Origin of the sequence: Paenibacillus barengoltzii NBRC 101215 (genome assembly GCF_004000745.1) — a bacterium.
GTDB lineage: Bacteria > Bacillota > Bacilli > Paenibacillales > Paenibacillaceae > Fontibacillus > Fontibacillus barengoltzii.
The window spans coordinates 1-42,335 of the sequence record NZ_BILV01000054.1; the positions used below are offsets into that span (position 1 = coordinate 1).

58 protein-coding genes and 1 other annotated feature are annotated in these 42,335 nt (G+C 49.5%); of the genes, 2 read left to right on the forward strand and 56 right to left on the reverse strand.

What is annotated here, in order from left to right:
* Positions 1-188: 188 nt before the first annotated feature.
* On the reverse strand, positions 189-419 hold the full coding sequence (locus PBA01S_RS15140; RefSeq protein ID WP_016310733.1) for a hypothetical protein: 231 nt from the start codon (positions 417-419) through the stop codon (positions 189-191).
* 142 nt (positions 420-561) lie between these two features.
* Positions 562-1,176: a stage II sporulation protein M gene (locus tag PBA01S_RS15145; RefSeq protein ID WP_127576289.1), complete on the reverse strand. Its 615-nt coding sequence runs from the start codon at positions 1,174-1,176 to the stop codon at positions 562-564.
* Positions 1,177-1,299: 123 nt separating this feature from the next.
* Between PBA01S_RS15145 and pdaB the strand changes: the two genes are divergently transcribed.
* On the forward strand, positions 1,300-2,109 hold the full coding sequence (gene pdaB, locus PBA01S_RS15150) for a polysaccharide deacetylase family sporulation protein PdaB (protein ID WP_085170593.1): 810 nt from the start codon (positions 1,300-1,302) through the stop codon (positions 2,107-2,109).
* 21 nt (positions 2,110-2,130) lie between these two features.
* On the opposite strand, the gene PBA01S_RS15155 is transcribed toward pdaB, so the two are convergent.
* Positions 2,131-2,739 (reverse strand): KinB-signaling pathway activation protein, encoded by a 609-nt coding sequence (locus PBA01S_RS15155; protein WP_127576290.1) that lies wholly within the window; start codon positions 2,737-2,739, stop codon positions 2,131-2,133.
* Positions 2,740-2,877: 138 nt separating this feature from the next.
* Here PBA01S_RS15155 and gerD point away from each other — a divergent pair, with 138 nt between their 5' ends.
* Entirely contained in the window at positions 2,878-3,675 is a 798-nt protein-coding gene (gene gerD, locus PBA01S_RS15160; protein ID WP_085170592.1) for a spore germination lipoprotein GerD, read from the forward strand.
* Positions 3,676-3,722: 47 nt separating this feature from the next.
* On the opposite strand, the gene salA is transcribed toward gerD, so the two are convergent.
* The 53 genes from salA to rpmG form a co-directional block, all read right to left on the reverse strand.
* Positions 3,723-4,838: an iron-sulfur carrier protein/transcriptional regulator SalA gene (gene salA, locus PBA01S_RS15165; protein ID WP_127576291.1), complete on the reverse strand. Its 1,116-nt coding sequence runs from the start codon at positions 4,836-4,838 to the stop codon at positions 3,723-3,725.
* Positions 4,839-4,900: 62 nt separating this feature from the next.
* Positions 4,901-5,671, reverse strand: coding sequence for an N-acetylmuramoyl-L-alanine amidase CwlD (gene cwlD / locus PBA01S_RS15170; RefSeq protein WP_028539495.1), 771 nt, complete (start codon positions 5,669-5,671; stop codon positions 4,901-4,903).
* 94 nt (positions 5,672-5,765) lie between these two features.
* Positions 5,766-6,938: a sulfate adenylyltransferase gene (sat, locus tag PBA01S_RS15175; protein WP_127576292.1), complete on the reverse strand. Its 1,173-nt coding sequence runs from the start codon at positions 6,936-6,938 to the stop codon at positions 5,766-5,768.
* Positions 6,939-6,975: 37 nt separating this feature from the next.
* Positions 6,976-7,668: a phosphoadenylyl-sulfate reductase gene (locus PBA01S_RS15180; protein WP_016310725.1), complete on the reverse strand. Its 693-nt coding sequence runs from the start codon at positions 7,666-7,668 to the stop codon at positions 6,976-6,978.
* Positions 7,669-7,878: 210 nt separating this feature from the next.
* Positions 7,879-8,271 (reverse strand): 30S ribosomal protein S9, encoded by a 393-nt coding sequence (rpsI, locus tag PBA01S_RS15185; RefSeq protein WP_009226668.1) that lies wholly within the window; start codon positions 8,269-8,271, stop codon positions 7,879-7,881.
* 20 nt (positions 8,272-8,291) lie between these two features.
* The gene (gene rplM, locus PBA01S_RS15190; protein WP_009226667.1) at positions 8,292-8,729 is read right to left on the reverse strand and encodes a 50S ribosomal protein L13; all 438 of its coding nucleotides are present in this window, start codon (positions 8,727-8,729) and stop codon (positions 8,292-8,294) included.
* Between the two features lie 273 nt (positions 8,730-9,002).
* Positions 9,003-9,788, reverse strand: coding sequence for a tRNA pseudouridine(38-40) synthase TruA (gene truA / locus PBA01S_RS15195; protein WP_016310724.1), 786 nt, complete (start codon positions 9,786-9,788; stop codon positions 9,003-9,005).
* Between the two features lie 116 nt (positions 9,789-9,904).
* Positions 9,905-10,270: a 50S ribosomal protein L17 gene (gene rplQ / locus PBA01S_RS15200; protein WP_009226665.1), complete on the reverse strand. Its 366-nt coding sequence runs from the start codon at positions 10,268-10,270 to the stop codon at positions 9,905-9,907.
* 37 nt (positions 10,271-10,307) lie between these two features.
* Entirely contained in the window at positions 10,308-11,252 is a 945-nt protein-coding gene (locus tag PBA01S_RS15205; protein ID WP_009226664.1) for a DNA-directed RNA polymerase subunit alpha, read from the reverse strand.
* Positions 11,253-11,384: 132 nt separating this feature from the next.
* Positions 11,385-11,780: a 30S ribosomal protein S11 gene (gene rpsK / locus PBA01S_RS15210; RefSeq protein ID WP_009226663.1), complete on the reverse strand. Its 396-nt coding sequence runs from the start codon at positions 11,778-11,780 to the stop codon at positions 11,385-11,387.
* 19 nt (positions 11,781-11,799) lie between these two features.
* Positions 11,800-12,168: a 30S ribosomal protein S13 gene (gene rpsM, locus PBA01S_RS15215; protein WP_016310723.1), complete on the reverse strand. Its 369-nt coding sequence runs from the start codon at positions 12,166-12,168 to the stop codon at positions 11,800-11,802.
* Between the two features lie 21 nt (positions 12,169-12,189).
* Positions 12,190-12,303 carry a 50S ribosomal protein L36 gene (gene rpmJ / locus PBA01S_RS15220; RefSeq protein WP_003333770.1) on the reverse strand — a complete coding sequence of 38 codons (114 nt, stop codon included), beginning with the start codon at positions 12,301-12,303 and terminating at the stop codon, positions 12,190-12,192.
* A gap of 165 nt (positions 12,304-12,468) precedes the next feature.
* Complete coding sequence (gene infA, locus PBA01S_RS15225) at positions 12,469-12,684, reverse strand: translation initiation factor IF-1 (RefSeq protein WP_007132547.1); 216 nt, start codon at positions 12,682-12,684, stop codon at positions 12,469-12,471.
* 2 nt (positions 12,685-12,686) lie between these two features.
* Entirely contained in the window at positions 12,687-13,001 is a 315-nt protein-coding gene (locus tag PBA01S_RS15230) for a KOW domain-containing RNA-binding protein (RefSeq protein ID WP_009226661.1), read from the reverse strand.
* A gap of 3 nt (positions 13,002-13,004) precedes the next feature.
* Positions 13,005-13,757 carry a type I methionyl aminopeptidase gene (gene map / locus PBA01S_RS15235; protein WP_016310722.1) on the reverse strand — a complete coding sequence of 251 codons (753 nt, stop codon included), beginning with the start codon at positions 13,755-13,757 and terminating at the stop codon, positions 13,005-13,007.
* Between the two features lie 5 nt (positions 13,758-13,762).
* Entirely contained in the window at positions 13,763-14,407 is a 645-nt protein-coding gene (locus PBA01S_RS15240; RefSeq protein WP_016310721.1) for an adenylate kinase, read from the reverse strand.
* A gap of 98 nt (positions 14,408-14,505) precedes the next feature.
* On the reverse strand, positions 14,506-15,807 hold the full coding sequence (gene secY, locus PBA01S_RS15245; RefSeq protein WP_028539492.1) for a preprotein translocase subunit SecY: 1,302 nt from the start codon (positions 15,805-15,807) through the stop codon (positions 14,506-14,508).
* Positions 15,807-16,247, reverse strand: a complete 441-nt coding sequence (rplO, locus tag PBA01S_RS15250) for a 50S ribosomal protein L15 (RefSeq protein ID WP_028539491.1) — start codon at positions 16,245-16,247, stop codon at positions 15,807-15,809. The genes secY and rplO overlap by 1 nt, the downstream gene beginning before the upstream one ends.
* Before the next feature lie 53 nt (positions 16,248-16,300).
* Positions 16,301-16,486 (reverse strand): 50S ribosomal protein L30, encoded by a 186-nt coding sequence (rpmD, locus tag PBA01S_RS15255; RefSeq protein WP_009226656.1) that lies wholly within the window; start codon positions 16,484-16,486, stop codon positions 16,301-16,303.
* 12 nt (positions 16,487-16,498) lie between these two features.
* Positions 16,499-16,996, reverse strand: coding sequence for a 30S ribosomal protein S5 (gene rpsE, locus PBA01S_RS15260; RefSeq protein WP_009226655.1), 498 nt, complete (start codon positions 16,994-16,996; stop codon positions 16,499-16,501).
* A gap of 29 nt (positions 16,997-17,025) precedes the next feature.
* Positions 17,026-17,394, reverse strand: a complete 369-nt coding sequence (gene rplR, locus PBA01S_RS15265; RefSeq protein WP_028539490.1) for a 50S ribosomal protein L18 — start codon at positions 17,392-17,394, stop codon at positions 17,026-17,028.
* 84 nt (positions 17,395-17,478) lie between these two features.
* Complete coding sequence (gene rplF, locus PBA01S_RS15270) at positions 17,479-18,021, reverse strand: 50S ribosomal protein L6 (protein WP_009226653.1); 543 nt, start codon at positions 18,019-18,021, stop codon at positions 17,479-17,481.
* A gap of 30 nt (positions 18,022-18,051) precedes the next feature.
* Entirely contained in the window at positions 18,052-18,450 is a 399-nt protein-coding gene (gene rpsH, locus PBA01S_RS15275) for a 30S ribosomal protein S8 (RefSeq protein ID WP_009226652.1), read from the reverse strand.
* Positions 18,451-18,481: 31 nt separating this feature from the next.
* Positions 18,482-18,667 (reverse strand): type Z 30S ribosomal protein S14, encoded by a 186-nt coding sequence (locus PBA01S_RS15280; protein WP_009226651.1) that lies wholly within the window; start codon positions 18,665-18,667, stop codon positions 18,482-18,484.
* A 43-nt stretch (positions 18,668-18,710) separates the two neighbouring features.
* Entirely contained in the window at positions 18,711-19,253 is a 543-nt protein-coding gene (rplE, locus tag PBA01S_RS15285; protein WP_016310718.1) for a 50S ribosomal protein L5, read from the reverse strand.
* A gap of 33 nt (positions 19,254-19,286) precedes the next feature.
* Positions 19,287-19,640: a 50S ribosomal protein L24 gene (rplX, locus tag PBA01S_RS15290; protein WP_009226649.1), complete on the reverse strand. Its 354-nt coding sequence runs from the start codon at positions 19,638-19,640 to the stop codon at positions 19,287-19,289.
* Positions 19,641-19,692: 52 nt separating this feature from the next.
* On the reverse strand, positions 19,693-20,061 hold the full coding sequence (gene rplN / locus PBA01S_RS15295) for a 50S ribosomal protein L14 (RefSeq protein WP_009226648.1): 369 nt from the start codon (positions 20,059-20,061) through the stop codon (positions 19,693-19,695).
* Between the two features lie 36 nt (positions 20,062-20,097).
* Positions 20,098-20,361 carry a 30S ribosomal protein S17 gene (gene rpsQ, locus PBA01S_RS15300; protein ID WP_009226647.1) on the reverse strand — a complete coding sequence of 88 codons (264 nt, stop codon included), beginning with the start codon at positions 20,359-20,361 and terminating at the stop codon, positions 20,098-20,100.
* Between the two features lie 52 nt (positions 20,362-20,413).
* A complete protein-coding gene (rpmC, locus tag PBA01S_RS15305; protein WP_009226646.1) occupies positions 20,414-20,614 on the reverse strand; it encodes a 50S ribosomal protein L29 in 201 nt (66 codons plus the stop codon).
* Positions 20,604-21,038 carry a 50S ribosomal protein L16 gene (rplP, locus tag PBA01S_RS15310; protein WP_009226645.1) on the reverse strand — a complete coding sequence of 145 codons (435 nt, stop codon included), beginning with the start codon at positions 21,036-21,038 and terminating at the stop codon, positions 20,604-20,606. The genes rpmC and rplP overlap by 11 nt, the downstream gene beginning before the upstream one ends.
* Positions 21,039-21,040: 2 nt before the next feature.
* A complete protein-coding gene (gene rpsC / locus PBA01S_RS15315) occupies positions 21,041-21,709 on the reverse strand; it encodes a 30S ribosomal protein S3 (protein WP_009226644.1) in 669 nt (222 codons plus the stop codon).
* A 13-nt stretch (positions 21,710-21,722) separates the two neighbouring features.
* A complete protein-coding gene (gene rplV / locus PBA01S_RS15320; RefSeq protein WP_009226643.1) occupies positions 21,723-22,055 on the reverse strand; it encodes a 50S ribosomal protein L22 in 333 nt (110 codons plus the stop codon).
* Positions 22,056-22,093: 38 nt separating this feature from the next.
* On the reverse strand, positions 22,094-22,372 hold the full coding sequence (gene rpsS / locus PBA01S_RS15325; RefSeq protein WP_009226642.1) for a 30S ribosomal protein S19: 279 nt from the start codon (positions 22,370-22,372) through the stop codon (positions 22,094-22,096).
* A 74-nt stretch (positions 22,373-22,446) separates the two neighbouring features.
* A complete protein-coding gene (rplB, locus tag PBA01S_RS15330) occupies positions 22,447-23,277 on the reverse strand; it encodes a 50S ribosomal protein L2 (protein ID WP_016310717.1) in 831 nt (276 codons plus the stop codon).
* 28 nt (positions 23,278-23,305) lie between these two features.
* The gene (gene rplW, locus PBA01S_RS15335) at positions 23,306-23,596 is read right to left on the reverse strand and encodes a 50S ribosomal protein L23 (RefSeq protein ID WP_016310716.1); all 291 of its coding nucleotides are present in this window, start codon (positions 23,594-23,596) and stop codon (positions 23,306-23,308) included.
* Complete coding sequence (rplD, locus tag PBA01S_RS15340; RefSeq protein ID WP_016310715.1) at positions 23,596-24,219, reverse strand: 50S ribosomal protein L4; 624 nt, start codon at positions 24,217-24,219, stop codon at positions 23,596-23,598. Before rplD ends, rplW begins: the two co-directional genes overlap by 1 nt.
* Before the next feature lie 28 nt (positions 24,220-24,247).
* Positions 24,248-24,871 carry a 50S ribosomal protein L3 gene (gene rplC / locus PBA01S_RS15345; RefSeq protein WP_016310714.1) on the reverse strand — a complete coding sequence of 208 codons (624 nt, stop codon included), beginning with the start codon at positions 24,869-24,871 and terminating at the stop codon, positions 24,248-24,250.
* 45 nt (positions 24,872-24,916) lie between these two features.
* Complete coding sequence (gene rpsJ / locus PBA01S_RS15350) at positions 24,917-25,225, reverse strand: 30S ribosomal protein S10 (protein ID WP_009226637.1); 309 nt, start codon at positions 25,223-25,225, stop codon at positions 24,917-24,919.
* A gap of 259 nt (positions 25,226-25,484) precedes the next feature.
* Positions 25,485-26,675, reverse strand: coding sequence for an elongation factor Tu (tuf, locus tag PBA01S_RS15355; RefSeq protein WP_016310713.1), 1,191 nt, complete (start codon positions 26,673-26,675; stop codon positions 25,485-25,487).
* Positions 26,676-26,758: 83 nt separating this feature from the next.
* A complete protein-coding gene (gene fusA, locus PBA01S_RS15360; protein WP_016310712.1) occupies positions 26,759-28,837 on the reverse strand; it encodes an elongation factor G in 2,079 nt (692 codons plus the stop codon).
* Positions 28,838-28,884: 47 nt separating this feature from the next.
* Positions 28,885-29,355, reverse strand: coding sequence for a 30S ribosomal protein S7 (rpsG, locus tag PBA01S_RS15365; protein ID WP_009226634.1), 471 nt, complete (start codon positions 29,353-29,355; stop codon positions 28,885-28,887).
* Between the two features lie 64 nt (positions 29,356-29,419).
* Complete coding sequence (gene rpsL / locus PBA01S_RS15370) at positions 29,420-29,839, reverse strand: 30S ribosomal protein S12 (protein WP_009226633.1); 420 nt, start codon at positions 29,837-29,839, stop codon at positions 29,420-29,422.
* Between the two features lie 143 nt (positions 29,840-29,982).
* A complete protein-coding gene (locus PBA01S_RS15375; protein ID WP_028539488.1) occupies positions 29,983-30,234 on the reverse strand; it encodes a ribosomal L7Ae/L30e/S12e/Gadd45 family protein in 252 nt (83 codons plus the stop codon).
* 175 nt (positions 30,235-30,409) lie between these two features.
* Positions 30,410-34,024: a DNA-directed RNA polymerase subunit beta' gene (gene rpoC, locus PBA01S_RS15380; RefSeq protein WP_016310710.1), complete on the reverse strand. Its 3,615-nt coding sequence runs from the start codon at positions 34,022-34,024 to the stop codon at positions 30,410-30,412.
* Positions 34,025-34,069: 45 nt separating this feature from the next.
* Complete coding sequence (gene rpoB / locus PBA01S_RS15385) at positions 34,070-37,615, reverse strand: DNA-directed RNA polymerase subunit beta (protein ID WP_028539486.1); 3,546 nt, start codon at positions 37,613-37,615, stop codon at positions 34,070-34,072.
* A gap of 331 nt (positions 37,616-37,946) precedes the next feature.
* Positions 37,947-38,546, reverse strand: coding sequence for a class I SAM-dependent methyltransferase (locus PBA01S_RS15390; RefSeq protein ID WP_127576293.1), 600 nt, complete (start codon positions 38,544-38,546; stop codon positions 37,947-37,949).
* A gap of 145 nt (positions 38,547-38,691) precedes the next feature.
* Entirely contained in the window at positions 38,692-39,060 is a 369-nt protein-coding gene (gene rplL / locus PBA01S_RS15395; protein ID WP_016310707.1) for a 50S ribosomal protein L7/L12, read from the reverse strand.
* A 67-nt stretch (positions 39,061-39,127) separates the two neighbouring features.
* The gene (gene rplJ / locus PBA01S_RS15400) at positions 39,128-39,631 is read right to left on the reverse strand and encodes a 50S ribosomal protein L10 (protein WP_016310706.1); all 504 of its coding nucleotides are present in this window, start codon (positions 39,629-39,631) and stop codon (positions 39,128-39,130) included.
* A gap of 44 nt (positions 39,632-39,675) precedes the next feature.
* Positions 39,676-39,829, reverse strand: a sequence feature (ribosomal protein L10 leader region).
* Between the two features lie 81 nt (positions 39,830-39,910).
* Positions 39,911-40,603, reverse strand: coding sequence for a 50S ribosomal protein L1 (rplA, locus tag PBA01S_RS15405; RefSeq protein WP_009226626.1), 693 nt, complete (start codon positions 40,601-40,603; stop codon positions 39,911-39,913).
* Positions 40,604-40,752: 149 nt separating this feature from the next.
* A complete protein-coding gene (rplK, locus tag PBA01S_RS15410) occupies positions 40,753-41,178 on the reverse strand; it encodes a 50S ribosomal protein L11 (RefSeq protein ID WP_036646403.1) in 426 nt (141 codons plus the stop codon).
* Between the two features lie 91 nt (positions 41,179-41,269).
* Positions 41,270-41,803: a transcription termination/antitermination protein NusG gene (gene nusG, locus PBA01S_RS15415; protein WP_009226624.1), complete on the reverse strand. Its 534-nt coding sequence runs from the start codon at positions 41,801-41,803 to the stop codon at positions 41,270-41,272.
* Between the two features lie 23 nt (positions 41,804-41,826).
* On the reverse strand, positions 41,827-42,018 hold the full coding sequence (gene secE / locus PBA01S_RS15420; protein ID WP_009226623.1) for a preprotein translocase subunit SecE: 192 nt from the start codon (positions 42,016-42,018) through the stop codon (positions 41,827-41,829).
* A gap of 21 nt (positions 42,019-42,039) precedes the next feature.
* The gene (gene rpmG, locus PBA01S_RS15425; RefSeq protein WP_009226622.1) at positions 42,040-42,189 is read right to left on the reverse strand and encodes a 50S ribosomal protein L33; all 150 of its coding nucleotides are present in this window, start codon (positions 42,187-42,189) and stop codon (positions 42,040-42,042) included.
* Positions 42,190-42,335: the final 146 nt, after the last annotated feature.

A 42,335-nucleotide genomic window follows, 5' to 3' on the forward strand; every position in this document is an offset into this window, starting at 1 on the left:
GTTTTTCGTCATCGCTTTGTTTCAGCGGCGACTTTTATAATATATCACAGTCAGTCAGGTTTTTGCAAGAGTTTTTTTGAACTTTTTTTCTTGCTAATGTTTTCCTGTCCTTCACTGCTTGTCCATGCAAAACAAGGACGATTGCTAATTTACCATAAGATTAGCCCCGCCGTCAACTATTTCTTAACCTATTCTTTTGCTTGTGGAAAACGAGCCCGCCGGGCATATTTCGATAATTCCTTGGAGGGAGCAAAGCGAGCATACATCCTGAAAATCGTTTTATAGCGGTTAGCGATCGCCTGACGAATATCTTGATCGAGTCGCGTATCGTTCAGATCGAGCAGCATTTCATCCAATTCTTTTCGCAGCACATAATCCAGTTCCTTGCATTCCTTATCAGTGAACAACATTCCCAGCATGCATAACACTCCTTGTTCGATCCATGTTTTAAGATATCGATCTATTTATAGATGCTTTAATGTTATGCTCACTTTTTGGGAAATTTATGAATGCATGCGAAAATCATTAATCACTTTAATTTTCAAAGACCTGACTTGCCGCTCAACCAACGAGATAAAAAGTTAACGTGCTCTCAATCACCGCAGCGACCAGCAGCATAATAACAATCCAGATCGCCCCCCGCCCGGCAGAAACAAGAAAGCCTCTCCAATCCACCGTACGCTCCGAGGCATCTCTGGAACCGGCCTCTCCTAAGCTCTTTACCGCCAAATAGCCGAATTGCATCCCAAACCCTGCGGCAATCAGAATCGCAGGAATTTCAATGATCCCGTGAGGAAGCAGGCCACGAACGATCAAATCCACTAAATTCTCACCTCGACCGCCAGCCGCCGCCACCACAAATCCTAAAGCCAAACCGTTCATCAACAAGAAGAAAGCCGGTAAAATTCCAAGAATGGCGCCTAGCAACATCACACCGAGACTTTTAGTCACATTATTAAAAAAGATAAACAGGAAGAAGTTCCACTCCGGATGCTCCGACTGTGCCAAATCCCGGCTGATCCGGCTAAGCTGTTCGAGATTAGGCATTACCAGGCGGGTTAACGTGTCTGCATTTGCTGCCCCCAGAACTAGTCCCGCTGCAAAAATCAAAATCGATAGCAGCATGGCTTTCTTATATTTACGTAAGTCGCGGATAAACTTCCGAATCGAGAACATTGCATCAATCTCCTTCAAATTATGATCGGCCAAGCGTCATAAAGCTGTGGAACAAGCATACATTTGTACAAGCGGATCAGTTCAGATCATTTCATTCTGATAACGAGAGGGGCTTAAAGGTTCATGAACAACTTCTTCTATGTCCTTAACGGAAAGAAAATCAAACGCTTTTTCTTTGTCTTCGCTGCGGCCCTCTTTGCTGCCGGCGTCATTTACGTGGAGCAGGGCCATGTCACGGTATTCTCAGAGGAAAGCGCTCCGTCGGCTATTTATAGCGTGTCCACGAACAAAAAAGTCATAGCCCTTACCTTCGATATCAGTTGGGGCGATACGCGGGCCGAGCCGATTCTCAACGTGCTGAAGGAGAAGAATGTGCAGAAAGCCACCTTCTTCCTGTCTTCGCCTTGGAGCAAGACCCATCCAGACATCGTCAAAGCAATTCAGAAGGAAGGTTATGAAATTGGAAGCCACGGGCATAAGCATACGAATTACAGCAGCCTGAGCGACGAGGAAATCGCCCGTCAGATTTCAACCGCACATACGATTTTGACCGAAGTAACAGGCCAACCTCCTAAGCTGCTGCGGCTTCCAAACGGTGACTTCGATAAGCGCGTGCTTAGAATTGCTGCAAGTCAAGGCTACCAAGTCATTCAATGGGATACGGACTCTCAGGATTGGATGAACAAAGGAGTTCAAACCATCGTTGACCGCGTCGTTAAAAAAGCCCATCCCGGGGATATCGTTCTCCTTCACGCCAGCGATTCGGTGAAGCAAACGCATGAAGCGTTGCCGATTATCATCGATGAGCTCCGCAAGAAAGGCTATGAGTTTGTGACCGTAACGGACCTGCTGCAGGAAGCCAGCGTTCAAGGCAACGAAGTCCGTGATCAAGCGTGGCTGAAGAAGCAGCTTGAGTACGCAATTGGATTGTAAACTGTAGCAAAAAAGCCCAGTTTAGGCTGGGCTTTTTGGTATTTCTGTACTTCCTGAATTCAGCACGCGCTGCAGAAGTAAGATTTGATATGCATTACATGCGACTAATGGCGCAACAATCCAGGCCGTCGCGGAATTGACCCCAATCTTCAATACGCCAACGGTCTCTACAATCGTAACCGCAATCATAAAGAACAACGTGGGAATCCAGGCAGTTGCATTCGTCAATTTCGCCTTATAAAACGCAGTCCCCACAGCCACAATAAGAATGACAATGCCAAGGACTATGTCAGAATACCCGTTCTTCTCCCCGCCTACGAAAATGCGGAAGAACATGAGTTCCAGCAACGCTAAAGCAGTTAAGACCAACTGGATATATTGCCACGTTCTTCTGGAGAAGACTCCGTTCCCCATATAATTGATCATTAAATATGCAAAAAAGCCCATTTGAGAATACACGCTAACCATAATGCCCACACCAAGTAAAATCCCGACATTGACCAGAATATCGGTCAAGCCTTTATATTGCAGGGTATCGGCCCATTGCAACAACAGGCCGACAATCAGCGACCCCGCCGCTCCTACGGCTAAGGTTGTCCCAAATAAGTAAAGCCACTTTTTTAAGTTCAAACCCCTTCCACCTCCACTAACGAAATATTTTACCAACGATCCCGGTAAAAAACCATTGTTTTTAAGCTTTTCGTTGGGATATTTCCGTTTCTAAGCCGCATACTAACTTCAGCAATGATGATAAGGAGGAAGGGAACCATGAAATGGCGGGGTACCCGTTGGATTTTATGCTTCTTATGTACATTCACTCTTCCGCTTGCAGCCTGCGGTTCTGAACAAAGCTCCTCCTCCTCTTCCCAGGGTGGGGGATATAAAGAAACGAAGTCGATGGTCATCGATATTCTTAAGACCGACGAAGGTAAAAAAGCTATATATGAAGCATTAAGCTCTCCGCCAAGCAGCGAGAGCGGCGGCTCAGAATCCGGTTCGGAGTCCGGATCTGACTCTGGTACCGGTTCAGATTCCGGTTCCGGTTCAGGTGGATCCGGAGGAAGCGGCGGAAGCGGATCGTTTGGGGTGAAGATGATTCTCCCGTCCCAAACCGCCAATGAGGTGCGTATGGCGGTCAAGGAGACGATCACTTCCCCTGAATACAAAAAGGAAATTGAGAAGATCATGACCGATCCGCAGTTTGCCGGAGATTTTGCGAAGGCGATTAACGCCCAAAGCAAAGAGCTCCATATGCAGCTGATCAAGGACCCAACGTATCAGAAAGCGATCAGTGACATCCTGAAATCGCCGGAAGTCATGAAGATGTTCCTTGATTTAACCAAGACGCCGGACTACCGCAAGCAATCCATGACGGTTATGCAGGAGGCCATGCAAAGTCCATTGTTCAAAATGGAAGTGCTTGAGCTGTTAAAAACCGTTGTTCAAGAGCAACTGCAGCCTAAGGTCGAAAAAGAGCCTAAGGATGACGGAGGCAGCGGTGGCGACGACGGCGGCGATGAAGGCGGACAAAGCAAAGAAGGCGGAGGCAGCGGTGGAGCTTCATAAGCTGATAGCAATCAACGCTCCACAAAAAAAGACTGACCCTTTAGGGATCAGTCTTTTTTACATTTCAACACGATGCGCTGCGCCAGTTCGTCATACAGCTGACCCACCGGGGTCTCTGCTTTGTACACTGACGGAGAAAAGTCCGGCTCGGAGGGATGGTTATCCGGCGCCCCCAGCGGGAATTGTGCCAGCAATTCCGTATGTAAGGACTCTGCCAACCGAGCACCGCCGCCGCGCCCGAAGACATAATCCTTCTCGCCGCATTTGGAGCACTCGTAGTAAGCCATATTTTCGACGACGCCCAGCACTTCATGTTCCGTGCGCAGCGCCATAGCCCCTGCCCGGGCAGCAACAAAAGCAGCAGTAGCATGCGGGGTAGTGACGATGATCTCCTTGCTTTGCGGAATCATCTGGTGCACGTCAAGGGCGATATCCCCTGTACCCGGCGGAAAATCAAGCAGCATATAATCCAAATCGCCCCACTGAACATCGCTGAAAAATTGCCGAAGCATTTTCCCCAGCATCGGTCCCCGCCAAATGACCGGGTTATTGTCCTGGATAAAGAAGCCCATCGACATCACCTTAACGCCAAAGCGTTCTACGGGCAGGATTTGACCGTTCTCCACCACCGGCGCCTCTTCAATCCCCATCATATCGGGAACACTAAAGCCGTAGATGTCGGCGTCAATTAAGCCCACCTTCTTGCCTTGACGCGCCAGGGCCGCCGCCAAATTCACCGTGACGGTAGATTTGCCCACTCCGCCCTTACCGCTGGCTACAGCAATAAATTGCACGCCAGATCTTGGGTCAAGAATCGGCAGTCCTTCCAGACCTGCTCCGTGCCCCTTCAGTTCGTTGCCTTCGCCATGGGATGGATCCGAAGGTCGACGAGCCGCGCGAAACGCTGCCTCACGCTCCTGCTCCGAAGCTTCACGGAAGCGAAGGTGCACATCCTTCACCCCTGCTTCGGATAAGCGAAAGCGGATCTCTCGCTCGGCTTCCACCTGTGCCGCACTGCCTTTCTCAAAGCCAACAACGGTTAATGAGACGCGGTCTTCCTTAATCATAATATCGCGAATCCACTGGAGGTCGACTAGACTGAGACCTGTGGTTGGTTCTGCAACCGGGCGTAATGTTGCCTGAAGCTGTTCTTTCGTAATCACTGACAGCACCTCGACTTCATCAGATAGTTAGGTCTATTAAGATAGTTAGTTCTATTATATCATTACCTGACATCCTCTGCCGGGGTTTGTACCTTTTCTCCAGAATAATATCGCAAGATCCCCTGATAAATGGAAGCAGCTACTTTCCGTTGGTACGATTCCGTGCCAAGCAACCCCGCTTCCTCTGGGTTCGATAGGAACCCGACCTCCACCAGGACAGCCGGAATCTTCATCGCTTCAAGCAAATACACTTTCTTATCCGCACGATTCGCTACCCGGTCGGTGTTCTCCAGATTCCGTCGAAGCTCTTCCTGTACGAGCGCAGCCAAGTTGGCGTTATCTGCATGATTGGGATAATAGAACGTTTGTGCGCCTCGCCAGCGCGGCGAAGGAATGCTGTTCATGTGTATACTCACGAGCAGATCGGCCTGCTGTTCCTCAATAAAGCGGACCCGTGTCATTAAATCCTCGGTCTTCCGTTTACTGTAGCCCCTCGTGTCGGCCGCGGCCAGGTCCTTGTCCTCCTCGCGGGTCATGACAACCACCGCACCCGCCTGCTGCAAATAATCGCGCAGGTACAAAGAGACGGCGAGATTGATGTCTTTCTCGATCAGCCCCTGCTTACTGCTGGCTCCCCCATCGGGTCCGCCATGCCCAGCATCCAAGGCAATCACCTGCCCCGCCAGCGGCAGACTCCAATAATTCCAGGCTTTCTGCGCCGGCACCCGGTAAAAGGCCAACCCCAGGATCACGGCAGCCAGACCTACGCCGATCAGCGCTATTTTGATGTGGTTCAGAGTAATCCATAACGTCACCTTATCTCGATCGCGCATAAAAAAAAGCCACCTTTCTCCCTTCATGACATTACTCATGATATGGGACAAGGTGGACAAATATGACTCTTATCGGATTAGGCTAACCTGTGATTTAAGTGGGTTGCACCTGTTGCTTCATACCTTCGATCAGGACCTCCGCAACCTCCGGCCGGGTAAATTCCGGCGGCGGACAAACCCCATCGCGCAGCAAACCGCGTACCTTCGTTCCGGACAAGGTTAAGTGATCTTCTTTCGGATGTGGACAGGTCTTGCTGGAAGCCATATTCCCGCATTTCGTGCAGAAAAAGCTATGTTCAAAGAACAGCGGCGTGATGCCCAACTCCTCCGAGGTGAAGTTCGAGAAGATCTCTTGGGCCTCATACGTTCCGTAGTAATCGCCAACCCCGGCATGGTCACGACCCACGATAAAATGCGTGCATCCGTAGTTTTTGCGCACCATCGCATGAAAAATCGCTTCACGTGGTCCAGCATAACGCATCGCTGCCGGGAACACCCCTAGAAAAGCACGATTTGCCGGATAATAGTGTTTCAGCAGCGTTAAATAGCTCTTCATCCGAACATCGGCTGGTACATCGTCGGATTTGGTCTCGCCGACCAGCGGATTAAGGAATAGCGCATCCACGATTTCCATCGCACTCTTCTGAATATATTCATGCGCCCGGTGAACCGGATTGCGGGTCTGGAACCCTACAACGGTTCTCCACCCCTTCTCGGCAAAGATCCGCCGCGTCTCGGCTGGGTCAAAATAGAACTCCTTAAACCGCGCCGGTTCCGGTCGGTTCAACACTTGAATCGAACCCCCAACGTAGTATGGCGAACGTTCCAGCAGCTTCTTCACTCCAGGATGCGCAGGATCATCGGTTTTGAACACTTTACGCGCTTCCTCTGCCTGATCTACAGAATAGACGCTGCCTATCTCAAGCAGACCGTAAACAACGCCGTCCTGCTCACCAATCAACGCGACCTGTTCTCCTACTTCCAGACTTTCCGCTTGTTCTCGTGCGACAGAGAGAGTAATCGGAATACTCCAGACCGTCCCGTCAGCCAGCCGCATACGATCGACGACCGACCGATAATCGTCTTCGTTCATAAACCCGGTTAAGGGTGAAAAGGCCCCCACCCCAATGAGGTCCAAGTCCGAAATCGTCCAGTTATTGATTCGAATGGATGGAAGGCCCTTTGCCTTTTCCAAGAGACTGTCCCGTTCAGATCCAGTTACCACCCGGTTAATCAGACTTCCACCATGCGGTAATATTGACGTCACCCGTATCTCCCCCAATTCCGTTATTTCAATGCCGTGATTATTGGTGCAAACCGCATTCTGTTTTTTCCGTACCGGACCAACGCCCTGCCCGTGGATCTTCGCCTGGCATTACCGGACGGGTACAATGTTCACAGCCAATGCTAGGATAATTGCGGTCATGCAAAGGATTATAAATGAGCTGATGCTCGCGAATGTAGTTCCATACATCATCCGAAGTCCAGTTAGCGATCGGATTAAATTTCACCAGACCAAACTTGGTGTCGTATTCAATTTTCTTCGCATTGGCTCGGGTTGGTGCCTGGTCGCGGCGAATCCCGGTAATCCATGCATCGTATCGGCCTAACACCCGTGTCAGCGGCTCAACCTTACGCAGGTTGCAGCAAGCGTTAGGATCTGCCTTCCACAGCTCCTCCCCATACTTCTGCGTCTGTTCTTCTGGTGTTAGCAGAGGGGAAATTCGTACAAATTCCAACCCATATTTGGCCGCAATCGCGTCCCGGGTCTCATAAGTCTCTTTAAAATGAAAATCCGTGTCTAAGTAAAAAATGTCGGTAGACGGGCTGATTTGCTGCAGCATATCGACCAGTACAACATCCTCAGCCCCAAAGCTGCAAGCAAAGGTGATATTCGGAAATGTCTCTACCGCCCAGGCGAGGATTTCTTGGGGGGATAACGACTCAAATTCCTCGGCCTTGGCAGCAATCAGTTGCTCTTTTTCCAATAAATTCACTGTTCTTCAGACCTCCCGCATCTGGTTAATCAAGACTTGCAATTATTCCAACTAATCTGATTTGAATTATATTTAAAAGTATAGGGTATTCCCTCTAGAAGTCAATACTAAAAATTCCAAAATGAATAAAAGTCCGGTGGTATCCGTTATTTTAAACGCAAAAAAGCCCCTTTCCAAAACGGAAAGGGACTTTCGTAAGCAATATAAAGATTAACGTTTCGAGAACTGAGGAGCACGGCGAGCTGCTTTGAGGCCGTATTTCTTCCGTTCCTTCATCCGTGGGTCACGCGTCAAGAAGCCTGCTTTCTTCAATGCAGGACGCAGTTCCGGATCTGCTTTGAGCAGAGCACGGGAAATCCCGTGACGGATTGCGCCAGCTTGACCGGAGATACCGCCGCCATGAGCGATGACGATCACGTCGTAGTTACCCAGCGTTTCCGTCAAAGTCAGCGGTTGTTTTACGATCAGCTTCAGCGTTTCCAGACCAAAATAATCGTTGATGTCGCGTTTATTGATGACAATGCGTCCTTCACCCGGTACAAGGCGAACACGAGCTACCGAATGTTTACGACGACCTGTCCCATAGTATTGTACTTGTGCCATGAAACTGTCCTCCCTTTTAATTATCCGCGAAGTTCGTAAACTTCAGGTTTTTGTGCCGCATGTGGATGCTCAGTGCCCGCATAAGCTTTCAGTCTCAGCTTCATTTTCTCGCCAAGACGAGTTTTAGGCAGCATGCCGTGAACGGCGGATTCAATTACACGTTCAGGTTTCGTTCTCAGCAAATCCTTAGCAACGGTCACTTTCAAACCGCCCGGATGCAGGGAATGACGATAATATTTTTTGTTATCGAGCTTTTTGCCGGTCAGGGCGATTTTCTCCGCGTTGATGACGATCACAAAGTCACCGCAGTCAACATGTGGAGTAAATTGTGGTTTGTGTTTACCGCGGATAAGAGCAGCAGCTTCGCTAGCCAAGCGGCCCAGCGTTTTGCCTTCGGCATCGATGATGTGCCATTTGCGCTCTACTTCGCCTGGCTTCGCCATATAAGTGGTACGCATGTAAAGATCCTCCTTCAAATTCGTCCGAAATGGTTCATCCTGCTGAACACGATCATGCTCTTCGGGTCGCTTGACCTACGTCAGCAGATTTATCTTCGATCGTTTCATTCATGTTTAGCAAGCATATAATTCTTGTTTAAGCGGCTTTCTTGACTGGGGGCTGTGGGATAGCCATCAAGAAAACACAACTTTTATTTTACAGGAAGCCCAGTTAATACGCAAGCCTTTTTCAAAGGTTATCCCGAAAAAATCAAGCTTCCAAACCCCACCATTTCAGTCGTTCAAATCTTCTTCTTCGTATTCTACGCTCCAGAGCATCAGCCCTTTACTCTCCGCCGTTGGGCCTGCGGCTGTCCGATCCTTCGCCTCCAGAATCGCTTGGATCGATTCAGGCGTCCGTTTACCTTCACCGACCTCGATCAAGGTGCCCACGATGATCCGGACCATATGTTGCAGAAATCCGCTCCCCGTGACATAAAAATGGACAATCCCCTGCCCCGTTGCTCCAGGAATTTTCGCTGATGAATCCACCTCGATGCGGGCATCATATATGGTACGAACGTGACTTAGCTTCGTGGACTGACGCGAGGCGAACGAAGTAAAGTCGTGGGTTCCCATCAGATAAGGCAGGCATGCCTGCATGGCCTCCACATTAAGCTGTCCTGGATGATGAAACTGATAGTTCCGTTGGAACACATCCGGGAATCGGTTGGTATTAATGGAGTAGCGGTAGGTTTTCCGTTTGGCCGAATGCCGTGAATGGAAGGTCAGAGGGACCTCCCGAGCCGTCAACACGCGGATATCAGAAGGGAGCCGCGCGTTAAGCGCCAAACACCAACGTTCCACAGGAATTCGCGAATCGGTGTGAAAATGAAAAGGCTGCTGTCTCGCATGCACCCCGGCATCGGTTCGTCCCGAGCCATGAATTTTCACCGTTTCTCCCGTTAAATGGCGGATGGCTCCCTCGATATGATCCTGAACCGTATTTCCGCCCGGTTGGGTCTGAAAGCCGAAATAGTTGGTTCCGTCATAGCTGACGGTCATCAGCAAGTTGCGCATCGGTTCCTTCCTTTCTCAAGGCCACACCTTCAGTTCAATAAAAAAACTCTCCGAAAGCTTAGCCGTAAGGCGAGCCGACAGAGAGTTTTACACGCAAGAAATGGGGAACCCCCGAATTACGCGCGATCTACCAGTTCCAGATAAACCATAGGAGCAGCGTCGCCGCGGCGAGGTCCCAGCTTCAGGATACGAGTGTATCCGCCTGGACGGCTGGAATAACGAGTTGCCAGTTCGGTGAACAGCTTTTGGATTGCATCCTGCTCGCCGTCGATCGATTCGCGACGAACGTAAGCTGCCACTTGACGACGGGCATGCAGGTCACCACGTTTTGCCTTGGTGATCAGCTTCTCAGCGATCGAACGAACTTCTTTCGCTTTTGCTTCCGTCGTTTGGATGCGTTCGTATAAGAACAGGTCGGTTACCAGGTCACGGAACAATGCTTTACGTGCGCTGGAATCGCGGCCCAACTTTTGGTATGCCATGAGTTTTCCCTCCTTCGCTAAAACGATTCAAGTCAACTTATTCTTCAGTGCGCAATCCCAAACCTAACTCTTGGAGCTTCTCTTGAACTTCTTCCAAAGACTTGCGACCCAGGTTACGTACCTTCATCATGTCTTCTTCGGTTTTCGTCGTAAGCTCTTGTACCGTATTGATACCGGCACGTTTGAGGCAGTTATAGGAACGAACGGAGAGATCAAGCTCTTCAATCGTCATTTCAAGCACTTTTTCTTTCTTGTCTTCTTCCTTCTCGACCATGATTTCCGCGTCTTTCGCTTCGTCCGTAAGGCCTACGAACAAGAAGAGATGCTCGGTCAAAATTTTCGCGCCGAGGCTTACCGCTTCTTCAGGTCTGATACTGCCATCGGTCCACACTTCAAGCGTAAGCTTGTCGTAGTTGGTCACTTGGCCAACCCGGGTATTCTCAACCACGTAATTGACCCGTGTAATCGGGGTATAGATCGAATCGACGGGAATGACACCGATCGGTTGATCATCTCGTTTATTTCGATCTGCCTGAACGTAACCACGTCCGCGGCCTGCGTAGATGCGCATGTGGAGTCTTGAACCCGGTTCAAGCGTTGCAATATGCAGATCCGTATTCAAAATTTCCACATCGCTGTCCGCACGGATATCCCCTGCCGTAACAACGCCTTCGCCTTCCGCATCGATTTCGAGGATCTTCTCCTCATCCGAATGAATTTTCAGCGAGAGTGCTTTCAGGTTCAGGATGATCTCCGTAACGTCCTCCATAACGCCCGGTACGGTCGCGAATTCATGCAGAACTCCATCGATTTGGACCGAGGTTACCGCAGCACCCGGCAGAGAAGAGAGCAAAATCCGGCGAAGCGAGTTGCCCAGTGTGGTGCCATACCCACGTTCAAGTGGTTCTACTACAAATTTCCCATAGGTGCCTTCATCGTTAACTTCTACGGTCTCGATTTTTGGCTTTTCGATTTCTATCACGAAAGTACCCCTCCTTCAAAACGTCGTTCCTTTCAATCTGCCTAAGGTGCTGAAGTTCGTAACGTAGTATGCCTAAACATCCATTGTTCCCAATTGACGCTGGTGTTATACCACGGCTTCAGCGCGGCTTCATTAAACGCGGCGGCGTTTTGGAGGACGGCAGCCGTTATGAGGAATTGGAGTAACGTCTTTAATCATGTTGACTTCAAGGCCTGCCGCTTGCAAGGAGCGGATAGCGGCCTCACGGCCGGCGCCAGGGCCTTTAACCATAACCTCAACGGTTTTCATGCCATGTTCCATCGCAGCTTTGGCAGCAGATTCAGCAGCCATTTGTGCAGCAAACGGAGTCGACTTACGGGAACCTTTGAATCCAAGACCGCCGGAGCTCGCCCAGGAAATCGCGTTACCGTGTGGATCCGTAATAGTGACAATCGTGTTATTGAATGTGGAGCGGATATGAGCCACGCCAGATTCAATATTTTTCCGGTCACGACGTTTCGTACGTACGACTTTCTTTGGTTTAGCCATTGTCTGTTATCCCCCCTTCTTATTTCTTCTTGTTCGCTACAGTACGACGAGGACCCTTACGAGTACGGGCATTCGTTTTCGTACGTTGTCCGCGAACCGGCAAGCCGCGACGATGACGCACTCCGCGGTAGCAGCCAATTTCGATCAAACGTTTAATATTTAAAGAAATTTCACGACGCAGGTCACCTTCAACCTTGACCGTTTTGTCGATCGTTTCGCGTAGTTTGCTAACCTCATCTTCCGTCAAATCACGAACACGAGTGTCCGGATTGATGCCTGTTTCTTTCAGGATTTTCTGGGAAGTCGTTTTACCGATTCCGAAAATGTAAGTTAAGGCGATCTCAACGCGTTTATCACGTGGCAAATCCACACCAGCAATACGTGCCATTTTACGCTACACCCCCTTCAATTAACCTTGTTTTTGTTTGTGTTTCGGATTTTCGCAAATCACCATGACATTGCCTTTGCGACGAATGACTTTGCATTTTTCGCAAATCGGCTTTACAGAAGGTCTTACCTTCATGCTGATTACCTCCTAAAAGTTTTACAGAAGTAAAACTGGGATCGAAAGCATACGTTCTTCTTTTGCGAAAGCAAAAATCCAATCGCACGCATTCTAATCATAAACTACTGTCAGAAACAACTCAACCTGAATATTGTACCACAACTTTACCATAATGGGTATAGTCTATTTGCGGTAAGTGATCCGGCCTTTCGTCAAATCGTATGGCGAAAGCTGTACGACCACTTTGTCTCCTGTCAGAATGCGGATAAAGTGCATCCGCAACTTCCCGGAAACGTGAGCGAGAATTTGATGACCATTCTCCAACTCTACTCTAAAGGTTGCATTCGGCAACGGTTCAATGACCGTACCTTCGACTTCAATGACATCTTCTTTAGCCACAGTCAGTCTCCTTTCTCTTCAGCCATAGAATTGGCGGACTTCTGATAAGCAAGAACTGCATGGCGCAGTTTCCCGTTCGTCACCCGTCCGCTTTCCTGCAAACTATGAACAACCTCGCTGCTAACGATGGGCAGTAGCTCAAGATGCTGGGCATTTTTACGTTTGGGTCCATCAAACTTCCGTTTGTTTCCGTCCGCGATCCAGACGAATTTGTCGTCCAGAATCCCGACAATCACATAAATCGCTCCGGCATCCCTGCCTTTGAGAACTTTCACCAACTGACCGATTTGCGGCGCTGAGCGCTCTTTCACGTTCATCACCTACGCATCCAGCTTCGTGAAAATTTCCATCCCGTCCGGCGTAACAGCTACCGTATGCTCAAAGTGAGCGCACAAGGAGCCATCCACCGTAACCACTGTCCAATTGTCTTCCAGCGTTTTAACATATCGCTTCCCCATGTTAACCATCGGTTCGATCGCCAGGACCATCCCCGGCTTAAGCCGCGGGCCCCGGTCGGGCAAACCATAATTCGGAATTTGCGGTTCTTCATGCAAGCTCGCGCCAATGCCATGACCCACATATTCCCGAACGACGGAAAAACCGGCAGCTTCGATGAATTGCTGAATTGCATGCGAGATCGTGTACAATCGAACATCCGGTTTAACGAGCGCAAGGCCCGCATACAAGGAACCTTCGGTGACTTCCAAGAGACGCTTGGCTTCCTCCGAAATTTGACCTACCGGATACGTCCACGCCGAGTCCCCATGGAAACCACGATACTCCGCGCCGATATCCAATGTAATGATATCGCCTTCGTTCAATTTGCGTTTGCCGGGAAATCCGTGTACCAATTCTTCGTTGACCGAAGCGCAAATGCTGTAAGGAAAACCGTTGTAACCTTTAAAGGACGGCACGGCGCCCTGACTGCGAATGTATTTATCGGCGAGTTGATCGAGTTCTCCCGTCGTAATTCCAGGCTGAATCGCTTGGGCCATGAGCCTGTGCGTTTCCGCGACGATCCGCCCAGCTTCTCGCATAAAGCCCAGTTCCGTTTCGGATTTACAAATGATCATTACACCTAACCTCGCAGTAGTGACACGATTTCCTTCGAAACCGCATCGATTTCCTGTTCACCATCTACCTGACGCAACAGGCCTTTGTCTTCATAGAACTTCAGAAGCGGTGCGGTTTTGTTGATATATTCGTCCAAACGAGTGCCTACGCTCTCTTCGTTATCATCCGAGCGTTGGTATAACTCGCCGCCGCATTTATCACAAACACCTTCCTGCCCCGGAGGATTAAAGATCACATGATAAGTGGCGCCGCAGGATTTGCATATCCGGCGTCCAGTCAGCCGCGCTAACAGCTTGTTCCGGTCCACTTTCAGGTTGATGACGTGGTCCAGCTTGCGACCCATACTATCAAGCAGCTCATCCAGCGATTCCGCTTGCGAAAGGGTTCTTGGAAATCCGTCCAATAAGAAACCTTTTTCGCAATCGGGCTGCTGCAAGCGTTCGCGAACGATCCCCACTGTCACATCATCAGGCACGAGCAGTCCCTGATCCATATATTCCTTCGCTTTCATCCCCACAGGTGTTCCCTGTTTGATTGCCAGGCGAAATGCGTCGCCGGTAGAGATATGAGGAATACCGAATTCGTTAACGATTGTCTCGGCTTGTGTTCCTTTTCCTGCTCCGGGAGGCCCCATGAATAGTAGGTTCATGTTTCTCACTCCCTCCAACACTTCTCTACAACAAGAAATAGCTCAGTTAGGTGCCAGGCAAGGACGTTTGCACGTCCTCTGATCCTGGTACCTACCGACTATTTATTAATAAAACCTTTATAGTGACGTTTGATCAATTGGCCTTCAATCGTCTTCATCGTATCCAGCGCAACGCCGATTACGATGAGGATCGATGTACCACCGATCAAGACGGTGCTCGGCAATCCTGCGATAGCCCCCAATCCCATAGGGAGAATGGAGATGGCTGCAAGGAAGAGCGCACCGGTCATCGTCAAACGAGTTAATACCCGAGTTAAGTAGGTTTCCGTCGCTTTACCAGGACGGATCCCTGGAATGTAGCCACCGTTTTTCTTCATGTTCTCAGCCATCTGCTGCGGGTTCATCTGTACGAACGTATAGAAGAACGTAAAGCCGATGATCATGATCACATAAAGCACCATCCCGAGCGGACGGTTGGTAGACAAATGGGTCGTAATCCATTGCGCCCATGCATGCGTCGACCAGAAGCTGGCGATGACAACCGGGAATTGCAGCAAGGATACTGCGAAAATGACCGGAATGACGCCGGCAGCGTTGATCTTGAGCGGAATATGCGTATTCTGTCCGCCATACATTTTGTTACCTACCACACGTTTTGCGTATTGCACCGGGATTTTCCGGATCGCTTGTTGTACGTAGATAACACCGATGACGATCAAGATGCACACCAAGAGAATCGCGATGGATTTCACCACATTAATGAAAGGCTGGCCTTCAATGATAAAATCCGATTGCGCAATCGTCGTAATGTGCGTAGGGATGGAAGCAACGATCCCCGCGAAGATAATCAGCGAGATCCCGTTACCAATCCCTCTTTCGGTAATCTGCTCACCTAACCACATCAGGAAAGAGGTACCCGCTGTCAACACAATCGCGATGACCAGATAATCACCGAAGGTCGCGTTCGGCACCATTTCCGTTCCGTACAAACGGTTAAAGCCAATCGACGTTGCAAACGCCTGAATGAGGGCCAAAATGACCGTTCCGTAACGGGTCACTTGGGCCATTTTCTTCTTACCGTGTTCCCCTTGCTTAGCCCATTCCGCAAACTTCGGAATGACATCCATCGACAAGAGCTGTACGATGATGGAAGCCGTGATATAAGGCATAATCCCGAGGGCAAAGATCGAGAAGTTCTTCAGGGCGCCGCCCGAGAAGGTGTTCAAGAGCCCAAGCAAGTTGTTTCCTGCTGCATTGTTTGTTGCTTCAAAAACGTCTTTATTAACGCCCGGAACCGGAACGAAGGATCCGATCCGGTAAATGAGGAAGATAAACAACGTGAACAGGATGCGGTTGCGAAGGTCTTGAACATGCCATATGTTCTTAATGGTTTTAAACATTAGATCACCTCGGTTTTACCGCCGGCAGCCTCGATTTTCTCTACCGCAGATTGGGAGAACTTATTCGCTTTAACTGTCAGTTTGACAGTAACTTCACCGTTGCCAAGAATCTTGATGCCGCTCTTCGCGTCTTTCACGATTCCTTGCTCAATCAACAGCTCAGGAGTTACTTCCGTATCCGCCGCAAAGTTGTTCAAATCTTCGATGTTGACAATCGCATACTCTTTCCGCGTCGGATTGATGAAACCGCGTTTTGGCAAGCGACGATACAGCGGATTCTGACCGCCTTCGAAGCCCGGACGCACACCACCGCCGGAACGAGCGTTTTGACCTTTGTGACCGCGAGTAGATGTTTTACCCATGCCGCTACCTGTACCGCGACCAACGCGTTTGCGTTCGTGGCGGGAACCAGGAGCAGGAGAAAGCTCATGTAACTTCATCGTTCGTTGCACCTCCTTATTTATTGTTGGCAATTAACAAGCTTACGCTATCCTTAGCCTTCAATTTCTTTAACCGAAACCAGGTGGCTCACTTGATTCACCATGCCGCGAATGGCTGGGTTATCGTTGTGAACAACGGATTGGTTAATTTTGCGAAGACCCAAGGTTTTCACGGTAGTACGTTGGTTCTCCGGACGACCGATCAAACTACGCACGAGGGTAATTTGCAGTTTAGCCATGAGATTACCTCCTTAACCGAGAAGTTCTTCGACGGTTTTACCGCGCAATTTCGCAACATCCTCAGCGCGTTTCAGACGGGACAAGCCCTCCAAAGTCGCGTTGACCATGTTGATGGAATTCGAAGAACCCAAAGATTTAGTCAAAATGTCGCCTACGCCAGCCAATTCAAGAACCGCACGAACTGGACCGCCGGCGATAACCCCGGTACCTTCGGATGCCGGTTTCAGCAGAACGCGGCCAGCTCCGAAATGCCCGATTACTTGGTGAGGGATCGTAGTACCTACGAGCGGAACATGCACAAGATTTTTCTTCGCATCTTCAATGCCTTTACGGATCGCGTCAGGTACTTCGCCTGCTTTACCGATCCCAGCGCCAACCCAGCCTTTGCCGTCGCCGACAACCACGAGTGCACTGAAGCTGAAACGGCGTCCGCCTTTAACTACTTTAGCTACGCGGTTAATGTTTACAACTCTTTCTGTCAGTTCTAAAGTGTTCGGATCTACACGCAAGTCGTTAACCTCCTTTTAGTGATGATTTTTTAGAATTCCAGGCCTGCTTCGCGGGCTGCGTCAGCCAGCGCCTGAATCCGTCCATGGTACAGATATCCTCCACGGTCAAAAACAACGCTCTTATATCCTTTCGCTTGTGCGCGTTTTGCGATCAATTCGCCCACTTTACGAGCGGATTCCACGTTGCCGCCGTTACCGATCGAACCGCTCAGTTCTTTATCGACGGTCGAAGCACTAGCTACCGTTACGCCTGCTACGTCGTCGATCAGTTGAGCGTAGATATGTTTGGAAGAACGGTATACGTTCAGTCTTGGACGAGCTGCCGTTCCTTGGACTTTCTTACGTACACGCAGATGTCTTTTCAGACGTGCTTTGTTCTTATCAGCTTTTGTAATCATGACTTCCATTTCACTCCCTTCGGTTTACCGCTATCGGACATTTCGTTTCAAGACGCCAGAAGGCTAGGCACGAGAAGAAGAAACTTATTTCTTCTTACCGGCTTTACCTTCCTTACGAATAATGCGTTCGCCTTCATACTTGATCCCTTTGCCTTTGTATGGCTCAGGCTCACGGACAGAACGAATTTTAGCGGCATATTCGCCTACGCGTTCTTTATTGATCCCTTTAACGATGATCTTCGTATTCGAAGGTACTTCGAATTCGATGCCCTCTTCCGGTGTGATTTCTACCGGATGGGAGTAACCCACGTTCAGAACCAGTTTCTTGCCGGACAAGCTTGCGCGGTAACCGACACCAACCAGCTCGAGCGATTTGGAGAAACCTTCCGTTACCCCGCTGACCATGTTGCTGACAACGGAGCGGGTCGTGCCATGCAGGGAACGATGTAATTTATTATCAGAAGGACGCTCAACGGTAATGACGTTACCTTCAACCGTTACCTTGATGTCCTTGTGAAGCTCACGAGTCAAAGTACCTTTCGGACCTTTAACTGTAATGACGCTATTATCAAGTGTGACATCCACACCACTTGGTACTGTGATTGGTTTGCGACCAATACGAGACATTTATTGCACCTCCTTGTTATAAGACGTAAATTACCAAACGTAGCAGAGGACTTCGCCGCCGGCTTTGGACTGACGAGCTTCCTTGTCAGTCATGACACCTTTGGAAGTGGAGATAATCGCGATACCCAAGCCGCCGAGGACACGAGGAATTTCGTTGCTTTTCGTGTACACGCGAAGGCCTGGTTTACTGATTCTCTTAAGTCCAGAGATAACGCGTTCGTTGTTCGGGCCGTATTTCAGGAAAATACGGATGATCCCTTGTTTGTTATCATCGATATATTCAGCGTCACGGATGAAACCTTCACGCTTCAAGATCTCAGCGATTTGTTTCTTGATCGTGGACGCAGGCAGTTCAACCGTCTCGTGACGCACCGTGTTGGCGTTACGAATACGAGTAAGCATATCTGCAATTGGATCTGACATAGTCATACGTGTAAACCTCCTTCCCGTTGTTGATTAATTACCAGCTTGCTTTTTTCACGCCAGGAATCTGGCCTTTATAAGCTAATTCACGGAAGCAAATTCTGCAAATTTTGTACTTTTGCAATACCGAATGTGGGCGACCACAACGTTCACACCGGGTATAAGCCCGAACTTTGAATTTAGGTGTACGTTGTTGTTTAACTTTCATCGAAGTTTTAGCCACTTAGCCTGACACCTCCTAAATAGTTTCGGAGAAAATAGACGAATTACTTAGCAAACGGCATGCCGAGTTGCGTCAAGAGCTCGCGGGATTCTTCGTCGGTTTTCGCCGTCGTTACGATGACGATATCCATACCGCGTACTTTATCCACTTGATCGTATTCGATCTCAGGGAAGATCAGTTGCTCTTTCAGGCCCAGCGTATAGTTACCGCGACCGTCAAATGCTTTCGTCGATACCCCGTGGAAGTCACGGACACGCGGAAGCGTTACGTTAAACAGTTTGTCAAGGAAATGATACATGCGGTCACCGCGAAGAGTTACCTTCACACCGATCGGCATGTTCTCACGCAGTTTGAAACCAGCGATGGATTTCTTCGCGCGAGTGATAACTGGCTTTTGACCAGCGATCAGTTGCATATCGTTCACTGCGGAATCAAGTACTTTGGAGTTCGCTACAGCGTCACCAACACCCATGTTGATAACCACTTTTTCGATCTTCGGCACTTGCATTACCGTTGTATAGTTGAATTTTTGAATCAAAGCAGGTGTTACTTCGTTCAAAAAGCGTTCTTTCAATCTTGCTGCCATGAATCATGGACCTCCTTTCTTAACGTTTCTCGATTAGTCGATTACTTCTCCGGATCTCTTCGCTACGCGAACTTTTTTGCCGTTGTCCAATACTTTGTAACCGATACGGGTTACTTTTCCGCTCTTCGGATCAACGTGCATAACGTTCGAAACGTGAATCGGAGCTTCCTTCTCGATGATGCCGCCTTGTGGGTTCAGTTGGTTAGGTTTTTGATGTTTCTTAACCATGTTCACGCCTTCCACAAGCACGCGGTTTTCACGAGGATATGCGGCGATGACGCGGCCTTTTTTGCCTTTGTCTTTACCGGAAATCACGATCACCGTGTCGTCTTTTTTGACGTGCAGCTTATTGTTATGAGATTCAAGAATCTTCTTCAGTCTAGGCACTTGGTTTACACCTCCTGTTAAATCGGGCTCCCCGTTGGGTTATGGGGTGTTCTTAGATAACTTCCGGAGCCAAGGAAACGATCTTCATAAAGTCCTTGTCGCGAAGTTCACGGGCAACAGGTCCGAAGATACGCGTTCCGCGTGGGCTCTTATCTTCTTTAACAACAACTGCTGCGTTTTCGTCGAATGCGATGTAGGAACCGTCTTTACGACGAACGGAACGTTTCGTACGAACGACTACCGCTCTAACGACATCCCCTTTTTTGACAACGCCGCCTGGTGTTGCTTGTTTGACGGAGCAAACGATCAGATCTCCGATTTGTGCCGTACGACGACCCGTACCACCCAAAACGCGGATACACATCAGTTCCTTCGCGCCGGAGTTGTCAGCAACCTGCAAACGTGTAAATGGTTGAATCATGGATATTTCCTCCTTTCGGTCTAAGCTACCGTGCTATTAAATGATAACCGCTTCTTCAACGACTTCAACGAGTCTCCAGCGTTTGTCTTTGGACAGCGGGCGAGTTTCGGCGATTTTAACGATGTCACCGATTTTCGCGGTGTTGTTCTCATCATGCGCTTTAAATTTCTTCGTGTATTTAATGCGCTTATGGTACAAGTCATGCTTTTTGTAAGTTTCAACAGCTACAACGATCGTTTTGTCCATCTTGTCGCTGACAACTTTACCAATTTGCACTTTACGGCTGTTACGTTCGCTCATGGTTTGCCTCCTTCCTGGACTTAGGCGCTTTGCTAGATTCGCTCAGCGCTTCTTAACTAGTAATCCCAAGTTCTCTTTCACGGATAACGGTTTTAGCACGAGCTATTTCCTTACGCACATCGCGGATCCGAGTCGGATTATCGAGTTGGCCGGTAGCCAACTGAAAACGGAGGTTAAAGAGTTCTTCTTTAAAACCTGCGATTTTTTGTTCGATTTCTGCAGTGGTTAAGTTGCGAAGTTCATTAGCTTTCATTTGCTTCACCACCCAATTCTTCACGTTTCACAAACTTCGTTTTGATCGGCAGTTTGTGGGCAGCAAGACGCATAGCTTCGCGTGCAACTTCCTCCGATACCCCGGCAAGCTCAAACATGATTTTGCCCGGCTTCACAACTGCGACCCATTTTTCTACGTTACCTTTACCGCTACCCATCCGGACTTCAAGAGGCTTCTGAGTAATCGGCTTGTCAGGGAAAATCTTAATCCATACTTTACCGCCACGTTTGATGTAACGAGTCATCGCGATACGCGCTGCTTCGATTTGACGGTTCGTGATCCAAGTCGGCTCCAGAGCCTGCAGGCCGTATTCACCGAAGTTCAGTTCGGTGCCGCCTTTTGCTTGGCCTCTCATATTACCGCGTTGTTGCTTGCGGTGTTTTACGCGTTTTGGTACCAACATGATTAGTTGCCTCCTTCCTGAGCAGCTTGTTGTTTCTTAGCCGTAGGAAGAACCTCTCCACGATAAATCCATACTTTTACGCCGATGCGGCCATAAGTCGTATGCGCTTCTGCCGTACCGTAATCGATGTCGGCGCGGAGCGTATGAAGTGGAACAGTTCCTTCACTGTAGCCTTCCGTACGAGCAATTTCAGCACCGCCGAGACGACCGCTGACTGCCGTTTTAATCCCTTTCGCTCCCGAACGCATCGTTCTTTGAATTGCTTGTTTCAACGCACGACGGAAAGAAACACGACGTTCCAATTGTTGTGCAATGCTTTCAGCAACCAAGATTGCGTCAAGATCAGGGTGTTTGATTTCAGAAATGTTGATGTGAACCTTTTTGCCGCCTGCGATTTTCGTAATTTCACCGCGCAGGTTTTCAACTTCCGAACCGCCTTTACCGATAACCATGCCCGGTTTAGCAGTGTGGATCGTCACGTTCACACGATTTGCCGCTCTCTCGATCTCAATCCGAGATACCGCGGAGTCTTTCAGTTTATTTTTCAGGTGTTCACGAATTTTTACGTCTTCCAGCAAAAGATCACCGAAATCTTTGCCTGCGTACCATTTGGATTCCCAATCACGGATAATCCCTACTCGTAATCCGACCGGATTTACCTTTTGGCCCACACGTTTTCCCTCCTTATTTTTCGGATACCACCAAAGTAATGTGGCTGGTGCGTTTGTTGATCCGGCTAGCACGTCCCATTGCCCGCGGACGGAAACGTTTCATCGTCGGGCCTTGGTTAACGTAGGCTTGCGTAATCACCAATTTATTTACATCCATAGAATAGTTATGTTCAGCATTGGCAATCGCCGAGTTCAACAGCTTCTCCACGATCGGGGATGCTGCTTTTGGCGTATGGCGCAGAATTGCAATCGCGTCGCCAACTTGCTTACCGCGGATCAGATCAACCACGAGTTGAGCTTTGCGGGGAGCAATACGAATCGATCTTGCATGTGCTTTAGCTTCCATGTAGTATTACCTCCTCTCAAACGAAGAACTTATCGTTATTAACGTCTCGTTTTCTTATCGTCATCCGTATGACCTTTGTAGGTCCGGGTTGGAGCAAATTCGCCCAGTTTATGTCCGACCATATCCTCGGTTACGTACACCGGTACATGCTTGCGGCCGTCATAGACACCAAACGTATGACCAATGAATTGCGGATAGATCGTGGAGCGACGGGACCAAGTTTTGATCACGACCTTCTTGTTCGAAGCGCTCGCTTCTTCCACTTTCTTAAGCAGGTACCCGTCGACAAAAGGTCCCTTTTTCAGACTGCGACTCATTCATTTATCCTCCCTTCACAATGCGCTGCAAGTTACGCTTCGTTCATGCCGCGAAGTGATCCGCAGGATGCGGATTACTTCGTGCGACGGCGAACGATATATTTATCAGAAGCTTTGCCTTTTTTACGCGTTTTGTAACCAAGGGTTGGTTTGCCCCAAGGAGACAACGGAGATTTACGGCCGATCGGAGCGCGACCTTCACCACCACCGTGTGGGTGATCGTTCGGGTTCATGACGACACCGCGGACTTCTGGACGTTTGCCCAGCCAACGGCTGCGTCCGGCTTTACCGATTTTCACGAGCTCGTGGTCACCGTTACCTACGGAACCGATCGTTGCGCGGCAAACTTTCAGAACTTTACGAACTTCGCCGGAAGACAGGCGGATCGTTACGTATTTGTCCTCTTTACCGAGCAATTGAGCTTCTGTACCAGCAGCACGAACAAGTTGTCCGCCTTTACCTGGTTTCAGCTCGATGTTGTGGATCACGGTACCTACCGGGATGTTCTCCAGCGGCAATGCATTACCGATTTTGATGTCGGAACCTGCGCCAGATTCGATCACGTCGCCCACTTTCAAGCCTTTAGGAGCGATGATATAGCGTTTCTCACCATCGGCATAGTGGATCAAAGCGATGTTCGAAGTCCGGTTTGGATCGTATTCGATCGTAGCAACGCGGCCTGGAATTCCATCTTTGTTCCGTTTGAAGTCGATGATCCGATATTTACGTTTATGTCCGCCGCCATGGTGACGAACAGTGATTTTACCTTGGTTGTTGCGGCCGGCAGTTTTGCTCAGCGGCGCAAGCAAAGATTTCTCCGGCTGATCCGTCGTAATTTCTTCGAAGGTCGACACGCTCATCGCACGTCTAGCCGGGGAAGTCGGTTTGTACTTTTTGATTGGCACGAGATTTCCCTCCTTACTTTAAGCGATTTTATACCGATTCAAAAAATTGGAGCGGCTTGCTTTCAGGTGTTAATGTAACAAACGCTTTTTTCCATTCTGGAGTGTATCCGGAGTAGCGTCCGTAACGTTTCAACTTCCCGGGAACACGCAGGGTGTTTACGTTCTTCACCTTCACGCCGAAAATGGACTCAACAGCTTGTTTGATTTCCGTTTTGTTCGCGCGAATGTCTACTTCAAAGACATATTTCAGGTCGTTCATATATTCCGTGGAACGTTCCGTAATCACCGGGCGTTTGATAATATCGCGAGGATCCTTCATTACGCGAGCACCTCCTCTACCTTCTGAACTGCTTCTTTCGTAATGATCAGTTTGTCGTGCGTCAGCACGTCAAGAACATTAATGCCGTCTGCTGCCACGAACTTCACGCCTGGAATGTTACGAGCGGAAAGCGCAATGTTGTCGTCATAGCTAGGAGCTACAACCAGAGCTTTACGTTCCACTTTCAGGTTGTTCAAGATCGCTGCAAATTCTTTCGTTTTCGGAGCGTTCATCGCAAGTGCATCCAATACGATGATGTCCTGATCGATCACTTTCGACGAAAGCGCCGATTTGATCGCCAAACGACGAACTTTCTTAGGCAGTTTGTAGGAATAGCTGCGCGGAGTTGGTCCGAATACCGTACCGCCGCCTTTCCATTGAGGAGCGCGGATCGAACCTTGGCGCGCACGACCTGTACCTTTTTGTTTCCAAGGTTTACGGCCGCCGCCACGAACTTCGGAGCGTCCTTTAACTTTGTGCGTACCGAAACGCAGGGAAGCACGCTGCATTACAACAGCTTCATGAAGAACATGAGTGTTCGGCTCAATTCCGAATACGGCATCGTTCAATTCTACTTCGCCCACTTGGCTACCGCTAATATTGAAAAGTGCTACTTTTGGCATTTGTTGTTCCTCCTTTCCTGAGGGTTAATTATTTCTTAATAGTTTGTTTTACTTTAACGAAGCTGTTTTTCGGTCCAGGAATCGAACCTTTCACGAGCAAGACGTTGCGTTCTGCATCGACTTTAACAACTTCAAGATTTTGAATCGTTACAGTTTCATGTCCCATATGTCCAGGCAGGTTTTTACCTTTGAATACACGGTTAGCTGCGATGGAACCCATGGAACCAGGTCTACGATGGTAACGGGAACCGTGAGCCATTGGGCCGCGGCTTTGTCCCCAGCGTTTGATTACGCCTTGGAACCCTTTACCTTTCGAAATCCCTGTTACGTCAACAAATTCGCCTTCAGCAAAAATATCGACTTTGACCTCTTGGCCAACCTCGTATCCTGCCAAATCAACACCGCGAATTTCGCGAACGTAGCGCTTAGGCGTTGTGCCTGCTTTCTTTGCATGCCCAACTTCAGGCTTATTCGCTCTAGCTTCCTTCTTATCGGAGTAGCCAAGCTGAATCGCTTCGTAACCGTCGTTCTCCAGGTCTTTCTTCTGCAGAACTACGTTAGAGCTAGCCTCAATAACCGTTACAGGAATGACATTCCCTTCCGGAGTAAACACTTGAGTCATACCAAGTTTCTTCCCTAAGATACCTTTCATGTTGACACCTCTTTTCCTTTCCTGGTTACCTTACAATAGTAGGTATTACAATTTAATTTCGATATCTACACCGGACGGCAGGTCCAAGCGCATCAAGGCATCCACAGTTTGTGGAGTCGGGTTCACAATGTCGATCAGACGCTTATGCGTACGTTGTTCGAATTGTTCCCGGGAATCCTTGTACTTGTGCACCGCACGGAGAATAGTAATCACTTGTTTCTCAGTTGGCAACGGGATCGGCCCGGATACGCCTGCACCCGAACGTTTTGCCGTTTCAACGATTTTCTCTGCGGATTGATCAAGAATTCTGTGGTCGTAAGCTTTCAAACGAATACGAATTTTTTGCTTTGCCATTTTAGTCCCTCCTTCTATCGCCCAATTTAGTATCGGACATACTCCGCGGAAATTTTCTGGCCACCCTCCCATGGCAAAGGGGCCGGGTGTGTCAGTAACCTCCCACATCATCGCAACGTCACAGAACAACATTCACTATTATATAGAAAAGGTAGGCGGAATGCAAGTATAATTCGTAATTTTTCATTCCCTAAATAAAGTAAAAGAGCTGCGCTCCGAAATCGGAGAGCAGCTCCTTCGATCAGGCGGTTAAGCCTAATTATTTGTTGATGGAAACAACGGCACCGGATCCAACTGTACGGCCGCCTTCACGAATGGAGAAGCGAGTACCTTCTTCGATCGCGATCGGGGAGATCAGTTGAACGGTAACTTCGATGTTGTCGCCAGGCATAACCATTTCAGTTCCTTCTGGCAGGTTGATGATGCCAGTTACGTCCGTTGTACGGAAGTAGAACTGAGGACGGTAGCCGGAGAAGAACGGCTTATGGCGTCCGCCTTCTTCTTTCGTCAATACGTATACTTGAGCGGTGAACTCAGTATGCGGGTTAACGGAAGCTGGTTTAGCCAATACTTGACCGCGTTCGATTTCTTTACGGTCAATACCGCGAAGCAGTGCACCGATGTTGTCGCCCGCTTGAGCGGAGTCGAGCAATTTACGGAACATTTCAACGCCGGTAACGACGGATTTTTTCGTTTCTTCAACGATACCCACGATTTCAACTTCATCGCCGACTTTAACCGTACCGCGTTCTACACGGCCAGTAGCAACTGTACCACGACCAGTGATCGAGAATACGTCCTCGACCGGCATCAGGAACGGTTTGTCGATTGGGCGTTCAGGCAGCGGAATGTACTCGTCGATGATTTCGAACATTTCAACGATTTTTTGAGCCCATTCGCCGTCTGGGTTTTGCAGAGCTTCACGAGCGGAACCGCGGATGATTGGAGTGTCATCGCCTGGGAACTCGTATTCGTTCAGCAGGTCGCGAACTTCCATTTCAACCAGTTCAAGCAACTCTTCGTCTTCAACCATGTCGCATTTGTTCAAGAATACAACGATGTAAGGAACGCCTACGTTACGGGACAGCAGGATGTGTTCGCGAGTTTGCGGCATTGGGCCGTCAGCTGCGGATACAACCAGGATTGCGCCGTCCATTTGAGCAGCACCAGTGATCATGTTTTTAACATAGTCGGCGTGCCCTGGGCAGTCAACGTGTGCGTAGTGGCGGTTGTTTGTTTCGTACTCAACGTGTGCCGTCGAGATGGTGATACCGCGTTCGCGTTCTTCTGGAGCTTTGTCGATTTGATCGAAAGCTACAGCAGCACCGCCGTATTTTTTGGACAATACAGTCGTGATGGCTGCAGTCAGAGTTGTTTTACCATGGTCGACGTGACCAATCGTACCGATATTAACGTGCGGTTTTGTACGTTCGTATTTAGCCTTTGCCATTTTAAACAGTTCCTCCTTAAAATATGGATTGTTATGTGTGACCGATCAAAGGAACAAGCCCTTCGACCGGCAATTACATTAAATTATTCGGCCCCTTTATGCTTGGACACGATTTCTTCAGCGATGTTCTTCGGAACTTCTTCATAGTGGGAGAGTTCCATCGAGAACACGCCGCGTCCTTGTGTACCGGAGCGAAGGGTCGTCGAGTAACCGAACATTTCGGAGAGAGGCACTTTCGCACGGATAATTTGCGCACCACCACGGGAATCCATACCTTCGATACGGCCACGGCGAGAGTTCAGCATACCCATAACGTCACCCATGTACTCCTCAGGCACCGTTACTTCAACTTTCATGATTGGCTCAAGCAGAACAGGTTGACATTTGTCTTTTGCTGCTTTCAGAGCCATCGAACCAGCGATCTTAAACGCCATTTCACTGGAGTCGACGTCATGGTAGGAACCATCGACGATCGTCGCTTTTACGTCAACAACCGGGAAGCCTGCAAGAACACCATTCTGCATTGCTTCTTCGATACCTTGTTGAGCAGGTCCGATGTATTCTTTAGGAACAGCACCACCGACGATTTTGCTGTCGAATTGGTTACCTGTACCTGGTTCGAGCGGTTCGAATTCAACCCAGACGTGACCGTATTGACCACGACCACCGGACTGACGTACGAACTTACCTTCAACGCGAGCCGGAACACGGAACGTTTCACGATAAGCAACCTGAGGTTTACCTACGTTCGTGTCTACTTTGAATTCACGGCGCATCCGATCGATGATGATATCCAGGTGAAGCTCACCCATACCTGCAAGGATCGTTTGTCCCGTTTCTTCATCTGTATGTGCACGAAGCGTTGGGTCTTCTTCAGTCAGCTTCGCAAGTGCAACGCCCATTTTGTCTTGGTCGGCTTTCGTCTTCGGTTCAACCGCGATTTCGATAACTGGTTCTGGGAAGTTCATCGATTCAAGAATAACCGGTGCCTTCTCATCACACAGTGTATCACCTGTCCCGGTGTCTTTCAAACCTACAGCAGCTGCGATGTCACCAGCATAGACTTCGTTGATCTCTTGACGGTGGTTCGCATGCATTTGCAGGATCCGGCCGATCCGTTCGCGTTTACCTTTCGTTGCATTCAACACGTAAGAACCGGATTGCAGAATACCGGAGTATACGCGGAAGAACGTCAGTTTACCCACGTAAGGGTCGGTCATGATTTTAAATGCCAATGCCGCGAACGGCTCTTCGTCAGAAGAGTGACGTTCAACTTCTGTACCATCTTCCAGATGACCTTTGATGCTTGGTACATCAACTGGAGCTGGCAAGTAGTCGATAACGGCATCCAGCATCAGCTGAACCCCTTTATTACGGTAGGAAGAACCGCAGATAACTGGGAAGATTTTAACTTCACATACGCCCTTACGAAGCGCTGCTTTCAGTTCTTCAACGGTGATTTCCTCGCCTTCGAGGTATTTCATCGTCAATTCTTCGTCCAGTTCAGCAACTTTCTCTACCAACTCCGCACGAAGCTCTTCAACTTGTGCAGCGTATTCAGCAGGGATTTCTACTTCATCGATTTGTTGTCCCAGATCGTCTCTGTACATATACGCTTTTTGAGCGACAATGTCGATGATCCCGACAAAATCATTTTCTGCACCGATTGGCAGTTGGATAGCAACTGCATTCGCTTGCAGACGATCGCGCATATCCTTAACGACGTTCAGGAAGTCCGCACCGATGATATCCATTTTGTTGACGTAGGCGATCCGAGGAACACCATAGCGGTCAGCCTGTCTCCATACGGTTTCAGACTGCGGCTCAACGCCTTCCTTCGCACTAAACACGCCTACAGCCCCGTCCAATACACGCAGGGAACGTTCGACTTCAACAGTGAAGTCGACGTGTCCCGGGGTATCGATGATATTTACGCGGTGACCTTTCCATTGAGCGGTCGTCGCAGCGGATGTAATCGTGATTCCGCGCTCCTGCTCTTGTTCCATCCAGTCCATCGTTGCCGCACCTTCGTGAACTTCCCCGATTTTGTGCGTACGACCTGTGTAGAACAAGATCCGTTCCGTCGTGGTTGTCTTACCGGCGTCAATATGCGCCATGATCCCGATATTACGTGTATTTTTCAAGGAGAACTCTCTTGCCATGAATCTGTCTCCCTTCAAAATATAAATTTTGAAATACGGGCGTTATCCTACCAACGGTAGTGCGCGAACGCTTTGTTCGCTTCCGCCATTTTATGCGTATCTTCACGTTTCTTAACGGAAGCGCCTGTGTTGTTGGATGCGTCGATGATCTCGGCAGCCAAACGCTCTTCCATTGTCTTCTCACCGCGAGTGCGGGAGTAGTTTACGAGCCAACGTAATCCCAAGGATGTACGTCTCTCTGGTTTAACCTCGATCGGAACTTGGTAGTTTGCACCGCCGACACGACGAGCTTTAACTTCCAGTACAGGCATAATATTTTTGATCGCTGCTTCAAATACTTCCATTGGGTCATTCCCCGTACGTTCACGGATGATGTCGAACGCATTGTAAAGGATGCTTTGAGCAACGCCGCGTTTACCGTCGAGCATGATGCGGTTGATCAAGCGAGTAACCAATTTGCTGTTATACACCGGATCTGGCAACACGTCTCTCTTAGCAACTGGACCTTTGCGTGGCATAGTTTGTTATCCCCCTTTCAGTAAAAATTCAATCCTTAGCTGTTGTCTCCAAACTTAAGCGATCTTATTTCTTCGCTTTCGGACGTTTCGCGCCGTATTTGGAACGAGCTTGCATACGGTTGTTAACGCCAGCCGTATCCAAGGCACCGCGCACGATATGATAACGGACACCCGGAAGGTCTTTTACCCGGCCGCCGCGAATCAGTACAACGCTGTGCTCTTGCAGGTTGTGTCCGATACCCGGGATGTAAGCCGTCACCTCTACACGGTTCGTCAAGCGAACACGGGCATATTTACGAAGCGCGGAGTTCGGTTTCTTCGGAGTCATCGTACCTACACGAGTGCAGACGCCGCGTTTTTGCGGAGAGCTCAAATCCGTAGCTTCACGTTTCAGAGCGTTAAACCCTCTTTGCAACGCTGGCGATTTGGATTTGTACACCTTATCTTGGCGTCCTTTACGTACTAATTGGTTAATTGTTGGCATGTTGTTGCCACCCCCTTCCTCAGAGTTCAAATTCCATTTACAAACCACTTGTTTAAGCCCACAGACCCAGGCGGCTCATAAAAGAACAAAGGAAATGTTTTTGCCAAAGAGTTCCCCTCATTAGCAAAAACATTTTCGATCAACTATGACTTTACGATCACAGCCATCGCCGCTCCTACTTCAATCCCACAAGCCTTGCCGAGATTCGCCATTGTATCTACAAAGGTGACTTTCACGGCATGTTGGTTGCATAAGGCGACGATCCTTGACGTAAGGCGTGGATCTGCATTCTCAGCAACATAAACTTCCTCGGCCCGTCCAAGTTCAACCATTCGCATAGTCTGCTTGGTGCCGACTTTAATTGGTGCGTCCCGTAGTCCTTTATCATTAGACATCATAACGTCCTCCAAAGCACAGGGTTATCCGTACTCACGCACTATGATATAGTATCACTCCGCTATAGTTGGTGTCAAGCGAAATATTCAGCGGAATTTTCATAGAAAAATAAGTCCGGCGCACCCCGAATCAAACTCGCTTCAGGGGCGCGCCGGCTTATCTTAACCTTCGTCGTTATTCGACCGAAACAGGTTCCAAGCTTTCTTCCGTAACTTCATCTTGTTCCGGCTCTTCGAATTGAATGTTACGGTAGCGACTCATGCCGGTACCGGCCGGAATCAACTTACCGATAATGACATTCTCTTTCAAGCCGAGCAGCTTGTCGACTTTGCCTTTGATGGCAGCGTCGGTAAGCACCCGCGTAGTTTCCTGGAAGGAAGCCGCGGACAAGAAGGAGTCGGTTTCCAGCGACGCTTTCGTAATCCCGAGCAGGACTGGTTTAGCCACTGCCGGCTCTTTGCCAGACAGAATTGCTTCTTTGTTGGCCGTTTCATACTCATGCAGGTCAACGAATGATCCTGGCAGAAGTGGAGTATCGCCGGCATCCACGATCCGAATCTTGCGCAGCATCTGGCGAATCATGACCTCAACGTGCTTGTCGTTGATTTCTACGCCTTGGTTCCGGTATACGCGTTGTACTTCCTGCAGAATGTAGTTCTGTACACCGCGAATCCCTTTGATGCGCAAAATTTCTTTCGGGTCGATGGAACCATCCGTCAGTTCATCGCCGGCCTCGATCTCGTCGCCTTCGCTAACGCGTAGACGAGAACCGTAAGTGACGGAGTATACTTTCGTTTCCGCTTCGCCTTGAACCTCGATTTCGCGACGGTCCTTCGCTTCGCGGATTTCTTTGATTACGCCGTCAATCTCACTGATCGTTGCTTGACCTTTCGGATTCCGGGCTTCGAAGAGCTCCTGAATCCGCGGAAGACCTTGGGTAATATCGTCGCCCGCAACGCCCCCGGTATGGAACGTACGCATGGTGAGCTGGGTCCCTGGTTCACCGATCGATTGAGCTGCGATGATACCAACAGCTTCCCCGATCTCCACGTGTTTACCCGTAGCCAGGTTGCGTCCGTAGCACTTCTTGCACACGCCATGACGAGCGCGGCAGCTGAGAACGGAGCGAATTTGCAGCTTCGTAATACCTGCGTTGACGATTTCATGCGCTTTGTCGGAATCGATCAGCTCGTTCCGGTGAATGATGACCTCGCCAGTTTCCGGATGGCGAACCGTTTCGAACGAGTAACGGCCTTCAATCCGGTCGTACAGATTTTCGATCACTTCTTTACCGTCTTGGATAACACCAACCGTAAAGCCTTTATCTGTACCACAATCCTCTTCGCGTACGATGACGTCTTGGGCCACGTCGACGAGACGACGGGTCAAGTAACCGGAGTCTGCAGTCCGCAACGCGGTATCCGCCAGACCTTTCCGGGCACCGTGCGTCGAAATGAAGTATTCCAAGACCGTAAGGCCTTCGCGGAAGTTCGATTTGATCGGCAATTCGATGATCCGACCCGCCGGGTTCGCCATCAGGCCCCGCATACCGCCCAGCTGGGTGATCTGCGATTTGTTACCCCGTGCTTTAGAGTCAACCATCATCATGATGGAATTGTAACGATCCATCGACTTCATCAGGATGTCGGTAATTTGATCCTTACACTTGGACCAAATATCGATAACGCGGTCGTAACGTTCTTCGTTGGTGATCAGACCGCGGCGGTATTGGTTGGTAACAACCCGTACCTTCTCCTCGGATTCGCGAAGAATTTCTTGCTTTTCCTTCGGAACGATAACGTCCGCCACCGCGATACTTACGCCGGCACGCGTGGAGTAAGTAAAGCCGGTTTGCTTGATTCTGTCCAGAATAACGGAGGTTTCCGTCGTTTGGTAGATTTCGAAGCAGCGGCCGATGATTTCGCCGAGGTATTCCTTGCCCACACCGCCAGCTTGCGGTGCAGCCATGATCCGTTCCACCACATTGGCGCCCTTGTCATAAATAAAGTAATGATCCGGAGTGCCTTGGAACAAGTTCGCACGTGTTGGTTCATTAATATATGGGAAGCTGGCAGGGAAAATCTCGTTGAAAATGATTTTACCTACGGTCGTAATCAGCAGAGCGTTTTGCTGTGCTTCCGTAAAGCTGGTTTTACCCAGCGCTCTTGCCGGAATAGCTACTCGTGCATGCAACGAAGCGGTGCCGCGTTGATAAGCCGATACAGCTTCGTTAACCGAACCCAGGATCATACCGGAGCCTTTGGCTTCCTTGTTATCCATGGTCAGATAGTAGGAGCCGAGGACCATATCCTGCGAAGGCGTAACGACCGGTTTACCATCTTTCGGGTTCAGGATGTTACCGGACGCCAGCATCAGGATGCGGGCTTCCGCCTGAGCTTCCGCGGACAACGGTACGTGCACGGCCATCTGGTCACCGTCGAAGTCAGCGTTGTACGCCGTACATACGAGCGGATGCAGACGGATAGCGCGGCCTTCCACCAGGATCGGTTCGAACGCCTGGATCCCGAGACGGTGAAGCGTAGGAGCACGGTTCAACAGAACCGGATGCTCTTTAATAACTTCCTCGAGCACGTCCCAAACTTCCGGACTCACGCGTTCTACTTTGCGTTTTGCACTCTTAATGTTATGTGCCAGACCTTTGTTCACCAACTCTTTCATGACGAAAGGCTTGAACAGCTCCAGCGCCATTTCTTTTGGCAAACCGCATTGGTACATTTTCAAATATGGACCTACGACGATAACGGAACGACCGGAGTAGTCAACCCGTTTACCGAGCAGGTTCTGCCGGAAACGACCTTGTTTCCCTTTGAGCATGTGGCTCAAAGATTTCAGCGGACGGTTACCCGGACCTGTTACGGGACGACCGCGGCGACCGTTGTCGATCAAGGCGTCAACGGCTTCCTGCAGCATCCGTTTCTCGTTCTGTACGATGATGTCCGGCGCGCCAAGGTCAAGCAGACGTTTCAACCGGTTGTTCCGGTTGATGACGCGGCGGTACAGATCGTTCAAGTCGGACGTCGCGAAACGGCCGCCATCGAGTTGAACCATCGGACGCAATTCCGGCGGAATAACCGGAAGCACGTCGAGGATCATCCACTCCGGCTGGTTGCCGGAGCTTTTGAACGCTTCGATGACTTCCAAACGTTTGATCGCACGGTTGCGGCGTTGACCTTGAGCCGTGCGCAATTCTTCTTTCAGGAACTCCAGCTCTTTGTCGATATCGAGATCCTGAAGCAGCTTCTTCACGGCTTCCGCACCCATGCCGGCTTGGAATCCGTATCCGTATTTCTCACGGTAGCTGCGATATTCTTTCTCGGACAAAAGCTGCTTTTTCTCCAGCGGCGTTTCGCCTGGATCGGTTACGACATAAGATGCAAAATAAATGATCTCTTCCAGGGAACGCGGAGACATGTCGAGCGCAAGGCCCATCCGGCTCGGGATCCCTTTGAAGTACCAAATGTGAGATACCGGAGCTGCCAACTCGATATGCCCCATCCGTTCGCGGCGCACTTTCGCGCGAGTGACCTCAACGCCGCAGCGATCGCAGACAACGCCTTTGTAGCGAACGCGTTTATATTTACCGCAATGACATTCCCAGTCTTTGGTCGGGCCAAAAATCTTTTCGCAGAACAGCCCTTCCTTCTCTGGCTTCAACGTGCGGTAGTTGATCGTTTCCGGTTTCTTTACTTCTCCGCGGGACCAAGAACGAATTTTATCTGGGGAAGCAAGCCCAATTTTCATAAACTCGAAGTTGTTGACGTCCAACAAGGAGCATCCCTCCTTAACCAAGTCCTGATTTGACTGTATAACGCTCTATTCTACGCCGACTTCCGCGCCTTCCAGATTGAGACTGAGCTTGTCGCTCGACGCATCGTCCTCGTCGTCGATCTCTTTCATCTCGATCTCTTCTTCGTTTTCGGTCAGGATCTTGACGTCCATACCCAAGCTTTGCAGCTCTTTGATCAAGACCTTAAACGATTCAGGCACGCCCGGTTCAGGCACGTTTTCCCCTTTAACGATGGATTCGTAGGTTTTCACCCGACCCACCACGTCATCCGATTTGACGGTAAGAATCTCTTGCAGCGTATAAGCAGCACCGTAAGCTTCGAGCGCCCATACTTCCATCTCCCCGAAACGCTGACCACCGAACTGAGCTTTACCACCCAGCGGTTGCTGCGTAACGAGCGAGTAAGGACCCGTCGAGCGAGCATGGATCTTATCGTCAACCATGTGCGCCAGCTTGATCATGTGCATGACACCGACGGTAACTTCACGTTCGAACGGTTCACCTGTGCGGCCATCGTACAGGATCGTTTTACCGTTCCGCTGCATGCCCGCTTCTTCCATCGTATCGAATACGTCTTCTTCATTGGCTCCGTCGAATACCGGCGTTGCCACGTGAATCCCCATCTTAAGGGCAGCCATACCCAGGTGGATCTCCAGCACCTGCCCGATGTTCATCCGCGAAGGTACGCCCAGCGGATTCAGGACAACCTGTACTGGCGTTCCGTCTGGCATAAACGGCATATCTTCTTCCGGCAAAATCCGGGCCACGACCCCTTTGTTACCATGGCGTCCAGCCATCTTGTCGCCTTCGGAGATTTTCCGTTTCTGTGCAATGTACACCCGAACGAGTTGGTTAACACCTGGCGGCAATTCATCGCCGTTCTCACGGGTAAACACCTTCACGTCAACAACAATCCCATCGGTACCGTGAGGCACACGCAGGGAAGTATCACGAACTTCGCGAGCTTTCTCACCAAAGATGGCGTGCAGCAAGCGTTCTTCTGCGGTCAGCTCCGTTACACCCTTAGGTGTTACTTTACCAACCAGGATGTCGCCGGCAGCAATTTCTGCACCAACGCGGATAATACCGCGTTCATCCAGGTTACGCAGCGCTTCTTCGCCGACGTTCGGGATGTCGCGAGTAATCTCTTCCGGTCCGAGCTTCGTGTCGCGGGCTTCGGATTCGTATTCCTCGATATGGATCGAAGTATATACATCTTCCTTCACCAGCTTCTCGCTCAGCAGGATCGCATCCTCGTAGTTGTAACCTTCCCAAGTCATAAAGGCAACGACCACGTTGCGGCCCAATGCCAATTCGCCCATTTCCGTCGAAGGACCGTCCGCAAGGATGTCACCTTTCTTAACGATGTCGCCCCGTTTGACGATCGGACGTTGGTTAATGCAGGTTCCTTGGTTAGAACGCATAAATTTGTGCAACTTATATTTCACAAGGTCGCCTTTGACTTCTTTTCCGTCTACGACTTCGATACGGCGGAGCCAAATTTGGTTCGCTTCCGACCGTTCGATGATCCCGTCATATTTCGACACGATGCAGACACCGGAGTCTTTTGCAGCCTTATGTTCCATCCCCGTACCGACAAGCGGAGCTTTAGGAACAAGCAACGGCACCGCTTGACGCTGCATGTTCGAACCCATGAGCGCACGGTTGGAGTCGTCGTTCTCCAAGAACGGAATCAGCGCCGTAGCGACGGATACAACCTGTTTCGGCGAAATATCCATGTAGTCTACGCGACTGCTTGGCATCGTCAAGATGTTATCCGATTGCTTATTGTAACGAACGATGACGAACTCATCTTCGAACTTGTTGTCTGGCGTCAGCTTCGCGTTCGCTTGCGCAATGACATAGTTGTCTTCTTCGTCGGCCGTCAGGTAGGCCACTTGATCCGTAACGGTTCCCGTCTTCGGATCAACCCATCGATACGGCGCTTCGATGAAGCCATACTCATTGATTCGCGCATAAGTAGACAGGGAGTTGATCAAACCGATGTTCGGACCTTCCGGCGTTTCGATCGGACACATCCGGCCATAGTGGGACGGGTGAACGTCACGCACTTCCATGCCGGCACGTTCCCGAGTCAAACCGCCTGGACCGAGCGCAGACAAACGGCGTTTGTGCGTCAGTTCAGCGAGCGGGTTCGTTTGGTCCATAAACTGAGACAGCTGCGAGCTGCCGAAGAACTCTTTGATCGATGCGATGACAGGACGGATATTTATGAGCGCCTGCGGCGTAATCACGTTCGCATCCTGAATCGACATTCTTTCGCGCACGACACGTTCCATCCGGGACAAGCCGATGCGGAATTGGTTCTGCAGAAGCTCACCAACGGAGCGCAGACGACGGTTACCCAGATGATCGATATCGTCCGTGCTGCCGATGCCGTGCAGCAGATTGATAAAATAGCTGATCGAAGAAATAATATCAGCAGGTGTAATATGCTTCACCGATTTATCGATATTGCGGTTCGCGATTACCTTAACCACTTTACCGTCTTCAATCGGGGAGAATACGTCGATGGTTTGCAACGGCACATCATCTACGTCAAGGACGCCGCCGGCTACATGGTAGTTCTTGAAGCCCACGCCGTTCTCAAGGTAAGGCAAAATTTCATCCAGCAAGCGGCGGTCAACCATTTGACCGGCTTCGGCGATAATTTCACCCGTCGTCGTATCAATCAGCGTCTCAGCAAGACGTTGGTTGAATAAGCGATTCTTGATGTGCAGCTTTTTATTGATTTTATAACGACCGACATTCGCCAGATCGTAACGTTTTGGATCGAAGAAGCGCGCTACCAGCAAGCTCTTCGCATTCTCAAGCGTCGGCGGTTCACCCGGACGCAAACGTTCATAGATCTCGATCAAGGCTTTCTCTGTCGAATCCGTATTGTCTTTATCCAGCGTATTGCGGATATACTCGTCGTTGCCGAGCAAATCCAAAATTTCCGCATCGGTTCCGAAGCCAAGCGCACGCAGCAACACGGTTACCGGAATTTTGCGGGTGCGGTCGATCCGCACGTAGATAATATCTTTCGCATCCGTCTCCAACTCGAGCCAAGCGCCGCGGTTAGGGATAACGGTTGCGGTATACATTTTCTTACCGTTCTTATCCACTTTCGTACTGAAATAGACGCTAGGAGAGCGAACCAACTGGCTGACAATAACCCGTTCCGCACCGTTAATAATAAACGTACCGGTTTCGGTCATCAGCGGGAAATCTCCCATGAACACTTCCTGCTCTTTGACTTCGCCGGTTTCCTTATTAATGAGCCGGACTTTGACCCGAAGCGGCGCCGCATAGGTAACGTCGCGTTCTTTCGCGTCATCCACCGTATACTTCGGTTCGCCCAGGCTGTAATCGATAAACTCCAACACCAGATTTCCGGTGAAATCCTGAATCGGCGAGATATCTTGGAACATTTCCCGAAGGCCTTCTTCCAAGAACCACTCATAGGATTTCTGTTGGATTTCGATCAGGTTCGGTACTTCGAGTATCTCGTTAATTCGCGCATAACTACGCCGAGTGCGTCGACCATATTGAACAAGATGTCCTGCCAACTTAAACTCACCCCTCATGTCTACTCACTTAAAAATACATTGCGAACCCGTGTTTGTGCCCTTATAATAGACCCATACGGATTCATCCACAAATAAAGAAAAGCCCTTATCGAATGCTTTCGAAAAAAGAGCATCATTTATCCGTGTCTGTTTCTGCTCTGATGTCCTCATAATCATTAGTTTATCCAAAATGTGCATATTATACGTAGAACGACACATTTTTATGCATTGTTCCCGTAAAACTATTGACATTTCAGCAAACTAAAGCCACAGAGGGCATCCTAATGCTGACATTTTATAATAATAACATATCGGATTTGTCAAGTCAACCTTATTCTTTTACCGCCCGATAAATGCGGTACCCCTTGTCCTTCGTCACTTCCTCCACCCGGGAAAACAGCGACTCCAACTTCTCTTTCGCTGACGGCGCCCCTTGTTTCTTCTGGATTACCACCCATAGCGATCCACCAGAACGCAACCGTTCATAGGCACCTTCAAAAATAGCGTGCACCGTAGCTTTACCAGCCCGAATCGGCGGATTGGTCAATACCACATCAAACTTCCGATCGTCTAACGCCGAGAACAAATCGCTCTCCAGTACGGTGATGTTGTTCACGCCGTTCGCCGCCGCATTCTCTTTCGCTAATTCCACCGCACGGGAGTTCACATCGATCATAGTCACATGCCCTTTGGCCGCCAGCCTTGCCGCCGCTAGTCCAATGGGTCCATAGCCGCAGCCTACATCCAATACCTCTGCGTCGTGCGGAATGTCCATAGCTTCAATTAAAGTGCGACTGCCGAAGTCAACGCCTCCCTTGGCAAAAACACCGGCATCGCTGACGAAGCGATAGCTTTGCCCCCGTAGCACCGTGTCCCAGGTTTTCCGATCATGCGCCGCAGTTGGCTGGCTTGCGTAGTAGTGATCCGCCATGATTACTTGTTTCCCTCCATTAGCATCTAGTCATCTCTCTGTACCTGTCCCCTATTATATCCATTCCCACATATTCATGTAAGGGGAGAAAGGCAACAAACCCCTTGAATCAAGTTCAAGGGGTTTGTGATCGAGAAACAAGCTACTATTTCAATTCTACAGTTGCGCCTGCTTCTTCCAGTTTTGCTTTGATGCCTTCTGCTTCTTCTTTGCTTACTTTTTCTTTCAGCGGTTTTGGAGCGTTGTCAACCAGGTCTTTGGCTTCTTTCAAGCCGAGGCCCGTGATTTCGCGAACCACTTTGATAACGTTGATTTTGGAAGCACCAGCGTTAGTCAGTACTACGTCGAATTCGGATTGTTCTTCAGCTGCGCCACCGCCAGCTGCACCGCCGCCAGCTACAACAACCGGAGCTGCTGCAGTTACGCCGAATTCTTCTTCGATTGCTTTAACAAGATCGTTCAGTTCAAGAACGGTCATACCTTTGATTGCTTCCAAGATTGCTTCTTTACTCATGGTAGAACCTCCATTATATAATAGTTTGTTTGTTACGAATCAGATAACTTGCATCCGCAAGGCTAACTTACGCGCTTGCTTCTTCTTTCTCGGCAACGGCTTTGACAGCCAGTGCGAAGTTGCGAACAGGTGCTTGAAGTACGCTGAGGAGCATCGAAAGCAAACCTTCGCGGGAAGGAAGATCCGCGAGCGCTTTGATTTGGTCGACGCCAACTACACGGCCTTCAACCACGCCACCTTTCACTTTCAGAGCATCGTTCTTCTTGGCGAATTCGCTCAAGATTTTCGCTGGAGCTACTGCATCTTCCTTACTGAACGCGATGGCCGTAGGACCGGTCAACACTTCGTCCAGCTCGGTCAATTCCGCAGCAGCCGTAGCGCGGCGAATGAGCGTGTTCTTCAGCACTTGGAATTCCACGCCAGCTTCACGAAGCTGTTTGCGGAGTTCGGTAACTTGAGCAACATTCAATCCGCGATAATCCGCAACGACGGTCGTTGCGCTTTCGCGCAATTTGGACGTTACAGCTTCAACGGCTTCTTGTTTTGCTTGAATGACTTTTGCGTTTGCCAAACTGCACACCTCCTATTAGATTCATGAGCCTCTTGCTACTTCCGCAAGGCATTGAAAAAAGCCTCCGCAGAATCACGAAGGCTTTGATGGATCATCCGCACACAGCCCAGCTGTGTACAGCGACGTTCTATCACAACACCTCGGTAGGAAATTAAGCCTCACGGCACCTACTGTCTACGGTAAGCATATTCATATTTAAGTCTCACTTCAAAACAACTGTTTCAGTATACCAAGGCGACACCGTGGTGTCAATCCCCGTTCCGTCAAGAACGAAAGGTATTATCTGTAAGCAGCTGTATTTACGCGAGCGCTTGGGCCCATGGTCGAAGAAATCGCGATATTCTTCAAGTATACGCCCTTTGCAGCGGCCGGTTTAGCCCGGTTCAATGCGTCGATGAGAGCCTTGAGGTTCTCATTCAATTGTTCGGCAGTAAAGGATACTTTACCGATTGGCGCATGAATTTGACCCGCTTTGTCCAGACGGTACTCGATTTTACCGGCTTTGATTTCTTGAACGGCTTTCGCTACGTCAAACGTAACTGTACCTGCTTTCGGGTTAGGCATAAGGCCTTTACCACCGAGCAGACGGCCGAGTTTACCAACTTCGCTCATCATGTCCGGTGTAGCTACGCAGACATCGAACTCGAACCAGCCTTGTTGGATTTTGTTGATCATGTCTTGATCGCCGACGAAATCTGCTCCGGCTGCTTCTGCTTCCTTCGCTTTGTCGCCTTTGGCGAATACCAATACGCGTTGGGTTTTGCCCGTGCCATGCGGCAGAACAACGACACCACGAACGGCTTGGTCTTGTTTACGAGGGTCTACGCCCAAACGAACTGCAGCTTCAACGGTTTCGTCGAATTTTGCAGTCGCTGCCTTCTTCACCAGTTCAACGGCTTCCAAAGGCTCATACGTCGCTTCGCTGTCAATCAGCTTAGCGGCTTCCAGGTATTTCTTACCGTGTTTAGCCATGAATTCGTCCTCCTATGTGGTATTAGCGGAAATTCCTCCCACTGTTGATGGGTCATATAAACAAGCTTCGCTCATCTATAAAACTCCATCCGAGGATGAAATTTAATCACGTGAATTCAGATTAAGAAATTTCATCCATTGGACCAAGATTAGTCTTGGATCGCGATGCCCATGCTGCGGGCAGTACCTTCAACCATACGCATAGCCGCTTCAACGGATGCTGCGTTAAGATCAGGCATTTTTTGCTCCGCGATTTGACGAACGGTGTCGCGTTTCACGGTAGCCACTTTCTTCTTGTTCGGTTCGCCAGAACCTTTCTCGATCTTCGCTGCAACACGAAGCAGAACGGCAGCCGGTGGAGTTTTGGTGATGAATGTAAACGAACGGTCTTCAAACACCGAAATTTCAACCGGAATGATCAAACCTGCTTGATCGGCAGTACGCGCGTTGAATTCTTTACAGAATGCCATGATGTTGACACCTGCTTGACCCAGCGCCGGACCTACCGGAGGTGCAGGGTTCGCTTTCCCCGCAGGAATTTGCAGTTTTACCACTTTGATAACTTTTTTCGCCATGTAAAACACCTCCTTGCCCTAATAGTGGTAAACGGAAGCCTTGCGGCCCCTCCCACTTTGAAACCCTAAGAAACCTTTAGAAGTTGCAAAATTATATCTTCTCCACCTGAGAGTAATCCAGCTCAAGTGGGGTTTCTCGTCCAAACATGTTGACGTGAACCTTAACCTTGCTCTTGTCGGTCAGAATTTCCTCAATTGAGCCTACAAAATTGGCAAATGGACCAACTTTGATACGCACATTTTCCTTGAGCTCAAATTCGATGACCGGCTTCGGTTCCTCCATACCCATATGCGCCAGAATCTGATCCACTTCTTCAGGGAGCAGCGGCGTTGGCTTGGAACCGGAACCCGTAGAGCCGACGAACCCGGTGACTCCCGGCGTGTTGCGCACAACATACCAAGAATCGTCGGTTTGGATCATTTCCACCAAGACGTAACCGGGGTAAACTTTACGCATGACAGTCTTCTTCTTACCGTCTTTGTTCACCACTTCTTCTTCCATCGGAACAAGAACGCGGAATATCTTGTCTTCCATGCCCATGGACTCGACGCGTTTTTCCAAATTGGCTTTGACTTTGTTCTCATACCCAGAGTAGGTATGAACGACGTACCATCTTTTTTCCATATCAAGCCACCTAGGGACCCTTCTTAAATTATCGCTTCGATCACAGCAGAAATGCCGATGTCCAGAACCCAAAAATAAATCGCGACAACGGTAATTGTACCGAGCACAATCAGCGTATAATTAGTCAGCTCTTTACGATTAGGCCAGCGAACCTTTTTAAGCTCAGCCCAGCTCTCAGAGAAAAAAGAAAACAACGACTTGAAACTACGTTTCATGCGCGACTACACCTCCAAGGACTATCTGGTTTCGCGATGAGGAACTTGCTCGTTGCAGAACTTGCAATACTTCTTCATCTCCATGCGGTCGGGGTGGTTACGCTTGTTTTTCGTTGTCGTGTAGTTTCTTTGTTTGCAATTCGTACAAGCCAACGTAATTATTACCCGCATGATGTGCACCTCCCGAAGACATTCTTTAATGAGCTGTCTCTATATTGACCTAAAATCGAATGTTCGCCACCTAAAAAAGGGAAACACAAAATTAGGCCTACCTAAAACACTTTATCATATGGCACAACCCGTGTCAACGAGGCGCA

Excerpts from the sequence above, each read along its gene's own strand:
- rplP (WP_009226645.1), bottom strand. The coding sequence starts at position 21,038 with ATGTTGGTACCAAAACGCGTAAAACACCGCAAGCAACAACGCGGTAAT.
- PBA01S_RS15145 (WP_127576289.1), bottom strand. The coding sequence starts at position 1,176 with ATGTTCTCGATTCGGAAGTTTATCCGCGACTTACGTAAATATAAGAAA.
- rpsM (WP_016310723.1), bottom strand. The coding sequence starts at position 12,168 with ATGGCACGTATTGCTGGTGTGGATTTGCCACGTGATAAACGCGTTGAG.
- fusA (WP_016310712.1), bottom strand. The coding sequence starts at position 28,837 with ATGGCAAGAGAGTTCTCCTTGAAAAATACACGTAATATCGGGATCATG.
- rplV (WP_009226643.1), bottom strand. The coding sequence starts at position 22,055 with ATGGAAGCTAAAGCACATGCAAGATCGATTCGTATTGCTCCCCGCAAA.
- rpmD (WP_009226656.1), bottom strand. The coding sequence starts at position 16,486 with ATGGCTAAACTGCAAATTACCCTCGTGCGTAGTTTGATCGGTCGTCCG.
- rpsH (WP_009226652.1), bottom strand. The coding sequence starts at position 18,450 with ATGACTATGTCAGATCCAATTGCAGATATGCTTACTCGTATTCGTAAC.
- rplA (WP_009226626.1), bottom strand. The coding sequence starts at position 40,603 with ATGGCTAAACACGGTAAGAAATACCTGGAAGCCGCTAAGCTGATTGAC.
- rplE (WP_016310718.1), bottom strand. The coding sequence starts at position 19,253 with ATGGCAGCAAGATTGAAAGAACGCTTTTTGAACGAAGTAACACCTGCT.
- rpsQ (WP_009226647.1), bottom strand. The coding sequence starts at position 20,361 with ATGAGCGAACGTAACAGCCGTAAAGTGCAAATTGGTAAAGTTGTCAGC.
- PBA01S_RS15375 (WP_028539488.1), bottom strand. The coding sequence starts at position 30,234 with ATGTCTAATGATAAAGGACTACGGGACGCACCAATTAAAGTCGGCACC.
- PBA01S_RS15390 (WP_127576293.1), bottom strand. The coding sequence starts at position 38,546 with ATGGCGGATCACTACTACGCAAGCCAGCCAACTGCGGCGCATGATCGG.
- rpsS (WP_009226642.1), bottom strand. The coding sequence starts at position 22,372 with ATGAGTCGCAGTCTGAAAAAGGGACCTTTTGTCGACGGGTACCTGCTT.
- rplF (WP_009226653.1), bottom strand. The coding sequence starts at position 18,021 with ATGTCTCGTATTGGTCGCAAACCAATCACAGTACCAAGTGGTGTGGAT.
- nusG (WP_009226624.1), bottom strand. The coding sequence starts at position 41,803 with ATGGAAAAAAGATGGTACGTCGTTCATACCTACTCTGGGTATGAGAAC.
- tuf (WP_016310713.1), bottom strand. The coding sequence starts at position 26,675 with ATGGCAAAGGCTAAATACGAACGTACAAAACCGCACGTTAATATCGGT.
- pdaB (WP_085170593.1), top strand. The coding sequence starts at position 1,300 with ATGAACAACTTCTTCTATGTCCTTAACGGAAAGAAAATCAAACGCTTT.
- rplQ (WP_009226665.1), bottom strand. The coding sequence starts at position 10,270 with ATGGCATACCAAAAGTTGGGCCGCGATTCCAGCGCACGTAAAGCATTG.
- rplO (WP_028539491.1), bottom strand. The coding sequence starts at position 16,247 with ATGAAGTTACATGAGCTTTCTCCTGCTCCTGGTTCCCGCCACGAACGC.
- rpsL (WP_009226633.1), bottom strand. The coding sequence starts at position 29,839 with ATGCCAACAATTAACCAATTAGTACGTAAAGGACGCCAAGATAAGGTG.
- rplW (WP_016310716.1), bottom strand. The coding sequence starts at position 23,596 with ATGAAGGATCCTCGCGATATTATCAAACGCCCGGTGATTACGGAACGT.
- rpmG (WP_009226622.1), bottom strand. The coding sequence starts at position 42,189 with ATGCGGGTAATAATTACGTTGGCTTGTACGAATTGCAAACAAAGAAAC.
- PBA01S_RS15230 (WP_009226661.1), bottom strand. The coding sequence starts at position 13,001 with ATGAACGTGAAAGAGCGCTCAGCGCCGCAAATCGGTCAGTTGGTGAAA.
- PBA01S_RS15240 (WP_016310721.1), bottom strand. The coding sequence starts at position 14,407 with ATGAACCTACTATTCATGGGGCCTCCCGGAGCAGGAAAAGGAACACAA.
- cwlD (WP_028539495.1), bottom strand. The coding sequence starts at position 5,671 with ATGCGCGATCGAGATAAGGTGACGTTATGGATTACTCTGAACCACATC.
- truA (WP_016310724.1), bottom strand. The coding sequence starts at position 9,788 with ATGCGCAACTTGCTGATGACCGTCAGCTATGACGGAACCAACTATTTC.
- rpsJ (WP_009226637.1), bottom strand. The coding sequence starts at position 25,225 with ATGGCAAAGCAAAAAATTCGTATTCGTTTGAAAGCTTACGACCACAGA.
- rplR (WP_028539490.1), bottom strand. The coding sequence starts at position 17,394 with ATGATTACAAAAGCTGATAAGAACAAAGCACGTCTGAAAAGACATCTG.
- rpmC (WP_009226646.1), bottom strand. The coding sequence starts at position 20,614 with ATGAAAGCTAATGAACTTCGCAACTTAACCACTGCAGAAATCGAACAA.
- secY (WP_028539492.1), bottom strand. The coding sequence starts at position 15,807 with ATGTTTAAAACCATTAAGAACATATGGCATGTTCAAGACCTTCGCAAC.
- secE (WP_009226623.1), bottom strand. The coding sequence starts at position 42,018 with ATGAAACGTAGTTTCAAGTCGTTGTTTTCTTTTTTCTCTGAGAGCTGG.
- rpsK (WP_009226663.1), bottom strand. The coding sequence starts at position 11,780 with ATGGCTAAACCAAAGAAAGTCGTACGTACGAAACGTCGTGACCGGAAA.
- rplK (WP_036646403.1), bottom strand. The coding sequence starts at position 41,178 with ATGGCGAAAAAAGTTATCAAAGTGGTAAAACTGCAAATTCCTGCGGGG.
- rpsI (WP_009226668.1), bottom strand. The coding sequence starts at position 8,271 with ATGGCACAAGTACAATACTATGGGACAGGTCGTCGTAAACATTCGGTA.
- rplD (WP_016310715.1), bottom strand. The coding sequence starts at position 24,219 with ATGCCAAAAGTAGCACTTTTCAATATTAGCGGTAGCCAAGTGGGCGAA.
- rplL (WP_016310707.1), bottom strand. The coding sequence starts at position 39,060 with ATGAGTAAAGAAGCAATCTTGGAAGCAATCAAAGGTATGACCGTTCTT.
- rplM (WP_009226667.1), bottom strand. The coding sequence starts at position 8,729 with ATGCGTACCACTTATATGGCGAAGCCAGGCGAAGTAGAGCGCAAATGG.
- gerD (WP_085170592.1), top strand. The coding sequence starts at position 2,878 with ATGAAATGGCGGGGTACCCGTTGGATTTTATGCTTCTTATGTACATTC.
- PBA01S_RS15140 (WP_016310733.1), bottom strand. The coding sequence starts at position 419 with ATGCTGGGAATGTTGTTCACTGATAAGGAATGCAAGGAACTGGATTAT.
- rplN (WP_009226648.1), bottom strand. The coding sequence starts at position 20,061 with ATGATTCAACCATTTACACGTTTGCAGGTTGCTGACAACTCCGGCGCG.
- rpsG (WP_009226634.1), bottom strand. The coding sequence starts at position 29,355 with ATGCCACGCAAAGGTCCAGTTGCTAAGAGAGACGTGTTGCCAGATCCG.
- rplC (WP_016310714.1), bottom strand. The coding sequence starts at position 24,871 with ATGAAAGGTATCTTAGGGAAGAAACTTGGTATGACTCAAGTGTTTACT.
- map (WP_016310722.1), bottom strand. The coding sequence starts at position 13,757 with ATGATCATTTGTAAATCCGAAACGGAACTGGGCTTTATGCGAGAAGCT.
- rpmJ (WP_003333770.1), bottom strand. The coding sequence starts at position 12,303 with ATGAAGGTAAGACCTTCTGTAAAGCCGATTTGCGAAAAATGCAAAGTC.